Origin of the sequence: Pseudoalteromonas sp. Ps84H-4 (assembly GCF_024124645.1) — a bacterium.
Lineage (GTDB): Bacteria > Pseudomonadota > Gammaproteobacteria > Enterobacterales > Alteromonadaceae > Pseudoalteromonas > Pseudoalteromonas lipolytica_C.
Map to the genome: position 1 here is coordinate 1 of NZ_JAMXSK010000029.1, position 46,786 is coordinate 46,786.

A 46,786-nucleotide genomic window follows, 5' to 3' on the forward strand; every position below is an offset into this window, starting at 1 on the left:
CCTCTAAAAAGCAAATTCCCATAGCATAAATAGCACCAACTCTGACACACCGAGCAGGTAGCGCCTCAGTCCAACAAGCGATTATGCAACACAAACTGCGTGTCGCATAAATACTAAAATGTTATGTGCTTTCAGTAGTTGGCAAGAATCGAGTAAAGGAATACAAGTGAACTTTTTAGAATTAGATGTAAAACTTCAAGCAGCCATCGTTTCAGCTATTACTTCTCTTTTTATATTTGGACTAGGTTGGTTGTTTAAAGTCTTCCATGAAAATTATTCATTAAATTACAAACTTCAAAAAGAATATAAATTCGAACAAAAGAAATTACTAAAAGAAGAGATTGTGAAAACAAAAGTACCTTTGTTAAATGCCGCAGAGGAGTTTAACTACAGGATGTTTAATTTTAATAAAAATATTTCTAAGGGTTACCATAACATTAGTGAGAAAGAGTGGTTCCAGACAAACCAATACTACCTCAACAGCTTCATATATAGGTTTCTTGTTTTAATTCACTTCTGCATAAAAACAGAAGAAGACTTATTATCTATGGACTCAACGGTTGCAGATGAAGAAGATATTACTTTTTTACTTTATGTAAAAACATTTAAAAATATTTTTTGTGAATCCAACTTATTAACTGAATTGGGGTATAAGCAAGATGATGATTCGAACCACTTTTACCGTAATGAACTTAAAGGATTTAGCGGATGGGTAGTAAGTAACAACAAAGTTATTGAATTTGATGATTTTGTTCCTAAGTTAAAACACAGTTACGATCCGCTTAGACGAGTCATCGAGTATTTTTCTAAAATTGACAATGATGATAAAGATAAAACCTTAAATATACTTCGGTGTACACACCTTCTATCTATATGCTTTTTAAACGAATTTGGACATTCCTATCAACAGACTGATAAAGGTAAAATAAAAAAATTGAATCAAAGCTATAAAGATAAAATCAAAATAAAGGCGAGCTTTCTTAACTTTTTAGATGATAGCAAGTTAAAGAAGAAAGTTTTATCAAACTTTAAAGCAGGCTTAGCCAATTAGCACATAACAAGCGCATTAAGCACGGGACTGCTAAAGTTTGGCTCGGTTCCGCTCCGCTTCACATTTTAGCCAAACATTAATCAGCCCCTTATGCGGGCGTTAGGTGTTACGTATGGATACGTCAGTAAGTTTTAAGTCCAATATGTTCAAACCCTTTTTACCAGATGACTCTCAGGTTAACCCTGAGGTTTATGGGGCAGAACTGGCTTTTTGGATTAGTAAAAAATTAGCTCAAAAAGGTATCGTTACTTCTTACCCTGAGAATGAAGATTGGGGCTGGTATGTGGAACACTTTTTGGGTGACAACGAATATAGATTATGTTGTGGCAACGTAGAAGGTTCGCAGACAGAGTGGCAATGCTTTCTTGAGCCATATGCCAAAGGTTTTTTCGGTAGAAATAAGGCACCTCTCGAATTAGCTAAGCCTTTAATAGATGCAGTTCGACAAATTCTAGAAGAAACCGATGACATCACTGATATTAAGTGGTCTAGCGTAGGTAACACCTAACAAGCCAATGCAGGCAGGGACTTTTAACCGTTGGCTCGGTTCCGCTTCGCTTCACATTTTAGCCAACATTTAAAAGCCCCTGATTGGGGCGTTAGGTTACCCAGGAAGTCATGCGCAGATTCTTAAATGTGAGCAAACAACGACAAAAGGAATTGGAAGCCCAATTTCCAAACCTTATTGACTTAGTTCAAGTTAATGAAACTACAGAATATACGTATCTAGCTGTTTCCATTTTTGATCATTGGCTTACACGCGAAGAGTCAATGGATTTGTTAGCTGATCTTGATAGAAACGAAATTGAGCGCAGAACTTCAATATTTGATGAGTTTAACCAGTTATTATTGGAAAAAACTGAGGTTTTGACATTTCGCTTTCGTGGGATGAATGGCGATAAACCCAAGTTTAAATCTTTTGTATCAAAACAAGCGCAAAGTTCCTACATAAGGCAAACAGATATGGGAATGTATAAAACTCTTCTGCCAGAGCTTAACGCTGTTTACTTTGAAGGTTATGACGACACTAATATTTTCTATCTACAAGATTTAACTGTTAAGTCATTCATTGAGTCTTGTGCAAGTAAAGTAGGTTTACATTGTTTGGAGCATTGGTAACCTAACAAGCGCATTAAGTGAAGGGACTGCTAACAGCTTGCTCGGTTCCGCTCCGCTACACAGTTTAGCAAGCTATTATCAGCCCCTTATGCGGGCGTTAAGTGCTATGGAGAGTATCGTTGTCAAAACTGATTTATCATTATTCTGATGCAAATGCTTTAAAGTCCATAATCGAAAACAAAGAAATATGGCTCACAGGTCACTCATTTTTAAATGATGAAATGGAATTTCATGAAGGTTTTGATCTTCTAAACAAGAATATTGGCAAAGTAGTCGAACAGAACAACTTTACAGAAAGATCTAAACAAATACTCAGTGAAATTACGGATCATGTTTCAAGTAGCTTAGTGTTTTCTTGCTCATTCTCTTCCGAACCTGATTTACTGTCACAGTGGAGAAGCTATTGCCCGCAAGATGGAGGCTTTTCTATTGGCTTTGATAAAGAGTTATTGCAAAAAAGTATCTGCGGTCATAATCCGACAGGCAATATAAGACGTTTTGATGATTGTATTTATGACGAATCTGAAAAGCTAAGGCAAGCTGAAGTAATAGCTGATGGTTGTTGTAAGGGCATAGACCTACACTTTGAAAAAATGGGTAGGGATGTTTTCTATAATACGTTCCTGGAGTTTCTTTTCTATAGTTTCCGTTGTAAAAATAGTCACTTTATTGAAGAAAAAGAAGTTAGAGTTTTCACTTATGCTCACAATAAATTTGAAAGGATAAGTATCAATGACGGTTCTGGCTTCCCTGCAATAGAATTCTTTTCAAAAGAAAATGTTCAGTTTAGAACAAACAAAAACATATTTATTCCATACTTGAAGCAAAGCTTTCCGATTGAAGCTATAAAAGAAATCTATGTGGGTCCATGTAAAAACCGAGATGTTGTCGTTCAAGGTCTTCAATTGTTTCTTCAAAATTTAGGGCTAATAAATCAAGTTAATATAATTCTTTCAAATATTCCATATAGGCGCTTTTAGCACTTAACAAACGGTTTAAAGTGGACAAAATTCAGTTGGCTGGTTTCGCTCCGCTTACAATTATAGCCAACTAAATTTTGCCCATTAACCGGGCGTTATACCTAAAGGAAAGTCATGTCATTAAAATCAAATTTTGAGCTGATGGCAGATTACAATCAGTGGATGAATAAAAGCATCTATCTAGCCGCATCCAAATTGAACGCCGATGATCTATCTAAAGATCGAGGAGCATTTTTTGGATCAATCATCGGCACGCTTAATCACATTCTCGTTGGAGACATAATCTGGCTCAAGCGATTTGCTGATCACCCATCAAAATTGAAAACTCTTGATTACGTTCGGGATCTTAATACCCCAAAAGCCTTGGGCGCCATTTTGTACCCTGAATTTAAAAATCTTGAGAGTGCGCGAATCAAAATGGATGAGGTTATCCGAGATTTTGCACATGAACTTACAGACGAAGCATTGGAATCGAATCTGTCGTATAGCAATACCAAAGGTGAGCCGTTTAACAAAAAATTTGGTCACCTTATTCAGCATTTTTTCAATCATCAAACTCACCACCGTGGGCAAGCTTCCACTCTTCTTAGCCAAGCAGGTGTTGAGGTTGGTGTTACTGATTTACTGGTCAAAATTCCAAATGCGTAAAAGGTATAACAAGCACATCAAACACGTTCCGGCCGCAAAAAGCGCGGCCTCCACTGGACAGCCTACGCTTCGCTTCGGCTGCCGTTTATGCGGGCGTTACTGATTAAATACTCTAACGTGTTTTTGTCCAAAAATGATTTAAAACCACAGGCTTCAACTCACTATTGGTAAATATTTAAGACTAACAACATGTCTTACACTATTTAGGCAGGTTTTGGCTTTACGTTCTGTATAGCACTTTGATTACATGCCAACCAAAGCGCGTTTTCACTAAATGTGGCTCTAAGATTTCGCCGCTGAAAGCTACTTTGTCAAACTGTGGCACCATTTGACCGCGTCTAAATTCACCCAAATCGCCGCCTTTTTTACCCGACGGACAGGTTGAATATTTTTTAGCTAGCGTCTGAAATTTAGCACCCTTTTTAAGTTGCTTGATAATGTCTTCAGCTTGTTCTTTGTGCTTAACAAGAATGTGCAGTGCGTGCGCTGTATTTGCCATGGGAAATCTCGAAAATTAAAACGCGCGCATTTTATCACGGCAATCAACACTGAGCCACTGCGGCTATTTATGTTTACTCGTTGCCTGCAAAAAACCTTTAATCAAACAAAATTGCGCTAAATAATAACTACACATGATTGCGATATCTGCATGTATTATTTCAAAATAAAAGCGGTTTAGGCCAAGTACAGAGTCTGATACAACAAACACTGCGCCACCTAGCACTAATAAACCGTTCGATTTATCTGTCATCCAAGTTAGGCTTGCCATTATAGTGAGCACCAACATATAGAAAAGCACGGGAATGAGCATGTCATTTAAGTTTGGATAGAATAAGCAAAAAACAATGATGGCCAAAAATAGATAAAGGAGTACAACGTCTAGTCGCCAATTTTTAATTGGCAACATGGTAATAATATAAAAAGCGTGACTTACAAAGAATGCTGCTAAACCGCTAATAAACAACTGCCCACTATCGATGGCAAGTAGCACATCACCTAGTGCGGAAAAAATAAGTGCAAACAATAAAGTAATAAAAGTGCGATTTTGTAACTGACTGCGTGCTTTTAATACCATCACAATCAATATACCGATTGGTAAGGTTTTAAAAAGCGCTAGTAAAGGCTGAGGCCATGCTGGTTGTAAGATCAGTAAAGCAATGTAAACCGTGCTTAAAATTAGAAAGAGAATGTTCATATTGTTATTATTGTTATTTGTTCCCAATAACGAGAATAGCAAGCTTTACTTTAAATGTTTATAAAAAATGCTGCTTTTGTTTTTTGGTCAGTAACTTACATTGTGTTTGTTGACCAAAAAACCGATAACGATTACGGCCAAGCCAATCATACATACGATCGCGAAAGCCTTTTGGCAGTAGCTTGAAAACGTTAGCCAAAGAGAATGGAAAACCTAATTGTGTTGCGATAAATAACACAGCGTCACTTTGTTTGTATAGCTGGTTTTTATCAATGACTAACATTGAGGAAAGTGGATCTTTAACTTTGTGAGCCTTTAATAAACGCTCACCTTTATCGCTTTGCATGGGGCATAACTTAAAGGTTATTTGCTTATCAAAGCGAACAATAAAACGAACACAAAAATGGCACAGATTGCACTGACCATCAAACAGTATGACTGGGCAGTGAGTTTGCAAAATTAACCGCTTACTTGCACAACTTGTTTACCGGTAAAGCCACCAGCAAGTTGTTTATTTAATGCCGCTGAAACAGCCTCGGCGGTAAAGTCTACGGCATGGATTTGCGGCAATTTGATCTCGCCACGAGCTGCATTATCGAGTAATAAGTTACCCATAAAACTCAGCTTTTGTTGCGCACATAAGCTATTTGCAAGCCACGCTCCACCTAACGATACAATGCCAATATTTGGTGCGCGTCTAAACATAAGTTCTTGTTCAAACTTAGGTAACTCATTTAAACAGGCAATACGGCCACAAAAGCGCATTAGCTCAACGTTACGAATGGTAGTATCGCCACCAATACAATCAAGCACCGCATCAAAGCCTTGAGGACCTAATTCACGGCGAATTTTATCTTCAAGTTTTGGGTCTTTGTAATCAAACACCACATCAGCACCTAATTGCTTAAGTAACTTATGATTGTGTTTGCTGGCAGTGGTAAATACGGTTGCGCCACGTTGCTTAGCAAATTGAATAGCAAATTGGCCAACGCCACCTGCCCCTGCGTCGATAAACAGTGAATCCCCTTCGCTCAGCTGCAACTTATCAAGGGCAATTAATGCCGTCATACCTGAACAAGGTAAGGTTGCAGCGTCTGCAGGTGATACGTTATCTGGCACAACCGATACCGCATAATTAGGCACCGTGGTGTATTCAGATAACACACCTTGATCACCAAGGCTAGCATGCCATACAACGCGTGCACCTACACCAGGGAATACACCTTTATTTGCCTGAACAACCACCCCAACAGCATCATGACCTAATACATGCGGGTAATGCCACTTACAAAAACCTTGTTTTGCAAAGTTGGCATCAACATGATTTAAGCCCACATATTCAACTTTTATCAAAAGCTCATTGCCTTCAGGGCTCGGTACTGGCAAAGAAAGCTCAGCTAACGCAATTGCGTCGTTGGGCTCAACCACTGCTAGCGCGCGCATTGTTGACGGAAGATCTGTAGTTTGTTGAATATGCGACATTTAATACTCTGGGTTAAAGGTTGTTTAGTTCAAAGCTCCAACGACCATTAAACGCTTGATAAGCACTTACTTTGGCCTGCAATGAAGCAATTGTTGAATCAACAGCGTTCTCTTGCGCTATTAAAACATCCTGTCTCGCATCTAACAACTCTAAGTAAGGAATTTGTCCTTCTTGATACATTGCTTGAGCTTGACCAAATGCTTTATTCGCATAATTAAAACGCTGATCAGCATAATTTAACTGTTGCTGCTGTTTGACTAGTCTTTGCAAACTAAGTTCACTATCGCTAATCGCTTTTAATACTTTACTTTGATAGTCACTGTAAGCGGCTTCACTTAAAAACTGCTGTGCATCACGCTGAGCTAATAATGCAGGATAGCTGAGCAATGACCATTCAACTTTTGGCGTTACTTGCCATTGTTGCACGGTATCTTCTAAACCATTGCTGGTTAAACTCACCACACCTGCAAACCCTGCCAGACTAATATCTGGCAAAAGTGCTTTTGAGGCTGCAACACTCAATGAATGGGCCTGACTAAACTGATATAAAGCACTGGTGATATCTGGTCTGAGAGCCATTGCTTCGCTGGCTTTACTAAACGACACGTTAAACTCGTGGCTTAATAATTCAGGCTCTTCAATCAATGTTATGTCGCTTGCAAGTCGGCCGGTTAGCACCGCTAGGGTTGCTAAGTCGCGATATTGCAAGTAACTAAGCTCAGGAATAAGCGCTTGTTGCTGCTTTAACTGCGCGAGGGTGCGGTTAAGATCAAGCTCATTTGCAACCCCCTCTTCTACTCGCGCTTTGAGCACATCAATACTTTGCTCGAGTGCTTCGATTTGCATCTCAATGATAGCTTGCTTTTGCACATTACCTTGATAGCTGACATAGCCTTGCACCACAGCAGAAACCACTTCAACCTGTAATGCTCTTAACTGCTCTGCTTGGTTTAGTGCACCTGCATTAGCAGCATCGACTAACGCGGTAATGCGACCAAATAAATCAAGTTGCCAATTAACATTAACCCCCGCGTTTGATTGGCGGGTAATTGCGCCATCTAAGCTACTGCGCTCTGCGCCTATGCTTAGGCTGCCCTGCGGATAATAATCCGTACGGGCTGCACCTAAACGGGCAATGGCTGCATCAAGTTGAAGTTGGCTAGTTTTTAGGTCGTGATTCATTGCTAATGCATCAGTCACTAAATTGTTTAACTGCGGCGAATCCAAACGGCGCCACCAGTTATTTTCGCTCGCACCTTCGTTTTGTGCACCTATTTGTGTATCGCTAACAAATTGTGTCAGGCTCACTTGCTGCTCTTGCATATCGACGCTTTGTGCGCAGCCTGCCAGTGCACCGGCTAACAGCATCGCACTGACTAGTTTGCCTTGTTTAAAGAGTGCATGAAGAGGCTTATGCATCGTGTTGCTCCTTCTGCGATTTTTTAGTAACTAACATATAAAACACCGGAGTAAACAATAAGCCGAACACAGTTACACCAATCATGCCTGAGAACACTGCGTTCCCCATGGCATGACGCATCTCAGCACCAGCACCTGTTGCTAAAACAAGTGGTACAACACCTGCCGTAAAGGCAATTGATGTCATTAAAATTGGGCGAAGTCGTAAGCGACACGCTTTGATGATAGCTTCAAGGTGAGACATCCCCCCTTTATGCTGATCTCTTGCAAACTCAACCATCAAGATGGCGTTTTTACTTGCTAGTGCAACCAGTACGATGAGTGCGATTTGCGTGAAGATGTTGTTGTCATCACCGACAAACCACACACCTAACAAGGCCGAGAAAATCGTCATAGGCACAATCAAAATAATAGCCAGTGGTAATCTTAAGCTCTCGTATTGCGCCGCAAGTACCATGAACACAAGCAATACAACGAGTGGGAAAACATACACCATGGTATTACCCGCTAATATTTGCTGATAAGTTACTTCCGTCCACTCAAACTCAATACCATTTGGTAATGTCTCAGCAAGGATTGCTTCAATCGCATGTTGTGCTTGGTCAGAGCTATAACCTGGTGCTGGGCTACCATTTAATTCAGCTGTAGGATAACCGTTATAGTGCATCACTCGATCTGGCCCTGTTGTTGGTGTGACCGTTAACACAGAGCCTAATGGCACCATCTCACCCATGCGGTTACGAACTTTAAGATTCAAAATTTGCTCAGGATCTTGGCGGTAATCAGCATCAGCTTGTGCATTAACCTGATAGGTACGACCAAACAAGTTAAAGTCATTCACGTACATAGAACCTAAGTACACTTGTAAGGCATTGAATACTTCATCAAGTGGAATACCTTGGATAAGCGCTTGCTCACGGTCAATGTCGATATCCATTTGTGGCACTTGAATTCTAAAGCTTGAGTAGAGGCCCATTAATGCTGGGTCTTGCTGTGCTTTAGCAATGGTTGCTTGTAAGCTATTAAAGAGTGCTTCAAAGCCTTTATTAGCACGGTCTTCAATTTGTAGTTTAAAGCCACCTGTTGTACCTAAACCTTGAATTGGCGGTGGCGGGAATACCGCAACAAACGCTTCATCAATACTGGCAAACTTTTGATTTAACTGAGCCGCAATTGCCATTGCCGACATACTCGGATCTTGACGCTCTTCAAAAGGGGCAAGCGGAGTAAATACAATGCCGCTATTAGGACTATTTGTGAAACCATTCACCGATAGACCAGGAAACGATACTGTGTTTGCAACACCCGGTACTTGTAATGCAATTTTTTCCATTTCTTGCACGACTTCTTGGGTTCTGTCTAAGCTTGCCGCATCAGGCAACTGTGCAACTGCCACTAAATATTGCTTATCTTGCTGTGGAATAAAACCACCCGGTACAGCATCAAACAATTTAACTGTGCCACCGACAAGTGCAACATAAGCAACTAATACAATGACACTCATACGAATTAGTTTTTGTACCAGCTTTTCGTAGCCATTAGCGCCTTTATCAAACAAGCGGTTAAAAGGTTTAAACAGCCAATTACCGAATACACGGTTTAATAACTTAGTTAAACGGTCTGGTTTTGCATCATGACCTTTTAATAGTAACGCCGATAACGCAGGCGATAGTGTTAGCGAGTTAAACGCTGAGATAACCGTTGAAATAGTAATGGTTAATGCAAATTGCTTATAAAATTGACCAGATAAACCCGTAATAAAAGCCGTAGGAATAAATACCGCACACAGTACAAGTGCAATGGCGATAATCGGCCCTGTTACTTCGGTCATCGCAACTCGGGTTGCTTCAAGTGGTGATAAACCTTGCTCGATATTACGCTCAACGTTTTCAACCACAACGATGGCATCATCAACAACAATACCAATGGCAAGTACCAAGCCGAATAACGATAAGGTATTAATCGATACACCTAACCATTGCATAACCGCAAACGTACCAATCAAAGACACCGGTACTGCAATCAGTGGGATTACCGATGCACGCCATGTCTGTAGGAACACCACGACAACGATTACCACAAGCGCGATTGCTTCTAGTAGCGTTTTGATAACAGCATCGATTGAGCCGCGTACGAAAATAGTTGGGTCATAAACAATGTCGTATTCAACACCTGCTGGAAAGTCTTTTGATAATACTTTCATGGTTTCACGCACTTGATCAGAAAGCTCAATAGCATTTGAACCCGGGCGTTGGAACACTGGCATAGCCAAGGCTGGTTGACCATCTAACATTGCTCTTAGTGCATAGGTGTCTTGGCCTAATTCAAGGCGTGCTACATCACTTAGGCGTGTAAGCTGACCTTGCTCACCTACTTTGATGATCACATTTTCAAATTCTTCTTGTGAGCTTAAGCGCCCTTTTACGTTCATCAGAATTTGAAACTGATTACTTTTCGAGGTAGGTTGCGCACCTAAGCTACCCGCTGCAACTTGTTGGTTTTGCGCGCGTAATGCGTTTACTACATCCATTGCCGTTAAATCACGTGCAGAGAGTGCATCTGGGTTTAGCCAAACGCGCATCGAGTACTGACCACCACCAAACATACGAACATCACCCACACCAGGAAGACGTGCAATTTGGTCTTTGATATACAAATCAGCATAGTTCGCTAAGTAAGTTGTATCATGCGTTTTTTCTGGTGAGTATAAATGCACCACCATGGTTAAATCTGGTGATGATTTTTCGGCTACAACACCTAAACGCTGAACTTCTTGCGGTAAGCGTGGTAGCGCACTGTTTACACGGTTTTGCACTTGGACTTGTGCACGGTCTAAATCAGTGCCTAACGCAAACGTTACCGTTAACGTCATGCGACCATCACTGGTTGCTTGCGAAAACATATACAACATGTTTTCAGTACCATTGATTTCTTGCTCAAGTGGCGTCGCCACTGTTTCAGCAATCACCGTTGGGTTTGCACCTGGGTAACTTGCTGTCACAACAACCGTTGGCGGCACTACCTCTGGGTACTCACTCACTGGCAATTGAAATAACGAGATTGCCCCTGCAATGAGAAAGATAAGCGACAGCATCGCTGCAAAGATGGGTCGCTGAATAAAAAAGTGTGAAAATTTCATTTTGCCCTACTTCTTCGCGACTAGATCAGATTGATTATTTGAAAGAGTGAATGCAATTCCGTCGCTATTTATAGTGACTGTGTTTGGTGAAATAGGCATACCAGGACCAACACGCGCTGGGCCATTTACGGCTATCACATCGTTTTCGTTTAAGCCCGATGTAATCGCTCGTAGGCTGCCGTAACGCTCACCAACTGTCACTAATTTATATTCAAGAACATTGCCTTCACCGACAGTGAGTACAAAACGGTTCTTCAAATCTGTCCCAATTGCACGCTCTGGCACGATTACTTTTTCGCTTACTTTATTGGCTGCAAGCTTAATACGAGCAAATGAACCTGCACGCAGTTGTTGCTCATCGTTTTCGAAAACGGCACGAACACGAAGAGTACCGGTAGTTTCATTAATTTGGTTATCAATGAAGTTGATTTTGCCATTAAAGTTAAAGCTGGTTTCACCCACTTTTTGCATCACAACCGCTTGTTCGCTTTGCGCAGTCACATCAGCGAATGACTGATTCCACGTGCGCTCATCAATATCAAAATAAGCATACATTTGCTGGTTTGAAACAATGCTTGTTAACACACTTTGACCAGCAAGCACGTTGTTACCTTTGGTGATATTCGCACGCGATACAATGCCATCGATTGGCGAACGCACTTGGGTAAATGCTAAATCAAGCTCAGCGGCAGTAAGCTCAGCTTGTAGAGCTAGCAATTGCGCTTCGCGTTGTCTTAGCGTTGATTTACGAGACTCTGCTTGCTCAGTAGAAATCGCTTTACGTTCAGTTAAGCGCTCTGCTCGTTTTGCTTCACTTTTTGCTTGCTCAAGTGCCGCCTTTGCGCTCTCGATTTGCGCTTTTAAGCTATCAACCACGGCAGCAAAAGGACGAGCATCAAGGGTGAAAAGCAAATCGCCTTCTTTAACGCTGTCACCTTCTTTAAAGTTAATTTTATCAATCACACCCGAAACACGTGGCATTAGCGCAACTTCTTGTGGCGCTTCTAAACGCGTTGTATAGGTGTGCCAATTTTGTACTGGCTTTACAAGTACTTGTGCTACATCGATAGGTTGTAAATGCTGTTGCTGCGCTGCTTGGTTGGCTTCTGTGCCACACCCTGCAAGCGTTAAGCTCGCAATGGTCACTGCCACTGCAAGAATAGATTTGTTCATCACGACTCTCCTGTTAATAGATTGGAGACAATGTTACGGAACTAATTAGAGGATAAAAACGATAGATTTTTAAATTCATTAATGCCAGAATGGCACCAATAAAGTTTAAGGAACTGCTATGGATACCACCAGCCGCTTATTAATGTTACTTGAAGTGATTGAACGAGGCTCATTTGCTAAAGCCGCAGAGTCTAGAAATATAGACCGTTCAGTCATATCAAAACAAATTAGCCGTCTTGAAGATGAATTAGGGGTGCGTTTACTTAATCGAACTACGCGTTCCTTTTCGTTAACTGCCGCTGGCGCTGAAATGGTAAAAAAAGCAGCTGAACTTAGAGATTTGCTATCAGATACCGTAAGACTTGCAGAGAATTACCACCAAGAACCCCGAGGTACGTTAAAAATTACCTCATCAAGTATTATTGGCAAACGATATATTCAGCCAGTCATTAATGACTTTCAAAAACGCTTTCCGCAAGTTGAAGTGGAGCTTCGCTTAGACGACAGACTAATTGATTTAGTGTCAGAAGGTTATGATTTAGCTTTTCGCGTTGGCGAGCCAAAAGACTCATCATTCATTGCCCGAAAAATTGCCCGCAACCGTATGTTACTTTTAGCCTCACCTGAGTTTATCGAAACTTACGGTATGCCAAAGCATGTTGAAGATTTAAAAGAGTTGCCTGCTGCGAGCTATTCAAGCCCAAGTAAACGCATTAGTGGTATTCGCTATCGTAATGTCGATGGCGATATTATTGAGCAAAACATTAAAAGTGTCTTTCGTGCAAACGATGCTGAAGTACTTTTGATGAAAGCTATTTCAGGCAATGCTTATGTTCTTGCCCCGGCATTTATTCTTGATGATGAAGTAAAACGCGGCGATTTAGTGCCCATTTTAACCGATATGGAATTACTCGATTACAGCGCCGTGTACGCGGTTTACCCACACAGAGACTTACCAGTAAGAACACGTTTATTTTTTGATGCTATGCGCGAGTACATAGGCAAAGATATTCCAATATGGGAAGAGAACATTCCTGATTTTGACACTATGTACAAGGGTTAAGTCTATATAGCGCTAGCTCGCTTTATTACACCGGGTTAATTGTTGGTTTAACTCATAAGCCGTTACGACTCTATTTCGGCCTTGCTGTTTAGCTTGATAAAGTGCATCGTCAGCTCGTTTTATAAAGCTTTTTAGGGTTTGATTTGGTGTATAGCAAGCAACACCTATACTCACAGTAAGGTTGATCGCTTGCTCGTCAATATTGTGAATTGTCGATGCTAACTGCTCCCTTAATTCTTGTGCAAAATCTAATGCACCTTGAGGGTCGCTTTTTGGTAAAAAAATAGCAAACTCTTCACCACCAATACGAAACACATATCCTTTAGTAATCCTTTGTCTGAAAAACCTAGTCACCTCAATTAAAACGCGATCTCCCATTTCGTGGCCATAGTGATCATTAATTTTTTTAAAATAATCAAGGTCTAACATAAGGATAAACAAACCATGTTTATTTGTTTGTTCAATTTCAAAATAGTGTGTCATTGCTAAGCGATTACCAGCCCCCGTTAACGGGTCAAGTAAAGCTAAGTTTTCGAGCCGCTGTCCATACTCTGCACGACTGTTTTCAAAGGTATGAGACACCGCCCAAATACTGATGTAGGTGAAAGAAAAATTAAGTAAGAAATTAATAGTATTAAGGGGTTCTAAACTAGGTTTAGCTAATAGAATCGCGGCTTGAGTGACAGCGGCTATTAATGAAAGGTACAAACCAACTTGTTTACCTAACAGCAAGTAAAACAAAATAGGTAATGAACAGGTCCAAATAAACAACACGCTTTTTATGTTACTTAAATACGTGCCGAGCGTGATTAAAACCGTTAAAAAAATACATAATGTAACGGATTGCCAGCGATGACCATTGTGATTTCGTGTATAAAAGAAAATATAAAAACAGAACAGGGCGAAAATAACTTCAAGTGCCCCTAATAAAATCATGTTTGTAACAAGTAAATTAAAAACGGCAAAGATACTAGCAAGCACACCCAAGCAAAATCCCATCCATTTCAGAACGTTATTTCGTAAAGCCTGAGTACCTCTCAGTGCGCCGATATCCATTAGATTTCCTGCCGTAATTATAGTAAGCAGATTTTAACGTGATTCACCATAATTAGGAACATTTTATTACCAAACAGTGCATAACAATGCACTTTTTTACCTACAATTGTTAAACATTTTAGCTCCAAAGCAATAAGGGAAATACACCCCAAAGTGCTAAAATGAGTGACCATTGCAAAGCAGCTACCATTGCTAAACTATTTAACAAATTCATTTTACTCAACTTTTCATGAGCAAAAATACGCCATAACCCGTAAGTCATAGCAAACGGTAATATTGTCGTGGCTAATGCTAACAATGCACTGGCAAGTGTAAACTCACCAATATTTAAAAATGATTGAGTTAAAAATAAAGGCAGCGGTACAAAAAGAAATAACGTCGCCGTAAAAGGCAATAATAGAGGTGACGACAAGCGTAATTGCCCCTTAACCAAGCAAATAGCGCCATATACTAATATCCATAGTATGGCGATTACGCCGATGGCGAGGCTGAGCCACATCGGCAGTAACTTCCAAAGACTGGTTTGTTCATATGTTCGAAAACCATCACTGATCATATGTTGACCATTTTCAGAAATATACAGAGTGTGTGAAGGAAATCGCTTTGTTTCTTCACGAAACAAATTACCGCCTGTAGCTAGCAAGGTTTTTTGCTGAGACTGAAATGGTGACAGTGTTAGCGTTTCGCCATTTGAGCTCACTGTTGCAAAATGAAGTAGGCGATCAAAATAGGCAAATCTTTTCATTCTGTTTGGGGAAAGCGTGTAAAACCCTTGCCAATCATCAAGCGCTACTTGCGCTTTTGATGGAGCTATTGCATCGGCCTTATTTACACCAAGGTTGCTAATCAGCATGCTATCAAATTGTTTGTAATTTGCAGTTTCTACATCGGCATTAAAAGAGATAAAAAATGCTTTTTTTTGCTCAGGAAAAAAGCAAAAGTTAGTGCGGTAACCTAAAGTAGAGCCACTGTGGCATTTGCCAACCACATTATGTCGGTCACGTGTAGTGACCCCTAGCGCATAGCCGATATCAGTTAAATTATTTAAGGCAGCTTCTGTTTTAAAAGGCTTTCCCATGCTTGTTAATAGTGTCGGTTCAATAAATATGCGGTCATTAATCTTGCCATCGCCCATTAAAAACTGCGCAAACAAAGCCATATCATAAGCTGTCGTTGTGAACTGCCCTGCCGGTCTTAAAAACATTGGTAACGTGGCTTGGCTAACGCCATTTTCAAAATGGCCCATAGCAAGCGCAGGATCGCTAAACTGCCCGACTTGAGAAACAAAATTAAATGTACTCATGTGCATACCCAGCGGTTCAAGCAAGTGTTTATCTAAGTAAGATTCATAGCGCTCTTTAACAACGGCTTCAATCACCATAGCTAAAATTGCATAACCAAGATTAGAATAGGATAAGCGGCTTCCGGGGCGATTTCTAATACGCAACTGACTTTCAGTAAAGGTTTCTTTTAGAGCCGTATCAGGCTTTGCTTGTGTCGTTAATAATTGCCAAAGCCGAATGTCTTCAAGCCCTGACGTATGATCAAGTAAATGTCTAACCCGAACTGGTGTGTTCAAGGCCCAAGGATTTTGCAAGCCAATATCTGGTAATATTTCAGTAACCGGGATATCCAAGGAGAGTTTTTTATCTGTTACAAGATGCAACACCCCAGTAGCAATAAGTGTTTTAACGATAGAGCCTGTTTGCACCTTATTAGCTGTCGTCATAGGTTTTAAATTCGTAAAGTCTGCATAGCCTTTTGCACCTTGCGCAATTTTATTTGCACTCACTGTTGACCAAACAACGCCTATTAGAGATTCGTTATGCAAAGAGTGTTCAATTTGATTACTTAACTCTATTTCTGACCCAAACTTTTCGTTAGCCAAGGTTTCATGAGATACAAAAAATAATGCCGTTACAGCAATAACTAAAAATTTTACAAGGTGTTTCATGTTTTATTAAACCATTCCTTAGGCAACAAGAAGTTGACCTGCGGCGTATTTACTAACCGCAAGCTAGAAAGTTATTTATTAAAATTACGACTATGAGCGAGGCGTGATTATTTAGTCATTCATTAAATCTGTAACATCATCGATTAGATCATCAAGCTCTTCACGAACATTTCGACGCTGTTTGTCTGTAAGAGTTGGTTTTAAGGCAAGCAGTAAGGTTACGTAGTCATCTAGATTTTTATCGTCAGCTTTGATTAATTCATCACTCATAAAAGCCAAACGATTATTAATGATCACCGCTAACTGTTGATCAAAATCCGCAGGCTTAGTTTTTTGCATAAACAAAGATTTTAAAGCATCTAAGCGCTTTTGTTTGTACTGCATCCAAAGTAAAAATGTACTAATGCGAGTGTTAGATGCTGATTCGATCAGTGCTTTTTGTTCAGCTGATAACTTTGTGCCAAACCACTCATTATAGTTTTCAAGATTTTCATCTAGACGTTCTTGTTTGTGCTGCTCAGCAGATTTTTCTTGATGCTCTAAATATTCTTCATTAATTTTATCTTGTAGTGCCGCTACAAATTCAACTCGTTGTTCATAACTCAATGCGTTTGCTAAATCGATCAATTCTGGTTCTAGCTTATCAACTAGAGTTTGCCAATGTTGCTTTGCTTGGCTGAAATGCTGTTTTAATTGAGCGTGATTAACGTCAGTTTCTAACATTACTTTTAAACTTTCTAAGTCATGTTTATAAAGAGGTAGTTGAGTCTCTCGATGCCAATCACGGCTGGTTTTAACTATATGTTCAAACTTTTCAGCTTGCTCATTGTTTAAGTCAACATAATCATCAATCCAGAATCCTGACAGCCAACCTAAATTGTTATAAGTGAAGCTAGGAGAACAACCAGCAACTGCCAAAAGTAAACTCAATGTGACTAAACACTTTGCTATTTTTTTCATCATACTCAATTTATTAATCTAATTTTAATTAGTACCTTATTAAGTTAACACTGAGAATAAATAATCAGCAAGACCCTCTAAATGAAATTAATTATCATTTAAGTGTTGACGCCCACGTTAATCTAAGTAATAATCGTTATCAACAAGTTCAGGCAGGCTATTAATCTCACAACAATATCAATGCCTATAAGGCTTTGATGGTGTTTTTCTGGATTTGTTCAAGATTTAACACTTGATTGTTTGCGGCTTCCTCGACCCAAGCAGCGACATAAAACGTTACACTTTACTTGCTACATTGCTCATATCGGTGACGGTAGATATGACACTAAAAAGCCCATCATGGGCTTTTTTTATTTCTTTAATTTTTCTGTAAAATCTGTATCTTGTGTCTACTTTTTTAATTATGTACTTGCTATTGCCTTCAAATTGGGCATTTAATACTGTTGGGTCTAAACTAAAAATAATGTTTTGCCCTTTTGCGAGTTTGGCAATGCATTTATCAATATCTAAGTTTGTAGCTGTTGATAACTAACACACATTTGGAGGCAGACAATGATCAAGCCTAACTTGAAATCACTATTGCTTACTAGCGCATTAATCCTCTCACCTTTTGTACATGCTAGCCTAGAAGATGCTCAATTGGCGGCTAATGAAGGTCGCTTTGAAGAAGCATTAAAAGAATACAACTATTTAGCAGATCGGGGCTTTGCACCGGCAATGTATGAACTTGCTAAAATGTACGAAGGTGGTTTTGGTGTACAGCGTAACTACCAAAAAGCAGCTGAGCTTTATCAACAAGCCGTAAAAAAAGTTCACGCTGATTCGATGTTTGCACTTGGAGTTCTTTACCAAGAAGGCAAAGGTGTAAAACTCGACAAAGAAAAAGCTATTTCGCTGTTTGAGATGGCAGCTAAGAAGAATCACCCCGCAGCTCAATATAACCTAGGTGTTATGTATGCAAATGGTGAAGGTGTATTACAAGATTACCGCACTGCACTTAGCTGGTATCAAAAGGCGGCAGCGAATAATTTTACACTTGCCCAGTTTAATATGGCTCTGATGTACTATGAAGGCCTTGGCGTTCCAAAAAACCTAGAGAAATCTTATATTTGGAATACCATTGCTGAATACAACGGCAACATGGATGCAAGCCATAGCCGCAAGCTTGATGAACGCAGTATGTTACCTGCAGAAATTGAAGCCGCAAAAGAAAAAGCTGATGCAATTTACGCAAAAATTCAGGCAGGTTTATATGCCCCTGATGGCCGCTTATAAGCGTAACTACTTGCTTAATTCAGTGATAACCAGTTAGCTAAAAATGAGCTTTAAATGTTTTGTACTTGCGCCTAAGGGCGCAAGTACATCCATTTTAATATCTTAATAAGCCACTTATTCTGCTTTAATAACAAGTGTGTGCGTGGGTTGAATTTACCCGAAACCAAAGTATTGCGCGCATGACTGAAAGTTTTAAACCCTTCAATACCGTGGTAATTACCCATTCCAGACTCACCTATTCCGCCAAACGGTAATTGATCAGCTGTCACCTGCATAAGTAAATCATTAATTGCTAAAGTTCCACTGCGAATAGATTGACTGACTCTTTTGATTTGTTCTTTATTATGGCCAAAAATATACAGGGCTAAAGGTTGAGAGCGGTGATTGATGTAATCTATGACTTGCTGCTCTGTTTCGTAGGTCATAATTGGTAACAGAGGGCCAAAAATTTCATCCTTCATAACTTGCATATCGTCATTCACTTGTGTGATTAAATGCAAACCCATACGATGTTTTAAGTCATCATGTTGATCATCATCAAGTGGGCTAAACAGTTGCGCCCCCTTTTGCTCTGCATCGTGTAGGTATGACTTTAAACGTTGATACTGAGCATCTGATATTATTGAAGTTAAGTTTTTGCCCTCAACACCTTGCTTATAAACTTTTTTATACAGTTCACATAGCTGCAATACCAACTGGTGCTCAAGCTTTTTAGGTACAAATACATAGTCTGGGGCAACACATATTTGGCCTGCATTGTTGAGCTTTCCAAATAACAGTGTTTTTGCCGCCATCTTAATACTTACGTCATCGAGAATAACAACGGGTGATTTTCCGCCAAGCTCTAAAGTAACAGGTGTCAAATGCTTACTTGCTGCTTGCATGACTTTACGACCAACAGAAGTTGAACCTGTAAATAACAAATGAGCAAATGGGATATCACAAAAATTTGCGGCTACTTGGGCATCTCCCTCAACAACAACGCAGTGTTGTGCTAACTCATCAGTCATTATTGATTTGATTACCTGGTTAGTGTGGGGTGTAAACTCACTAACCTTTAACATTACCCGATTACCTGCTGCTAAGGCACTTATCACAGGTACTAAAGATAATTGAATAGGATAATTCCACGGTGCTATAACACCTACGACACCTTTTGGCTGGTACTGAATATGTGCATTTGAAGGCCATAAACTAATACCAACTGCACGCTTTTCGTTACGTGACCATTTAGGTAAACGTTTAATTATGTCGCTAATTGTTTTAACCGTCGGTAATAAATCACCAAGTACGGTATCAAAGGAAGTACGATAACCAAAATCTTTACTCGTTGCAGCGACCAATGCTTGTTCATTTTCAATAAGCCGAGTTTTAATTTGTTTTAACAGCTTAATACGACTGGCGATAGGTAAATAAGGCTGAGCTAAAAATGCCTCATCAAGTTGTTTAAATTGTATTTGCAAAGGTACATCTGTGTCAGTCAAAACGTCATCTCTTTCAAAGCGATTTTATCAACTATAACCAGCAATGCATGTATGGGCAACATTAGTCGTATCAAAAAAAACAGCGCTCACTAGGAGCGCTGTCGGTGGTTGGAAAATGGTTGAGAAGATAATTTAGTTATTAAAAACCAAATACTGCTCCTGCAATTGTCATTGTGACAAGAGTGATCATAACAATCGCAATAATATTCAGCGCAAAACCAGAACGGATCATATCGCGCATTTGAATTTGCCCAGAGCCAAAAACAATCGCATTAGGCGGTGTCGCAACTGGCATCATAAACGCACAACTACACGCAATCGCTGCCGGAATAACCCACACAAGCGGCGTACCAAATACAGATTCAGCTACCGGGCCTAATAGTGGTAAGAAACCTGCTGCTGTTGCTGTGTTACTAGTGATCTCAGTTAAGAAGGTAATTAAGGTAGCCACTGCTAGTACACTTAAAACCAATGGAATTGCACTTGCCCCTTCAATCATATGGGCAATGTATTCCGCAAGGCCTGATGATTTGATTTGTGCAGCCAGTGTTAAACCACCACCGAATAGAAGTAACACACCCCATGGCACTCTAGCTGCGCTTTCCCAGTCAAGAATACGCTCACCATCACCTTTGTTCGCTGGTAACACAAATAATAATAAGGCTGCTGCGATTGCTATACCGGTGTCAGAAATTTTTAAGCCAGAAAGATCAGCCAGTAACGGTCTGAAGATCCAACAAACAGCTGCCAAAACAAATACTATTGCTACACCTTTTTCTGCACGCTGCATAGCACCGAGCTCTTGTAACTGTGATAAAAATAGCGATTTAGTATCTTTACTCGCTGCTTTTGCACATTGTGTATCTACTTTATAAGCAAATTTAGTTAACCAAACCCAGCATAAAATAAGCATAACAGTCGCAAGTGGTACACCTACTTTCATCCATTCGGCAAAGCCAATATCAATCTTATAGCTATCTGATAAATACGCAGCCATAAGTGCATTTGGTGGCGTACCAATTAGCGTTGCAATACCACCGATACTTGCGCCATAAGCGATTGATAATAACAATGCTTTACCAAATTGGTCATTGTCAGGGTTAGACTGTTTAACCAACATAGTAATCGACATAGCAATAGGTAGCATCATTACTGCTGTTGCAGTATTTGACATCCACATTGATAAGAATGCTGTTACTAACATCATGGCTAAAATTTGCAGGCTAGGTTTAGTTCCGGCACGAAGCATAGTGTTAAGTGCAATACGCTTGTGTAAACCCCAACGCTCCATCGCGATTGAGATCAAAAAGCCGCCTAAGAATAAAAAGATCAAAGGGTGTGCATACGGTGACGCGACCCCTTTGATTGCTGCAATATCAGCAAGAGGTGATATTACAAGTGGCAATAATGATGTCGCAGGAATTGGCACAACTTCACTGACCCACCAAGAAGCCATCCAAAATGCAAGGCCTGCGGTACGAAGTGCAGCTACACTCATACCTGCTGGAGGCTCAATAATACAGGTTAATAACATCACTAATGGGCCCAGAAGTAACATTACTGTGCTCATTAATGGGCGTGGCTGTGAGCCATCTTTTGTTTGATTTACTAATGACATACCGACTCCTTAGAACTTGTATTTAAGGCCAATTGCAACGCTGTTGTCTGATTCAAGTTCTAAATCTAAATCAGTATAGAATAAGTATGCTGTGGTTTGTTTATCAAAATTATAGTCAACACCCGCTGTCCATTGTTTACCTTCTTCAGCATGGCGAATTTTTGAGTCATCTTTAACGTATTGCAGTTTAGGTACCCATTTATCAATTGCATAGCTGGCACTGAGTGCATAGCCATTGCCTTCTTTCGTGCCATCTGTTGACTCGCTGCGCTGGAACAAACCCGCAAGCTGGAGGTTTTCAAGTTTCCATGCTGCAACCACACGGCTTGCCGTCAATTTGTTAAGTGCATCGACATGGCTAATAGCAACATAGTAGTCTTTTGATTTTAATGCACGGTCACCATAAATAACCGTTGCCGCAAAACCATCTTCATCGTTGCTACTGTCATCTTTTGGTGCATAAGTCAGCGCAAGTGATGCGCCACCGTATGTTTTTGAGCTATAGGTAATGGTATCGCCGATACGGTCTTGACCTGGGATCAGCTGAGCGATATCTGCTTGTGTTTCGTTAAAGCCGTCTAGTTTACCTTCAGAGTATTTAAAACGAGTGTCGTTACGACCCACAACGACCTCACCAAAATCTCCAGCAAGCCCTAAATAAGTATTACGCGCTGAAAATGGCTCGTTTGTGTCATCGTGCTCAAAGCCTTTTACTTGTACTTCATATTTAAATACCGCTTTAAGCGATTCTGTTAGTTTGTGGCTGCCTTTAATACCAATTCGCGAAAAAGGTGCCTCAATTTGTGTACCTTCGTCAGCATAGCGCATAACGCCGGTATCTGTGTTTGCTATTTGAACTTCTGCTTTACCGTATACAGCGTACTCTGCTGCCATTGCTGAGCCTGTTGTGCTCGCTAAAATTACAGCCGCTGCTACGCGTGTTTTTGTATGAGTGAATATTGTTGTCATTATGCGCCCCTTATTAGGTTCAAATTGTTGTTCCTAACAAGTAAGGCAAGTTAGTTGCCAACTTAGTTGTTTTTATAAAAACTAGTAAATAACAATAAGTTAGATTTATTTATCTATCTAAGACTGGCTTTTATGGGTGGATATCCACACATTTTTAAAAACATGCTGTCACCAGTTCCACCCATTGTGAAGAGTGTAATCTGAGAGGGTTGTTTAGTCTTTGAACATTTCGCGATTAATACCGTATTTGGTCATCTTGTCGTAGAGAGTTTTACGCGCAATTTGTAAGGTGACCATGGTGTCTTTGATGCTACCGTTGTTACGCTCAAGGGCTTCTTCGATGAGTGATTGTTCATAAAAGCTAATTTTTTCGGCTAAGCTTAAGTCCTGAGCAAGTTCGTTCTCATTGTTTGATTCGCTGTATGAGGCAAAGGCTAGATCAGAGCCCAGCAATACAGCACGCTCGGCTTGATTTCTAAGCTCTCGCACATTGCCAGGCCAATCATAAGCAAGTAGTCGTTGTTTTGCCTCACTACTCAACGGTGCCGGTGGTTTATGAAAACGTGTAGCCGCTATTGAGCTAAAATGTTTAAAAAGTAATGGAATATCGGCTTTTCTGTCGCGCAATGCCGGAATACTCACTTTTACTAAATTTAGGCGGTAATAGAGATCGGCTCTAAACTCCCCTGCTTCGACCAGTGTCATTAAGTCTACTTTTGTGGCCGCAACTATGCGCACGTCTAAATCAATGGCGTGGTTATCACCTACAGGCGTTACTTTTCGCTCTTCAAGCACCCTCAATAACTTGACTTGTAAGCTTGCAGGTGTTGACTCTATTTCATCTAAAAACACAGTGCCGCCTTTAGCAAATTCAAACTTACCTTGGCGAGATTGCGTTGCACCAGTGTACGCGCCACTGGCTGCACCAAAAAGTTCACTCTCAATGAGTTGCTCAGGGATAGCGCTGCAGTTTATGGCAACAAAATTAGCCCCAGAACGATTACTTTGATCATGCAGGTAACGGGCAACTAACTCTTTACCTGTGCCTGTTTCACCTTCTATTAAAACATCGGCGGGAGTGTCGATTACCGCATTGAGTAAATGCATCATTTGTTGCATTTGCTCTGTTTCACCTAAAATACGCACACCGGGCGCAGAGGTTTTCTCTACTGCTATTTTTAACGCGCGGTTTTCCATCACTAGAGCACGCTTTTCTGAAGCGCGAGCGATACAATCTAACAACTGCTCTGTTAGTGGCTTTTCAAATAAATCATAAGCGCCAAGCTGCATAGCTTTCACGGCAACAGATACATCAGCAAAGCCGGTAAGAAAAATAACCGGTAACTCGCTATCGAAGGCTTTAACTTGTTCTAAAAATGCCAAGCCATCCATTTTTGGCATGTTTATGTCGCTTAATACAATTCCCTCAAAACGACGACTCAATTTTGAAAGCGCCGCGGTTGGTTCACTAAAACACTGAACTTGATAACCTTCAATCTCAAGGAGTTGCTTTAATGAATCGCGGATCACCGCTTCGTCATCAATAACGATTACCTGATTACAGGTCGCTGCAACTACACTCATGATGGTTCCTTATTTGTTTGTAAGGTTATTATAAATTGTGCGCCGCCTTCAGGGCGGTTGTGCGCAGATAATCGACCGTTAAATGAGTCGATAATTTGCCGTGAAATCGATAAGCCCAAACCCAAGCCATTGCTGGTTTTAGTACTGTAAAATGGCTCAAAGATGTTACCTAACGCGTGTTGATCAATACCCGGGCCCGTATCAAGAATAGAGAGTTTTACGCGGTCATCGAAAAGTTCGAGCTCAAAACTCAATTCGCGATTTTCAGATTCACTCATTGCTTGGCTGGCATTAGTGATCACATTTACCAATACTTGTTCAAACTTAACGCTGTCAACCCACACGGTTATGTGTGCGTCAATATCAGCAGCTTTCACTTCGATATCGTCTTGTTTTAATTGTGCACTGGCAATCATTAAGGCATTTTTTAACATACTTGCGAGGCTTTGCTGCCTAAGTTGAGTTTGCGCCGGTTTACTAAAATGTTTAAGTTGCGCGACAATCTTATGGACACGCTCTATGAGTGACTGCACTAGCACTAAATTTTCACTGGCTTGCTCAATATTGCCTTTGATAAGTAACCGTTTTGCACTCACTAAATAAGTATTCATAGCACTTAAAGGCTGATTGATTTCATGATTAATGCCTGCACTTAATTGACCTATCGTTGCAAGTTTGGCTGTTTGGATCAGCGCTTTTTGGGCTTTTTCGAGCGCTTGAGTTCGCTCGATCACTTCTTGCTCAAGGCTGTGCCTTGAAAACAGAAGCTTTTTATAGCCAGCAAAACGCACCATAGCCATATGAATTAATACCACTGCAATGGCATAAAACACACAAAACCAGAGGAGCCTTGGGATTTGCGCAAGCTCAACATTCGTCACATCCACCAGCACATTAGCTTTAGCATTTATAATATCTATTGTTTCTGTCGCACTGATAAAGCGCGCTTCTTTGCCATCAAGTTGAATACTTTGCTGAGCGGTTTTTTCACTTAATGGCTTGTTGGTGTACATGAGCAAACTTGGTTTATGTGATAAGTATCGGCGTGACTTAACTAAAGCGGCCATTTGTTCATCACTTAGTGTATTAAGTGACTTTAAACGCCAATCGGCGACATCCGACATCACAATCACGCTATCTTCTAGCGCGATATAAAAATGGGTGCTGTCAGATGCATTAAGAAGCTGGCGGTCTTGTTCAAACTTTTTAGCATTCACTTTTAACGTGACAACGGCAATCACTTTGCCCTTCTCTATAACGGGCTCTGAAAAGTAAATGCCCCGCTCACTTGAGCGCATACCTAAAGCAAAATAAGCAACTTTTTCACCTTGCTTGGCTAAATAAAAATATGGCCGAAATGCAAAATTACTGCCCAAAAAGGTGTAATCAACTTGCCAGTTACTACTTGCCACGACCGAGCCTGTTAAATCCATTAAATAAACATCAGATGCACCACTGGCTCGTTGAATATCTTCGAGGTAATAGTTAACAGCCTGTTCGCCAGTACCTTTATTAACCAAAAATGATTTAACCAAATCATTGGCGCTAACTAAGGTAGGAATAGTTTTAAATCGGGCTAACTCGCTTGAAAAATAATGACTTAACTGAGTAGCTTGAACACGACTTTGTTGCTCTGCTTGTTGATAATCGTGAGCGCGTCCAAGGTAAAAAACTAACACAAGCAACAATAAAAGCATTGCACCTGCAATAACTAACTTTTTACTTAATAACGACATTCAAACCTTTGAGATAAGCGCAACTAGAAATTGAACTGGTAGTGTAACGATAAATCTTCAGTTGTACCAGCAACTGCGCCATTGTCCATGCGTGGATCAAACACATTATATTGTTTGCCTAACAGGTTTTCTGCCTTAAGCATTAGCTGGCTTTTGGCATTTAGCTGCCACTTTAAGCTACCGCCTAGCAAGGTATAAGCTGACTGTTTAAAATAGGCACCACTCACCGAGCTCACCTCAACTTTGTCTCGCCACAATACATTTAAACTTAGTTGCCAACTGTCAGATAAGTTATAACTAGTTACTAAACTTGCAAACCGCTTGAAACTTGCATTAATTGGGTCTTCAAAGTATTGAGTATAGGTGCCTGTTACAGAGAACTCTTTATTTGATTGCCAAGTACCATCAAGTTCAATACCGCTGTTTTGGCTATTAAAGGAGTTTGCAAAGGTAAATAAGGCATCATTAGATTGTGTAGGTTCAATGTTTATAAAGTCGTTTAATTCATTATAAAAAAGCACTGCATTAGCTTGTAACTCAGATGTTTGAAAATGCCAAACCAGCTCAGTGGTTTTTACTGACTCAGAGCGAAGTGCCGGGTTGCCTACTGTGACATCATCATTTGAAAAAAGCTCGTTAGTAACAGGTGTTCTGAATGACTCGCCATATTGTAACTTAACGGTATGCTCTGGGTTTATGACATATACACCAGCAAGACGAGGCGAAAGTTTGCTGTCGATGTTGTTCACATCGTCATAACGTGCTCCAACATATAAAGTAAATGCTTTTGTGTAAGGGATTTTTAGTTGCCCATACGCACTATATGTTTCAAAGGTGTATTTGAGGGCCGCAAACTCAGGAAAATCCATAACAGTAACAATACCTTGCTGATAATAGCTAGGATCTATAATTATCAGACCTGATTGGTCGTCGTAATAACTGGTGAGAACTCCAGCTTCAACTTGTTTAGCCTCTGAGTACTCTACTCCTGCAGCAAGCTGCCATTGATTATTAAATTGATAACTCAACTCAGTTTCAAACTTACTATCTGTAGTTTGCCAAGCTGGGCCAACTAAAAAGTCAGGCATATCATCAAATGCAACGATTAAACCTGCGCTAGAAATATTATGCTCAGTGTATAAATAACTTGAGTCAAGCTTTAGCTTATCGTTATTAACCCAGTTATATTTAATGCCAACAAAGGTGTTATCACTAGTATGTTGGTTTTGCTTTGAGTAGCCTGCAAGGTTTAAAAACTCATCGAGTTCTGTTTTGTTGTAACGAGCACTTAGTTTGAGCTTTTTGTAATCGACACCCGCTTCGAGATAAATTGCTTCAAGTGGATCTTTAACCCCTTGCGGGTAGCTTTCACCGTCTTTTTGATCATAAGAAAATGTCGCATACACAGCGGTACTGTCATTAACAGTGCGGTTAAACTGCCCTGTTGCCCCATAGCGACCATTATTGCCAACCACGAGTTGCATAGCATTTCGCTCTTTAGAGGTAACAATATTCATCACCCCTAAAAACGCATTACTACCATAAATCGCTGAGCCTGGACCGCGGATGAACTCTATTTTTTCGATGACTTCAATAGGAATATAAGGCATGTAAACAGAGGCTTTGCCAAATGATGACTCATTAACTCGCTCACCATTGATCATCACTAATACATTACCGCTATCAAGATAAACGCCTCGTGCATGGTCTTTAGGCACGGCGCCAACCCAGTCTCCACGCGTTGATTGCATACCTGGTACGAAGTTCATTATCTCATACGCATTATCGATACCAAGTGCTTGAATTTGCTTGCGGTTAAACACCGTCATAGTAGAAGGAACTGACGACAAGGTCTCAGTAGTTTTAGTTGCCAGATCAACATGTACCTCAAGCAAGTCCTCAAAACTTAAAGAAAATAAGTCTTGTTCTTCAGCTGAATGAGCAACCGAAGAGATGGTTGAAGCAACTACAATTGAAAAAAGTGCTGAACATCTTAATAGCTTCACGCTGCGAGATACCTGTACTAATAGCCCATGCTGCAAAAGCAACACACTGTTTACACTATTAATACAAAAGATTGGCAAGCTTGCAATGTTTTTATAATTTTAGTTGAAGAGTTCTCGGAAGTAGATACAAAAAACCCATTTTAAACTAAAAATGGGTTTTAATATGAAGCTTAATTAAGCTGTTTCAATATTACCTGTACGCTTTGCTTTGATGTACTTATATAAACCAATAAGTGACGCTGCTATCCAGAAAATTTCGATAACAAAACTAGCAAGGTTAAAGTTATAACAAAGACTAATCAGCAACAGAATTGCCCCTGTTAAGTTCATCATGTTATACACAAGGCCGGTTGGCGATGCTTTATTCAGTTGTAATAAAAAGAAAGCACCAACCACTAAGAATGTGCCTGTCATGCCAATAATATCAAATAAAAGTGCTATCACGTGCGTGAATCCATTTTGTTCATGTGTTTATACCCATACAACTGGCCCAATCCATGGGGAGGGTTGTTTTCATTCATTGAAACAGCAAACCGGTCAATAGTATCAGAGCATGAGGAATAAACGAGGATAAATGTCCGTATTTTAAAACCTATTTATGCGTCACCTTACCACCGATGATTTTTAGAGCAGGTGCGCCACGGATCATGGTCTCGCGGGCAAATTGACGTTGGCAGTCAGGGCAAATACCTGTTTCATTGGTAAAGTCTTGGCTAATACGCTCAACAAAGCATTTAACCAAGGCCCCTTTTCCACCTTTGCGGTATTTAAATAATTGGCTTTTACATTGTGAGCAAAAAATATCGACTGTTTTAGTTGGGCCTTTTTTATTTGGTTTAGCCATTAACTACCCGATTTTACTTCTAAAACGCTGATCCTACCATGTTAAGACCACAGTCCCAAAACAAGGCCAATAAGCGAAAACTGTAATATAGAGTAACTTGCATTCACCAAAAAAAGCTTTAATGGACGCTGCTCAAAAATATAACCAATCCCCAAGGCACAGCTAACCCAACATAAACCAATAATAAAGCCAGTACCCACTGCCACTCCTACATTGACGTGCGAGCCAATGAATAAGGATAAACTAAAGGCGATTATGCAGCATAAAATAAAACTACCACCAAAGACTTTAATTGGATTGATACTTTGTAAATCAAGCTCTGTTAAACCACAGCTTTCCATCCAAATTCGCTTAAATAGCCAAGGTGAGTACCACAGCGCGCCTAAAAGAAATGAGGCAAGGCCAGCAAAAAAAATAGCAAAAAAATTAAGTTCTGAAAAATGCATATTGCAAACTCATACAACGAACAGTACTAATTTGACTGTAGTTAAGGATCTGCGATGCAGCAAACCAAAAAGGCTTAGATTTATACCTGTCTACATCAAAATAATACTTTAGGATGTCACTTAACACGCGTTCCCACCAAGGAAACAGCTTGTTTATTGTTGAACTGGTTTTTTTTGTAATTTGCGCTGCAAAGTTCGCCTGTGCATATTGAGTTGTCGTGCTGTTTCGGAAATATTGCCATTATTACTATGGAGTACATGTTGAATATGCTCCCATTCTAATCGCTCTGGCGACATAACTTGGCTCGGCTTTGTATCTTCTAATGATGGGTTTGCTTCAGCGTCACCCAATATTGTTTTGAATAATGAATTAAAATCAACAGGTTTTGGTAGGTAGTCGTCAGCACCTAAACGAATTGCTTCAACAGCACTAGCAATACTTGCAAAACCGGTTAATAGCACAATGCGAGCAGTTGGAAACTGTGTTCTTATCGGTTTAATTAAGGTTAAGCCATTGTCGTCACCGAGTTTTAGATCAACCAAATAGTGGCTCGCATCAACATCGTTTAGTTTTTGCATTGCTTGCTCTTTATTATGGGCAAGCTCACATGCAAAGCCATGTTTTGTAAAACGCCTTGCCAGTGTGGTGGCAAGGTTTACATCATCTTCGATTATTAACAGTTTCATACGATCTTAAGACTTACGGTGGCAATTGCACCCAGCTGTTGGTGATTACATAGCGTTAATGAACCATCTAAACGCTCTAAAGTTACATTTGATAGCAGTACTGCCATACCCATACCGCTTTTGCTAGGCATTAACTGCCCTCCTAGTGCGGACATTTGTTGCTCACTAAAACCTGGCCCAAAATCTCTTAAAGAAAGCGACAGTTGTTGGTTATCTATTTGCCAGTTAGCTTCTATGGTATTTTGTTGGTTTTTTATATTCGCTAAAACTGCATTTTGTAACAAGTTCAAAATTGCTGGTAATAACATAGCATCACTCAAAATGGAGCACTGTGGCGCATCATTGAGCCACTGTAAGCTTTGCTCAGGAAAATGCAATGTCATGGCATCTTCAATTGTATGCTGTAATGTTTGAGCGCTGATCACCTTTTGTGTTTCACCGGTTCTTAAGGCATTTGATAGTGCCCTAAAATGTTCAAGTTGCTGTTTACACTGTGCCAATGGCTTAGCCATTTCTTGCACAATGGGATCATCAGCTTGTTGTTCTTGCAACTCTTCAAATAAAAGCTGCAAATTTGCAAGAGGTGTTGCTAATTGATGCGTAACTTGCGCGGCAGCACCATCGAGTGTTAATAGCTGCTCATGCCTAAGTTGCTGTTCACGGGCCTTTGCAATAGTAGCTTCTCTGGCCCTTAACGTGCTATTTAATGTGCCAATAACAAATGCGATAACAATGGCGCTGATAACAAAATTAATCCACATGCCAATAAAATGATGAGTCATTTGCATTTGGTGCATGGTGTGTTCAGGCATCTTTATCAATAAAAAGCTATAAGCTGCAATTGCCAGCACAGCGGTATAGGCAAGTCCTTTGGCATTAACAGATACCGCAGCTATCATAATTGGTAACAACAATAACGACACAAACGCGTTAGTTGCTCCACCACTCAATGACAAAAGTATCGTCAAAAACAATAAATCAGCAGTTAACTGCATTAATACAGCAGAAGGTTTCGCTTTTGTTACTTTTCGATAAGCAAATATGCTCAACAGCTGAAAAATAGCTTCAATTAGAATAACGGATAGTAAAGGCAGTAAGGCAATTTGATGTTCAAATAAGAAGTACACAACCATTACAGCAATAAATTGCACTGCAATTGCGGCACTTCTTAACACCAGTAAGCGGCTAAGAGCCGGATCAGTTTGCATAGCAGAGGTGTTAATGATTATTCATCATCCATAGAAATTGTAAAAACAGCACATGGCGTGCCTTGATGAAACACCATTTGCCATTGTTTACCGTTAAAACGCCACAATGACATACGAATTGAATAGTTAAATTCTGAGCGAGCAGAACGTCTAAAGGCCGCCTGATAGCTCAATTGCGCTATGTTATCGCTTAGCATACGGCCTTTAAAATGTTGATTGTAAAACTGCGGTACCACCTCAGTCGGCAAACGGGTTAATACTTGGAACTTATTAAAAGACGTGCCATCTGCTGCAATTTCGATGAAGTCATCATCTAGCAAAGCATCAAGTGCTTCTGCAGATTGTCTTACCTCAGGCTCTAACAGCTGCCTTTCGGCATCAATCAAATGATTAAATAAAGTTTCTTTAATTTTGCCGCCCATAGTAACCCTTACTGTTTGAGCACTTTACCGCCCTTCATAACAAAGTTAACTTGTCTAAGTTCACTAATGTTATCAAGCACATTCATATTAACGCTGATAATATCTGCTTGTTTACCAACACTCAAGTCACCTAGGTTATCACTTTGGCCTAATAGTTTAGCAGCTTCAACAGTTGCGGACTTAATTGCCTCTTTAGGTGTCATACCGTATTTAACCAGTAATTCAAATTCTTTGGCATTATCACCATGCTTAGACACCCCCGAATCAGTACCAAAAGCAATTTTCACGTTATTTTTAAGCGCTAACTTAAACGATGCTTCCATCTTAGGCGCTACAACTTCGACTTTATCAGCAATTGCTTTTGGCATATTTGGGTTATTCTGCACTTCTTCTTTTACTGTAGCACCAGCAAGTAAAGTTGGGACTAAATAAGCATCTTGCTTTTTAAATAATTTAACGGTTTCTTTATCTAAAAATGAACCATGTTCTATTGAATCAACCCCTGCTCTGAGTGCCGCTTTTATACCTTCTGTGCCATGAGCATGGGCCGTTACCTTGCGACCTAAATGATGAGCGGTGTTAACAATGGCACTGAGCTCTTCATCAGTAAATTGTTGATTCACACCCGCAGCAGTATTACTTAACACACCACCTGTCGCGGTAATTTTAATCACATCGGCACCACTTTTGATAACATCGCGTACCGCACGAGTACAATCATCAGCACCATCACACACACCCAAGCCACCGCCTTGTGTTGCTTTGGTAATATCACGACGATAGCCATGCATGTCACCGTGTCCACCGGTCGGTGTGATCATGTCTCCTGCAGCAAAAATACGCGGGCCAACAATGTCGCCACGTTCAACAGCTCGTCTTAATGGGAAGATAACTTGATAGCTGCTACCAAGGTCGCGCACAGAAGTAAAACCGGCATCGACTGTGTGCTGTAAATATTTTAGAGAACGAAGTGCATAATCTGCTTCGTATTCAGTTGCCCATTGGTGTGGGTTACGCTTTGCATCACGCTCAAAGGTAACATGAACGTGCATATCAATCAGGCCTGGTAAAACCATCTGATTTTTTAAATCAATAACATCTGCATTACTAAGGTTTAACTGCTGTTTTGTTAAATAGCCTGCTTTAATTGCAGTAATTTTGTTATCGTCAATAACCAGTGTTTGCTGCTCTTTGGCATCTTGCTCAGTGCCTACCAGCATTTTTCCAGCGTGAATAATGGTGGTTTGTGCATTAACCGTAAACGAAGATAATAAGGACAGTACCGATAATGTGCTTATTTTTAAGTTTATTTTTTTCATAATCGCCTCTTTTTTATACTAGGTTTAACTTAAATATCGAACAAATGCCATTATTTGCGACGCAGTAAAGCGTTAAGCTAGTGTTGAGAGGTGATTTTTGGTATAACTTTGAAAAATTTTAACAAGTCTGACCACATAAAGAGAACACATTATGTCTTATGCCCAAATTACTGGCTGGGGTAAATGTATACCACCCGCTAGCATTAGCAACGATGAAATAAGTAACATTGTTGATACCAACGATGAATGGATCACTACACGTACAGGCATTAAATCTCGCCGTGTCAGCCATGTTTCTACTGCTGAACTTGCTACTGTTGCTGCAAAACATGCTCTAGCTTGTGCTGGCGTTGACGGCAAAGACATAGACTTAGTGTTATTAGCAACCTGTACACCATCAACTATGGTGGCAAATACTGCTTCATTAGTGCAAAAAAACATTGGCGCTGTTGGCGCTGCAGCAATGGATACTAACGCTGCATGTTCAGGCTTTTTATACGCTTTACAAGCTGCCACAGCACAAATTCGTGCCGGTATGATTAAAAAGGCCGTGGTTATTGCTGCTGAGCGCATGACTTGGTATGTCAACTGGTCACGTCGAGACAGTGCTGTACTGTTTGGTGATGGTGCGGGTGCCGTTGTGTTAGAAGCCTCAGATACGCCATCAGGCTTACTTGCGACTAAAACAGGCTGTGATAGTGAAGACCGCGATATCCTGCATATTGAGAACTTTGGTAGCGATTTAAATAAATATGAGCCAATTGGTCCATCAAATTTATTATTTGAAGGTCGTGAGATATTTAAGCGTGCAGTTAAAGGCATGAGTGAAGCCTGTGATGACGTGCTAAACCAAGCGCAATTGCAACTTGATGATATTGATGTATTAGTTCCTCACCAAGCTAATTTACGTATCATCCAAGCCATTCAGCAACGCTTAAAAGTAGCTGACGACAAAGTCATGGTGAACATTGCCGATTACGGTAATACCTCTGCAGCGACAATTGCAATTGCAATTTGTGAAGCTGTTGAGCAAGGCCTCATCAAGCCTAACTCAAACATTATGTCAGCAGCCTTTGGTGCTGGTTTAACTTGGGCTGCAAGTTATATTAAATGGGGCGAACGCGTTACACCAATTGCGGTATCTGATGCTGCTCTACCTGAGTGTGATAAAACAGGTCTTGAACTTGTTGCGCCAGCTGTTGCAGCATGTAAAGCGGCAGAGTAATACCCTACACTCATTAATAGAAAAGCGCGGCTTAGTCCGCGTTTTTTTATGAGCATAAAAGGATTCGACCATGGAGTTATTAGGCATACATCACGCTGCAATCATCTGTAGCAACTATGAAAAGTCAAAGCACTTCTATAGTGAAGTTTTAAAACTGCCGATTATTCACGAACTATACCGCACTGAACGTGACTCGTATAAATTAGATTTAGCGCTTCCTGATGGCAGCCAATTAGAGTTGTTTTCGTTTCCTGGCGCGCCACAAAGACCAAGCTACCCAGAAGCTCAAGGACTTCGCCATTTAGCGTTTAAAGTTGCCGATATTGCAAAATCAAAACACTATTTAGAAACACAAGGTATTAGCGTAGAAGAAATAAGAGTGGATGAAATCACCGGGAAGCAATTTACATTTTTTGCCGATCCCGATGATTTACCGTTAGAGCTATATCAACTCTAAATTATTGAAAACGATCTTGTAGATAATTAAACACGGCACGAATGCCCAATGCTTCACCGCCTGCTGGACGACCCGGCAATGAACGAACGTTCCAAGCCATCACATCGAAGTGAACCCAAGGCGTGCTTGGTTCAATAAACTCTTTTAAGTAAAGCGCGGCAGTGATTGCACCACCAAATGGCGTTGAAGCACAATTGGCGATATCTGCTACATCACTTTTTAATAATGCTTTGTATTGATCAAATAAAGGAAGTTGCCAAACAGGATCATGACAGCTTTCGCCTGCATCTATTAATTTGTTCGCAACATCACGATTATTGGCGAAAAAGCCCGGTAATTCAGTACCTAATGCTACTCTACAAGCGCCTGTTAGGGTTGCAAAGTCTACGATTAGATCTGGATTATCGTTTTGTGCTTCAGCAAGTGCATCACACAGAACTAAACGGCCTTCGGCATCGGTGTTATCAATTTCAACAGTGATCCCTTTACGTGTTTTGATCACATCACCTGGTCTAAATGCATTTCTAGAAACCGCATTTTCAACCGCAGGTACCAATACACGTAAGCGAATTGGTAAGTTGGCAGCCATAATTAACTGTGCAAGGCCAATAACATGCGCGGCACCGCCCATGTCTTTTTTCATGTTACGCATGCCAGAACTTGGTTTTAAATCTAAACCGCCAGAATCAAAGCAAACACCCTTACCAACTAAGGTAATCTGCGGAGCATCTTTTGCACCCCAACGTAAATCAAGTAAACGCGGTTTGTTTTCCGAAGCACGACCAACCATGTGAATCGTTGGGTAATTTTGCTCTAATAATTCATCACCCACCCATTCGCTGAACTCACCATCAAAGGTGTCAGCTAAATCAGCCATCACTTGTGATAAATGTTGTGGCATCATATCTGCAGCAGGTGTATTGACTAAATCACGCACTAAATTAATTGCGCTGGCATGCTCAGTTAAACGCTTAATTAGGCTCTCATCAGCAATAGCAAGCTGCGCTCGCGGTGAAGCTTTTTCTTTATATTCACTAAACTCGTACCCACCTAACACAAAACCAAGTGCAACTTGCTCAACGAAAGTGTCATCACCCTGGATTTGATAGCAACCTGCAGGAAGCTTCGTAGATAGGTCGCCTGCTAACCAAAAGTCATTAAGATCATTAACTAAGCAATAAACATGCTCCAATGAACCCGACTCACTATCAGCAATAAGGGCAATGCCTTTATTTTTAAAATCACAGTTTGATAACCAGTTTTGAAGTGATTGTGGTTGCTCAGTTAACCAATCGGTAAGATTTGCTTTTGCAATAAAAGAAAGGGGAATACCCGTTGAAGAATGGCGAATTAATGCACTCATTAAACGACTCGTTATAAAGAAAAGATAACTAAGCATACCAATATCTTGGTACAAAAGGTATAGGCAAAATCAGATTGCCAAACCCAAATCAGTGTTTGTTTTGCTTCTCTTTTTCTTCTTTTTCGACTTGTTGGTCTAGCTCTTTAAGTGACTTATTAATATTGAATGAACTTGGTAATACATCAACACCAACCCACTGCCCTAACTTAACAACAAGGGGGATGGTAATGGGTGCAAATGGCAATACAGCAAATACACCCAAACCTAAGCCTTTCAAGATATCTAAGAATTGTTCATTAGCAGTATGTAACTCTTCTTTACTAGCTAGGCCTTGAGTGTACCGCCTATATATATGAAGCATTTCTTTGGTTTCTTGCTTTTCTTGAGCAAGCGCGATTTTAAGTGCTACCATAGCGCGCTTAAAACGTAATGTTTGACGCTTTTTGGTAATTTTGGCTACTCTGAACGGAGCCCTATGAATAACTTTGTATAATCGCATTTAGGTATTTTCACACAGCATACGAAGTTCACAAAGCATAATTTACTTATATTAGTTTTTGACTTATCCTTAGCACTCTATTATTAATTATTTTTCATTAATTCAAATGGACCAAAAACAACTAAAGGACGAGCAAAAACCAACAAAGCCCGCTTCTGATGAATGTTGCGGTGGTGGTAGCTGTTGCCCATGCGTGTGGGATGAATACAAAGAAAAGCTTCAACAGTGGCAACTACTGAACGATAAGCAACAAACAAAATAGACCGTTCCAATTCCTTTTTTGCCTACATTTCACTCAAAACTTTCTGTTTTTAAAATTTTTTTAGATATTTTATATAAATTTTTACAAAAAAATAAATCACAAAGAATAAATTATCCCCTTAAAATTCATACACATAATCCAAATAAAGTGAATACCAGAATAACCAACACAACCAAAACAACATTAAATTAACAATTTGCAAATTATTTTCACAGTCTGTATAAGTTATTTACACCAATTTAGAGTTGGTGACCTAATCATAACTATTCTAACTGGGGAAGTCAGAATGAAATTCAAAAATAGCGCGCTGCAACAAGCAATTAAATTTGCTTTAGCAACAACAACTGCAGGTCTGTTTGTATCTGGATCTGTAATTGCGGCAGAAGAAGCAACTGAAGAAACAAAGGTTAATAAAAATGTAGAGAAGATTGCGGTAGTTGGTACCCGCTCTGCACCTCGCTCAATCGGTGACTCACCGGTACCAATCGATATCATCGGTGGTGAAGAGCTAGACAAAGGTGGTAACACCGATATGCTTGAGCTACTAAAAGGCTCTGTACCATCTTTTAACGTTCACCAAAACCCAATCAGTGATGCTGCATCACTTGTTCGTCCAGCAAACTTACGTGGTCTTCCTTCCGACAGTACACTAGTGCTTGTTAACGGTAAACGCCGTCACCGTGCATCAGTAATCGCTTTCTTAGGTGGTGGTATCAATGATGGTGCTCAGGGTGCCGATATCTCAGTTATTCCAAGCATTGCCTTAAAACAAGTTGAAGTACTTCGTGATGGTGCAGCAGCTCAATACGGTTCTGATGCAATCGCCGGTGTAATGAACTTTGTATTAAAAGATGCCTCTGAAGGTGGCTCTTTCGAAATTCGTCAAGGCGAATACTATGAAGGCGATGGCGATACAACGCAAATTTCAGGTAACGTGGGCTTACCATTTACCGATAGCGGCTTTGCTAACTTAAGCTTCCAATATAAAACAGCTGACGCGACAAGCCGTTCAGTTCAACGCCCAGATGCTGCTGCACTTAACGCAGCGGGTGTACCAGAAGTATCTTCTCTTGCGCAAGTTTGGGGTGCACCTGAGGTAGATGACGATATCTCGATCTTCGGTAACATCGGTTTAGATATAAGCAACACAGCGCAATTCTATATGTTTGGTAACTACTCTGAGCGTGATGTACGTGGTGGTTTCTACTATCGTAACCCACATACTCGTCCGGGTGTTTATTCAAATGATGGCGGTGAAACACTACTTGTTGGTGATTTAACTGGCGATATGAGCGGTAACTGTCCTACCGATATCATGATTGATGATAACGTTTTAGATAACCAAAGATACATCGATCTAGTTGCTAACAACCCAGATTGTTTTGCGTTTAACGAAATGCTTCCGGGCGGTTTTACACCTAACTTCGGTGGTAACATCACAGATACTGCATTAACAATTGGTACTAAAGGTGAAATCACATCTGGTTTCCTTGAGGGTGCATACTATGACTTAAGCGGTACAGTTGGTTACAACGAATCACGCTATTTCATTTATGACACAATCAATGCGTCATTAGGCCCAGACAGCCCGCGTGACTTTAGCCCTGGTAAGTACTCACAATTAGAGAAAAACTTTAACGCTGATTTATCAAAAGGTTTTGACTTTGGTTTAGCGTATGACGTTAACGTTGCTGGTGGTCTTGAATGGCACGAAGAAACGTTTACAGTTGTATCTGGCGACGTAGCTTCATTTACTGCGGGCCCACTAACAGAGCAAGGTTTTGGTATCGGTTCAAATGGTTTCCCTGGTTTCAAACCATCTGATGCAGGCGAATATACACGTCGTAACTATGCAGCGTACGTTGATGTTGAAGCACCATTCACTGACGACTTCCTAATGGGCTTAGCGCTACGTTATGAAGATTACGATACATTCGGTTCAACAACTAACTATAAGTTAACTGCTCAATACCACTTAACTGAAGACCTGAATATTCGTGGTTCAATCAGTACTGGTTTCCGTGCTCCTACAGTTGGTCAAGCTAACGTAAGTAACGTACAAACTAACTTAAGCAGCGGTGTTCTAGTTGACTCAGCACTATTACCACCAACAAACCCAATTGCTGTGCAATTAGGTGGTACAGAACTTCAACCTGAAGAATCGCAAAGCTACACTTTTGGTGCTGTATGGACAATTGGCGACTTATTCTTCACTATTGATTACTACAACATCCAAGTTGATGATCGTATCAGTCAATCAGACAAAATTGAGTTGAGCCAAGCAGACAAAGACACGCTTGAAGCGGCTGGTGTACCAAACGTACAAAACTTAGCGCAAGTAAGCTTCTTCACAAATGACTTTGATACAACAACACAAGGTGTTGACGCTGTTGCAAACTATTCAACTGAATTATTAGGTGGTAGTTCAACATTCAGCTTAGCGTATAACTGGAACGACACTGAAGTAACTAAGTCGAGCCCAATTACAGGTGAATTTAAAGTAAGCCGTTTAGAAAATGACTTACCAAATCACCGTGCAACGCTTAGCTGGGCACAACAGTGGGAGAACTTCTCTGCATTTACACGTGTTAACTACTATGGCGAATACCAAGGCGTTCACGTAGATTACGATGCAACAGCTAAAACAGCTGATGCAGCAGTAACAATTGATGCAGAAGTTACTTACTTCCTAACTGAAGAAATTAGCTTGTCAGTTGGTGCGACAAACTTATTCGACCAAGAAGCAGAAAAGCTTGATTTCTTCGACCGTACTGGCATCCCTAATAACAACTGGGGTGGTAAATACTACGAGACTTCACCATATGGTATTAACGGTGGCTTCTATTACGTGAAAGCAACATATACTTTCTAAATAGAGGTGCTTTCTAGGTTGAGAGATCAACCTAGAGAGTCTATACCCCAGACTTTTCTGGATATTTATAGTTAATCAAGGCGAAAGACATTTCGCCTTTTTCGTTTTATAGTAAATAAAAATAATAAACATCGCCCCATCATTATGCTGTTAGAAAAAGCGAATCAACTACTTGCTGAAAACAAACTAAAAGAAGCAGAGTTTCATTTTAAAACGATTCTTGATGCTGAACCCGAAAATGGCGAAGCATTATTTGGTTTAGGGCGAATCGCTCTGCGCCTAGAACGCTATGATGCGGCAGTATATCTATTACAGCGAGCTTGCGAGCGACTGCCGCACATGCTCGAGCCACTGCATGCCTTAGCGGATGCTTTTAATGGCGTTCACTCACCGCAAGATGCAGTGACTGTACTTGAATACGCAAAATCAATTGCCAGCCATAACCCTGAACCACATTATTACTTAGCCCAACACTATTTGACTTATGGCGAACTCGATAAAGCCTTTAACATCTTAAAACATGCGCTAACTATGGGTAACTACCCTGTAAAAGCTTATATTTTATTTGAGTTGGTACAGTTTGCTCGGTTTAACAACGAACAAAACTACATAAACGAACTCCACCACTTCTTAACGTTAACCGATAACGTCCGCTTAAAAATGGTCTGTTACTACGCCCTCGGCAAGAGTTACGATGTACTTGGTGATACACAACAGGCGTTTGATTATTACAAGCTTGCAAATAAGTTTCAGTCTAAATTGACGCAATTTAAAACCGCTGAGCTAGTTCCATTTTATCAACGTGTTATTGAACAAAGTCACGCCCAATTAATTGCCTCACGCGATAAAACTTTTAAAGGGACAGTTACACCAATATTCATAATTGGTATGCCACGTAGCGGCTCTACACTCATAGAGCAAATGCTAACAAGTCATAGTGACTTTGCGAGCCTCGGAGAAGATGCCAGTATCAGTAATCAGGTTGTTGCTTATATTGAACAAAAAACTCAGCGCCCCTACCCTGATTGCTTAGCTGAATTAGATCAAGGGCTTATCAACACAGCCCGAGATATTTATATTGAACGCTTAAAGCAAGCACCAGTGGTGCGCCCCTTTATGATCAATAAGCTACCTTCAAACTATCAATCACTTGGGCTAATTTATTTATTGTTTCCAAACGCTAAATTCATCAATATGCAACGGGATTACAATGCCATTGCTTGGTCGGTGTTTAGCAACTACTTCGCAGAAAATGAGCCCTACTTTTGTTCTCTACCCGAGTTTAAACAATACTATGATTTATATCAGCAGTTAATGGCACATTGGCACAACGTAGTGCCAGAAGCTATTTTTGATTTAAGCTATGAGGAACTAGTGAGTGAAAGCGAACAAACATTAACAGCATTGTGTAAATTCTTAAACATTGAGTATAACAAGCAATTTTTAACTTTTTATAAATCGAAAAAACCAGTGGCAACGCTCAGTAAAACGGCTGTAAGACAGCCGCTTAACGACAAAGCAATTGATAAATATAAACGCTACGAGAGCGCTATGCATACGCTTATGAATGAGCCTCAAACCAGTTCAGCAGATCAACAAACTGATCAAAACGCGCCTGTGGGTGAGTAAGCATATTTATGTGATCATAATCGACCTTATGACCAAACTTACGGCCATAAATGGTCATGGTTTGCTTGCCTGTGCCCGACTCTTCCATAAACTTTGCAATATCAATTGGCTGACATAGTGCTTTATCTTTGACACCCGCAACGTGCATGATAGGTGGTAGCGCTTTATCGGCTAATGCTTTGGCGTAATCAAAGCCATCATCGGTGTCGACCCAAGGTTTACGTTTAGCCCATTGCATGCTTTGGTAATGCGATTTACGGGTTTCATCATCACTGCCCCATTTCAGTTTTTTAGCCGGCACAAAACCATGCTTACGGGCAACTAATGGCGCCAAGCCATACCAAATTAAATTACCTTGAATATACTTACTCGGATGATGATTATACAAAGACCGTTTAGAACCAAAATAGCCGCAGGCTTTCACATCATCAATCAACTCGGGAAAACGGGCAAACACACTGTTCATCAACACCCCGCCCCATGAGTGAGCAACCCAATAACGGGCAGGCTCGCCTTCAAGCTGTTTAATTTTATCTAGAAATGCAGGAATATCTTCTAAAATAGCCTCAGTCTGACCATACTTTGCATGCTTTGAAATCGCAGGTTTACTCTCACCACGACCGCGCAAATCAGCTACATAGCATACATAACCATGCTCAGCTAAAAATGGCGCCAAGCCTTTATTGCTGTGGGTGTAAAAGATTTTGCCATTTTCAACGGCACCATGCATAAAAAACACCGCAGGGCCTTTCGCATCGGTCTTACTGATACGACGTAAATGTAGAGTTTGGCTTTCGGCGAGTTTAATAAACACCGATTCTTGTTTAATCGTCACGTTTGACCTTTTTATTCTTATAGACTCATCGTACCAGTGTTAAATTACGCCAGTCTCTTCAGCAAAGCAAGTTTTTGGCTTGGCGATTGCCATTCAAAATGAGAATCTCAGGCACGATGAAATTTTTGATTAAAGAATAACACCAATGCAGAGCCATTATTCATTGATATTAGAAGTTCGACTTGCAGAAGCCTTTGGCTAAATGAGCGCTAATAAAAAGGCTATGAAAAAGTGCTGAAGAAGTTTGTTTGGTGATTTCTATGATTTCGGGGCTAATGTCTTTATAGATAAAGATACAAAATTTTATGTAGGAAACACCGAATAAATGCGAGGGCATGCCTAACCAACAAACATTTTTCGTGGGCTTCACTTATAAGTTCTAGTAATCATGATGCACAATAAAGTAGGCATTATAAGATTTATTGCTTGCTTTATTAGACATTATTTAGGTTTATTAATGTCTCTAAGCGATCAAAGTTTGGTATTTCCTTTACTAACCAGTAACGATTATTTCTGACGAAAAACTTTCTCTAGTAGGCTTAAAGACCTTCATCAAGGTTATGGAACAATGAAGCATTGAACCGAAAAGTAAAAAGGGGCAATTCGAGTTGTCTTTTTTAATTTAATAAAACATGAATTAACTTATATAGTAGCGGAACCGAGTCACTGTCACGAAACCCGCTTAACTTAATTTATTATAATACGCGGCCGATATATGGAGAAATATCAATGACCCTCACAGACCTTTTATGTATCTCGTAGTAATCTCTGACTACTTTAATCGCTGAACCGTACTTATCTGATATACCTTTGTATATTGTTGGTTGCTTTGATAACACACTATTTAAGGCTCTTCTCCCGTTCAAGAATTTCAGTGGATAATGAGTATCTACTACATAGAGATTTTTTGCCTTTTCAGTATCATATTCCGCAAGTTCATAGAAATCTTTAAATAACCCATTCTGCCGTATTGACTCAGCCCCACCTTTCCAATCGATAAACTTGAATTCAGCTACTTGAAAGTTTGTTTCGAGATCAAATTTTCGACCGGTATTTCCCGCACCTAAAGAAACACTTTGAACAACTTCCCCTTTTTTTAGAATATCTTTAAGTGAGTGCAATATTCCTGAGGCATGAATATGATCTTCCCCTGCAACTTTCTTTACAGCCAAGGCTGAAGCAACAAAATCATCATCTATTTTTCTCTCAGAGCAATACTCTAATGACTCAGAAGCGCTAGCGCCGATAATGTCATCTTCAAAGCGAGAAAGACTTTTAGTGAGAGAATCTCCTTGAAATTTACTAATTGCTTCAATTGCAGTTTCAATGCTCATTTGTACCTTTTCGCATAATGAAATTAATCCGTATCTATACTCACATTACTGCTATTACGAAAAGTAAGTCAAATGATCCTTTGGTGAAGTTTGTGTTCAATAGGCCGAAACAAAGAATGGGGCAAAACGAGTTATATTTATAACTCGTCAATGGACAAAAGCGCGTTAGAGTATTTATTCAGTAACGCCCTGTTAATGGGCGGTGCCCGAATGGCAGCATTACTACAACTGGCAACGGGCACATGGTTCATTCAAGGGAAAAACACCAATGGATATTGTCTGTGAACGACTAGAACAGACTCCTTTTTGGGAAGAGGTTCACGAGGATTATGTAACTGAGAATGAGCGCATTCTACTATCAAATTATCAACGTGACCTGCAACTGAGAAAAGTGAAATGATGTCTATGAATCACACAAATTAAGATATATTTAAGTCAAATTCGCCATATAATGACTTAGAGAATCCATCAATTCCAGGATAAAGTGTTTCACTTGTAATGTTCATTAGCTTTAATTCTTTACGTATTTCATTATGTAAACTCTTAGGAATCCTAACTTTCAATAATGCACATTCATCTTGGAGCACATCAAGTACATCAACATAACTATCTATTACCCTACTTTTTGGTAACTCTTTTTGAAAACGATTTACTGTTAGTGACAAGTTATATTCAAATGATTGTCTCCCTTCAAAAGGTACGGCAAACAATCCTTGTTGTCTGGATAATCTTTCATGGATATTGAAAGGCTCAACTAGCATTACTAAAGGGCTTAAGGTTTGTTCTTTAAGTGCATCATTGCAATACTCCCTAGTTCCGAATTTATTCTCATCATCCAGCCCTCTCCACTCTTCAGTTTCTAGTCCTTTCTGTTTAACCAAATTTTTATTAAGACAGTAGACGGAAGACTCTTTAAATGATTGGTCTATTGAAAAAAATAGTGAAACATAATAAGAGTATGAAAAATCTAATAACCTAGTAGGGCCACCATGATGTTGAATTAAAGATAACCACTCCAAGATATTTTCTTTTTCTGGAAGTTTATCCAAATAATGGACGGCTCTTCGTTGAAACTTATCTATGATATTTTGCTCTACTTGAGGAATACGTCTAATATCGGTAGTATTGATTTTAGCCCCTCTTTCAAGGGTCGTTTGTAAAGACCAGTCACTATCAGCCTGCCCTCTAAAGACCCACCCTTCAATAATTTTAAATAATTCTAAACAGTCGCTCCAAGAGTCTACGGTGTACTCACAGAATATATTTTCACTATGTTGATTCATCTACTCTTCTTTTTCTTTATTATTTATAAAACTTTACAGTATAGGGGAACACTAATACCTAACGCCTATGGGCGCAAAATGCTTGGCTAAAATTAGCGACGAAGGAGTGCTAGCCAAGCGTTTTGCGTCCTTTTGAGTAACTTGTTATAAGCCATTAATTCAATCTAAAGACTCAGAAACAGCTACTTCTGCCTCTATGATAGCTCGATGTGCCTTTAAGCCAACATTACTAGAATAAAAATCTGCTGCAATCTTTAACTCTTTGGCTGTTAATAACGAGAGAAGCTTTGTTCTAAATACAACTTTAGCTGCATTTACATTGATAGGATCAGTCATTATTTTTGAAGGCATAGACTCGATAAAAATTCTTTTTTGATTTTCAGGTAAATCACTCAACGTTTCTGAAAACAATTTTTCAGGACTGATATTTATTTCACCACCAAATGAACTTAAGATTTCTTCCATTCCAAGCGCGACATAGAGTCGTTCGAATTCTTCGTTTGCATCAAGCTTAGGAGGAGTCGAAGAGCATGCGAATAGCGAAAGAGACATTAGCAGTAAAAGAGTTTTTTTCATCATCATCCTTAATTTAGTGCCAAACTAGGTGGCTTATAACGCCGCAAATAAACGGCAAAAATTAGTTGGCTATAATTTGTGAGGAACGAGCAAAGCCAACTGGTTTTTGTCCGCCCTTTTGATTTGCCTTGTTAGGTATACAAATGCCTTACGAGGGCAAACAAAGCTAATAAAATAAGTACAATAAACAGTAGTTGGTGGACTAAATAAAAGCTCTTTCCCGCTTTTAAACGAACACTTGAAAAATACGCTTGCTTATAAACAAACCCGAAGGCAAGCACAACCAAAAACATGACCAAGATAAGAGCCAAAGCGATCAGCTTGGTAACAAATGGACTTAGAAAATTTAAAAAGCTTGAGCCTGCTAATGCAATAAACATAGTGAGAATTGCTGTCTCAAAAAAGGCTTTAAATTTTACTTTTGATTTTTCCAATCGCACAAATACTCAATGTATACCTAACGCCCCATTCAGGGGCTTTTAATAGTTGGCTAAAATAACGAACGCAGTGAGGAAAGCCAACTGTTAAAAGTCCCGCACTGCAATGGCTTGTTATGTAGCCGACTTCCACATACTAACAATTTCTTCATACTTTTCGTCAACCAACTCTTCATCATCGGGGCACGAAAATAAAACTACTTGAAGAGCATTGTACGAGTTTGGAAACTTTGAAAGTTTGACCATAATCTCCAGTGCCTCGTTGTCAGTTAGCTCCTCTTTATTAATATATGAGAGTGCAGCAGGTTCAACGATTTTTTGTACAGGACTAGAAAAGGACTCTTTCCAGAAATAGTACATTTGTAGGTGCTTAGCTTCTTCGATTTTTTCTGATGCTGGCACTCTACATATTTCGTGCAGCACCATGAAGGGAGCGTCACCACCAATCTCGATAGATTGCTGAATAATTCGTTTCCATTCACTTTCATTGTGATAAGGAAAATTGCAATCAATACTGTAATAAAATTCTTCGTAGGTCATACAAACGCCGATCTATCCTTGGCTACATAACGCCCCAATCAGGGGCTTATAACCGTTGGCTAAAATTGTGAAGCGAAGCGGAACTCAGCCAACTGTTAGAAGTCCCTGTCTGCATTGGCTTGTTATGTTTTCTTATACACATAGAACCTAAATATCATTGCTTGGGACAATGCAGTCAAAGCAAATAATACAGAGTCCTGATTTTGAACGAAGTACAAAATTAAGCTAACTAAGATACTAACTGCCACATAGATCTTGAAGGAAGCATTTGCATATTTAGAAATTACCCAATGAACAGGAAAGCCAACACATAGCCACCCGACCAACGATACAATTAAATAGACACCCAGAAAAAGTAAACTTGATAAAAGTAAGCCAGCTATATCACTAGCAGTAGTAGGGAATGAGCTCATAACCAGAGTTATTACAATTATTCCTAAGGCGACCCATGACAAGCTTTTAATTATTGCGCTATCCCAGCTTCCTAAGTTCACCATTCCTCCTTGAAAACATAACATTTTAGTATTTATGCGACACGCAGTTTGTGTTGCATAATCGCTTGTTGGACTGAGGCGCTACCTGCTCGGTGTGTCAGAGTTGGTGCTATTTATGCTATGGGAATTTGCTTTTTAGAGG

43 protein-coding genes are annotated in these 46,786 nt (G+C 40.0%); 12 read left to right on the top strand and 31 right to left on the bottom strand.

The features are described 5' to 3' along the window. The first annotated feature begins 166 nt into the window (after positions 1-166). The 5 genes from NH454_RS19405 to NH454_RS19425 all read left to right on the top strand — a co-directional run bounded on the left by NH454_RS19405 (position 167) and on the right by NH454_RS19425 (position 3,798). Complete coding sequence (locus NH454_RS19405) at positions 167-1,051, top strand: hypothetical protein (protein ID WP_253039996.1); 885 nt, start codon at positions 167-169, stop codon at positions 1,049-1,051. A gap of 112 nt (positions 1,052-1,163) precedes the next feature. Then, positions 1,164-1,559, top strand: coding sequence for a hypothetical protein (locus tag NH454_RS19410; RefSeq protein WP_253039998.1), 396 nt, complete (start codon positions 1,164-1,166; stop codon positions 1,557-1,559). A 110-nt stretch (positions 1,560-1,669) separates the two neighbouring features. Continuing rightward, a complete protein-coding gene (locus tag NH454_RS19415; RefSeq protein WP_253040000.1) occupies positions 1,670-2,170 on the top strand; it encodes a hypothetical protein in 501 nt (166 codons plus the stop codon). Positions 2,171-2,289: 119 nt separating this feature from the next. After that, complete coding sequence (locus tag NH454_RS19420) at positions 2,290-3,150, top strand: DUF2971 domain-containing protein (protein WP_253040002.1); 861 nt, start codon at positions 2,290-2,292, stop codon at positions 3,148-3,150. 114 nt (positions 3,151-3,264) lie between these two features. Next, positions 3,265-3,798 (top strand): DinB family protein, encoded by a 534-nt coding sequence (locus NH454_RS19425; protein ID WP_253040004.1) that lies wholly within the window; start codon positions 3,265-3,267, stop codon positions 3,796-3,798. Positions 3,799-4,018: 220 nt separating this feature from the next. Here the strand turns inward: NH454_RS19425 and ppiC are convergent, their stop codons facing one another. From ppiC to NH454_RS19460, 7 genes are all read right to left on the bottom strand, one after another. Beyond that, positions 4,019-4,297, bottom strand: a complete 279-nt coding sequence (gene ppiC / locus NH454_RS19430) for a peptidylprolyl isomerase PpiC (protein WP_054552145.1) — start codon at positions 4,295-4,297, stop codon at positions 4,019-4,021. A 63-nt stretch (positions 4,298-4,360) separates the two neighbouring features. Continuing rightward, positions 4,361-4,993: a lysoplasmalogenase gene (locus tag NH454_RS19435; RefSeq protein WP_253040005.1), complete on the bottom strand. Its 633-nt coding sequence runs from the start codon at positions 4,991-4,993 to the stop codon at positions 4,361-4,363. A 58-nt stretch (positions 4,994-5,051) separates the two neighbouring features. Then, on the bottom strand, positions 5,052-5,450 hold the full coding sequence (locus NH454_RS19440) for a DCC1-like thiol-disulfide oxidoreductase family protein (protein WP_253040006.1): 399 nt from the start codon (positions 5,448-5,450) through the stop codon (positions 5,052-5,054). A 2-nt stretch (positions 5,451-5,452) separates the two neighbouring features. After that, positions 5,453-6,475, bottom strand: coding sequence for a zinc-binding dehydrogenase (locus NH454_RS19445; protein ID WP_135926535.1), 1,023 nt, complete (start codon positions 6,473-6,475; stop codon positions 5,453-5,455). 13 nt (positions 6,476-6,488) lie between these two features. Beyond that, positions 6,489-7,895, bottom strand: a complete 1,407-nt coding sequence (locus NH454_RS19450) for a TolC family protein (RefSeq protein WP_253040007.1) — start codon at positions 7,893-7,895, stop codon at positions 6,489-6,491. Beyond that, on the bottom strand, positions 7,888-11,034 hold the full coding sequence (locus NH454_RS19455) for a multidrug efflux RND transporter permease subunit (RefSeq protein ID WP_135926533.1): 3,147 nt from the start codon (positions 11,032-11,034) through the stop codon (positions 7,888-7,890). The genes NH454_RS19450 and NH454_RS19455 overlap by 8 nt, the downstream gene beginning before the upstream one ends. Positions 11,035-11,040: 6 nt before the next feature. Then, positions 11,041-12,207 (bottom strand): efflux RND transporter periplasmic adaptor subunit, encoded by a 1,167-nt coding sequence (locus NH454_RS19460; protein WP_135926532.1) that lies wholly within the window; start codon positions 12,205-12,207, stop codon positions 11,041-11,043. A 118-nt stretch (positions 12,208-12,325) separates the two neighbouring features. Between NH454_RS19460 and NH454_RS19465 the strand changes: the two genes are divergently transcribed. Continuing rightward, entirely contained in the window at positions 12,326-13,270 is a 945-nt protein-coding gene (locus NH454_RS19465) for a LysR family transcriptional regulator (RefSeq protein WP_253040008.1), read from the top strand. A gap of 12 nt (positions 13,271-13,282) precedes the next feature. Here NH454_RS19465 and NH454_RS19470 read toward each other — a convergent pair whose 3' ends face one another. The 3 genes from NH454_RS19470 to NH454_RS19480 all read right to left on the bottom strand — a co-directional run bounded on the left by NH454_RS19470 (position 13,283) and on the right by NH454_RS19480 (position 17,240). Beyond that, entirely contained in the window at positions 13,283-14,326 is a 1,044-nt protein-coding gene (locus tag NH454_RS19470; RefSeq protein ID WP_253040009.1) for a GGDEF domain-containing protein, read from the bottom strand. Positions 14,327-14,444: 118 nt separating this feature from the next. Continuing rightward, positions 14,445-16,280: a serine hydrolase domain-containing protein gene (locus NH454_RS19475; RefSeq protein WP_253040010.1), complete on the bottom strand. Its 1,836-nt coding sequence runs from the start codon at positions 16,278-16,280 to the stop codon at positions 14,445-14,447. Positions 16,281-16,391: 111 nt separating this feature from the next. Then, positions 16,392-17,240: a DUF6279 family lipoprotein gene (locus NH454_RS19480; protein ID WP_253040011.1), complete on the bottom strand. Its 849-nt coding sequence runs from the start codon at positions 17,238-17,240 to the stop codon at positions 16,392-16,394. A 552-nt stretch (positions 17,241-17,792) separates the two neighbouring features. Here NH454_RS19480 and NH454_RS19485 point away from each other — a divergent pair. Then, entirely contained in the window at positions 17,793-18,515 is a 723-nt protein-coding gene (locus NH454_RS19485; protein WP_135926527.1) for a tetratricopeptide repeat protein, read from the top strand. Between the two features lie 71 nt (positions 18,516-18,586). Here NH454_RS19485 and NH454_RS19490 read toward each other — a convergent pair whose 3' ends face one another. From NH454_RS19490 to NH454_RS19550, 13 genes are all read right to left on the bottom strand, one after another. Further along, positions 18,587-19,999: a coniferyl aldehyde dehydrogenase gene (locus NH454_RS19490; protein ID WP_253040012.1), complete on the bottom strand. Its 1,413-nt coding sequence runs from the start codon at positions 19,997-19,999 to the stop codon at positions 18,587-18,589. A gap of 139 nt (positions 20,000-20,138) precedes the next feature. Beyond that, on the bottom strand, positions 20,139-21,569 hold the full coding sequence (locus NH454_RS19495) for an SLC13 family permease (RefSeq protein ID WP_235403882.1): 1,431 nt from the start codon (positions 21,567-21,569) through the stop codon (positions 20,139-20,141). Positions 21,570-21,626: 57 nt separating this feature from the next. Then, positions 21,627-22,586, bottom strand: coding sequence for a porin (locus NH454_RS19500; RefSeq protein WP_199526926.1), 960 nt, complete (start codon positions 22,584-22,586; stop codon positions 21,627-21,629). 213 nt (positions 22,587-22,799) lie between these two features. Beyond that, entirely contained in the window at positions 22,800-24,170 is a 1,371-nt protein-coding gene (locus tag NH454_RS19505) for a sigma-54 dependent transcriptional regulator (protein ID WP_253040013.1), read from the bottom strand. Continuing rightward, positions 24,167-25,906: an ATP-binding protein gene (locus NH454_RS19510; protein ID WP_253040014.1), complete on the bottom strand. Its 1,740-nt coding sequence runs from the start codon at positions 25,904-25,906 to the stop codon at positions 24,167-24,169. Before NH454_RS19510 ends, NH454_RS19505 begins: the two co-directional genes overlap by 4 nt. A 23-nt stretch (positions 25,907-25,929) precedes the next feature. Continuing rightward, positions 25,930-27,912: a TonB-dependent receptor gene (locus tag NH454_RS19515; RefSeq protein ID WP_253040016.1), complete on the bottom strand. Its 1,983-nt coding sequence runs from the start codon at positions 27,910-27,912 to the stop codon at positions 25,930-25,932. Positions 27,913-28,086: 174 nt separating this feature from the next. Further along, positions 28,087-28,356, bottom strand: coding sequence for a hypothetical protein (locus tag NH454_RS19520; RefSeq protein ID WP_135926521.1), 270 nt, complete (start codon positions 28,354-28,356; stop codon positions 28,087-28,089). 148 nt (positions 28,357-28,504) lie between these two features. Then, complete coding sequence (locus tag NH454_RS19525) at positions 28,505-28,756, bottom strand: hypothetical protein (RefSeq protein ID WP_055021979.1); 252 nt, start codon at positions 28,754-28,756, stop codon at positions 28,505-28,507. 41 nt (positions 28,757-28,797) lie between these two features. After that, positions 28,798-29,202 carry a DUF1761 domain-containing protein gene (locus NH454_RS19530; RefSeq protein ID WP_135926519.1) on the bottom strand — a complete coding sequence of 135 codons (405 nt, stop codon included), beginning with the start codon at positions 29,200-29,202 and terminating at the stop codon, positions 28,798-28,800. 153 nt (positions 29,203-29,355) lie between these two features. After that, positions 29,356-29,889 carry a response regulator gene (locus NH454_RS19535; RefSeq protein ID WP_253040018.1) on the bottom strand — a complete coding sequence of 178 codons (534 nt, stop codon included), beginning with the start codon at positions 29,887-29,889 and terminating at the stop codon, positions 29,356-29,358. Continuing rightward, positions 29,886-31,097 carry an ATP-binding protein gene (locus tag NH454_RS19540; protein WP_235381867.1) on the bottom strand — a complete coding sequence of 404 codons (1,212 nt, stop codon included), beginning with the start codon at positions 31,095-31,097 and terminating at the stop codon, positions 29,886-29,888. Before NH454_RS19540 ends, NH454_RS19535 begins: the two co-directional genes overlap by 4 nt. Positions 31,098-31,114: 17 nt before the next feature. After that, positions 31,115-31,519, bottom strand: coding sequence for a DUF4440 domain-containing protein (locus NH454_RS19545; protein ID WP_135926516.1), 405 nt, complete (start codon positions 31,517-31,519; stop codon positions 31,115-31,117). Between the two features lie 8 nt (positions 31,520-31,527). Next, positions 31,528-32,838, bottom strand: coding sequence for an amidohydrolase family protein (locus NH454_RS19550; protein ID WP_253040020.1), 1,311 nt, complete (start codon positions 32,836-32,838; stop codon positions 31,528-31,530). Positions 32,839-32,989: 151 nt separating this feature from the next. On the opposite strand from NH454_RS19550, the gene NH454_RS19555 reads away from it, so the two are divergent. Both NH454_RS19555 and NH454_RS19560 read left to right on the top strand, forming a co-directional pair. Next, positions 32,990-34,063 (top strand): ketoacyl-ACP synthase III, encoded by a 1,074-nt coding sequence (locus NH454_RS19555; RefSeq protein WP_135926514.1) that lies wholly within the window; start codon positions 32,990-32,992, stop codon positions 34,061-34,063. A 70-nt stretch (positions 34,064-34,133) separates the two neighbouring features. After that, positions 34,134-34,520 (top strand): VOC family protein, encoded by a 387-nt coding sequence (locus NH454_RS19560; RefSeq protein WP_253040022.1) that lies wholly within the window; start codon positions 34,134-34,136, stop codon positions 34,518-34,520. Between the two features lies 1 nt (position 34,521). Here the strand turns inward: NH454_RS19560 and NH454_RS19565 are convergent, their stop codons facing one another. Next, positions 34,522-35,883, bottom strand: a complete 1,362-nt coding sequence (locus NH454_RS19565; RefSeq protein ID WP_253040024.1) for a leucyl aminopeptidase family protein — start codon at positions 35,881-35,883, stop codon at positions 34,522-34,524. 88 nt (positions 35,884-35,971) lie between these two features. Then, positions 35,972-36,382 (bottom strand): hypothetical protein, encoded by a 411-nt coding sequence (locus tag NH454_RS19570; RefSeq protein ID WP_135926511.1) that lies wholly within the window; start codon positions 36,380-36,382, stop codon positions 35,972-35,974. A gap of 106 nt (positions 36,383-36,488) precedes the next feature. On the opposite strand from NH454_RS19570, the gene NH454_RS19575 reads away from it, so the two are divergent. The 3 genes from NH454_RS19575 (at position 36,489) to NH454_RS19585 (ending at position 41,145) form a co-directional block, all read left to right on the top strand. Next, positions 36,489-36,644, top strand: coding sequence for an oxidoreductase-like domain-containing protein (locus tag NH454_RS19575; RefSeq protein ID WP_135926510.1), 156 nt, complete (start codon positions 36,489-36,491; stop codon positions 36,642-36,644). Between the two features lie 286 nt (positions 36,645-36,930). Continuing rightward, a complete protein-coding gene (locus tag NH454_RS19580; protein WP_135926509.1) occupies positions 36,931-39,516 on the top strand; it encodes a TonB-dependent receptor in 2,586 nt (861 codons plus the stop codon). A 144-nt stretch (positions 39,517-39,660) separates the two neighbouring features. Next, positions 39,661-41,145 carry a tetratricopeptide repeat-containing sulfotransferase family protein gene (locus tag NH454_RS19585; protein ID WP_253040026.1) on the top strand — a complete coding sequence of 495 codons (1,485 nt, stop codon included), beginning with the start codon at positions 39,661-39,663 and terminating at the stop codon, positions 41,143-41,145. Here the strand turns inward: NH454_RS19585 and NH454_RS19590 are convergent. The 6 genes from NH454_RS19590 to NH454_RS19615 form a co-directional block, all read right to left on the bottom strand. Beyond that, positions 41,078-41,980, bottom strand: a complete 903-nt coding sequence (locus tag NH454_RS19590; RefSeq protein ID WP_253040028.1) for an alpha/beta fold hydrolase — start codon at positions 41,978-41,980, stop codon at positions 41,078-41,080. The two genes, NH454_RS19585 and NH454_RS19590, sit on opposite strands and share 68 nt — an antisense overlap. 695 nt (positions 41,981-42,675) lie before the next feature. Further along, on the bottom strand, positions 42,676-43,314 hold the full coding sequence (locus NH454_RS19595; protein ID WP_253040029.1) for a hypothetical protein: 639 nt from the start codon (positions 43,312-43,314) through the stop codon (positions 42,676-42,678). Between the two features lie 419 nt (positions 43,315-43,733). Beyond that, on the bottom strand, positions 43,734-44,597 hold the full coding sequence (locus NH454_RS19600) for an FRG domain-containing protein (protein ID WP_253040030.1): 864 nt from the start codon (positions 44,595-44,597) through the stop codon (positions 43,734-43,736). A 159-nt stretch (positions 44,598-44,756) separates the two neighbouring features. Continuing rightward, positions 44,757-45,173, bottom strand: a complete 417-nt coding sequence (locus NH454_RS19605; protein WP_253040031.1) for a hypothetical protein — start codon at positions 45,171-45,173, stop codon at positions 44,757-44,759. A gap of 131 nt (positions 45,174-45,304) precedes the next feature. After that, positions 45,305-45,613, bottom strand: a complete 309-nt coding sequence (locus NH454_RS19610; RefSeq protein WP_253040032.1) for a hypothetical protein — start codon at positions 45,611-45,613, stop codon at positions 45,305-45,307. A gap of 111 nt (positions 45,614-45,724) precedes the next feature. Next, positions 45,725-46,150 (bottom strand): hypothetical protein, encoded by a 426-nt coding sequence (locus tag NH454_RS19615; RefSeq protein WP_235381888.1) that lies wholly within the window; start codon positions 46,148-46,150, stop codon positions 45,725-45,727. Between the last annotated feature and the right edge of the window lie 636 nt (positions 46,151-46,786).

Coding starts and splice junctions, on each gene's coding strand:
- NH454_RS19410 (WP_253039998.1), top strand. CDS start 1,164: ATGGATACGTCAGTAAGTTTTAAGTCCAATATGTTCAAACCCTTTTTA.
- NH454_RS19415 (WP_253040000.1), top strand. CDS start 1,670: ATGCGCAGATTCTTAAATGTGAGCAAACAACGACAAAAGGAATTGGAA.
- NH454_RS19425 (WP_253040004.1), top strand. CDS start 3,265: ATGTCATTAAAATCAAATTTTGAGCTGATGGCAGATTACAATCAGTGG.
- ppiC (WP_054552145.1), bottom strand. CDS start 4,297: ATGGCAAATACAGCGCACGCACTGCACATTCTTGTTAAGCACAAAGAA.
- NH454_RS19435 (WP_253040005.1), bottom strand. CDS start 4,993: ATGAACATTCTCTTTCTAATTTTAAGCACGGTTTACATTGCTTTACTG.
- NH454_RS19445 (WP_135926535.1), bottom strand. CDS start 6,475: ATGTCGCATATTCAACAAACTACAGATCTTCCGTCAACAATGCGCGCG.
- NH454_RS19450 (WP_253040007.1), bottom strand. CDS start 7,895: ATGCATAAGCCTCTTCATGCACTCTTTAAACAAGGCAAACTAGTCAGT.
- NH454_RS19455 (WP_135926533.1), bottom strand. CDS start 11,034: ATGAAATTTTCACACTTTTTTATTCAGCGACCCATCTTTGCAGCGATG.
- NH454_RS19460 (WP_135926532.1), bottom strand. CDS start 12,207: ATGAACAAATCTATTCTTGCAGTGGCAGTGACCATTGCGAGCTTAACG.
- NH454_RS19465 (WP_253040008.1), top strand. CDS start 12,326: ATGGATACCACCAGCCGCTTATTAATGTTACTTGAAGTGATTGAACGA.
- NH454_RS19470 (WP_253040009.1), bottom strand. CDS start 14,326: ATGGATATCGGCGCACTGAGAGGTACTCAGGCTTTACGAAATAACGTT.
- NH454_RS19475 (WP_253040010.1), bottom strand. CDS start 16,280: ATGAAACACCTTGTAAAATTTTTAGTTATTGCTGTAACGGCATTATTT.
- NH454_RS19480 (WP_253040011.1), bottom strand. CDS start 17,240: ATGAAAAAAATAGCAAAGTGTTTAGTCACATTGAGTTTACTTTTGGCA.
- NH454_RS19485 (WP_135926527.1), top strand. CDS start 17,793: ATGATCAAGCCTAACTTGAAATCACTATTGCTTACTAGCGCATTAATC.
- NH454_RS19495 (WP_235403882.1), bottom strand. CDS start 21,569: ATGAGCACAGTAATGTTACTTCTGGGCCCATTAGTGATGTTATTAACC.
- NH454_RS19500 (WP_199526926.1), bottom strand. CDS start 22,586: ATGACAACAATATTCACTCATACAAAAACACGCGTAGCAGCGGCTGTA.
- NH454_RS19505 (WP_253040013.1), bottom strand. CDS start 24,170: ATGAGTGTAGTTGCAGCGACCTGTAATCAGGTAATCGTTATTGATGAC.
- NH454_RS19510 (WP_253040014.1), bottom strand. CDS start 25,906: ATGTCGTTATTAAGTAAAAAGTTAGTTATTGCAGGTGCAATGCTTTTA.
- NH454_RS19525 (WP_055021979.1), bottom strand. CDS start 28,756: ATGGCTAAACCAAATAAAAAAGGCCCAACTAAAACAGTCGATATTTTT.
- NH454_RS19530 (WP_135926519.1), bottom strand. CDS start 29,202: ATGCATTTTTCAGAACTTAATTTTTTTGCTATTTTTTTTGCTGGCCTT.
- NH454_RS19535 (WP_253040018.1), bottom strand. CDS start 29,889: ATGAAACTGTTAATAATCGAAGATGATGTAAACCTTGCCACCACACTG.
- NH454_RS19540 (WP_235381867.1), bottom strand. CDS start 31,097: ATGCAAACTGATCCGGCTCTTAGCCGCTTACTGGTGTTAAGAAGTGCC.
- NH454_RS19545 (WP_135926516.1), bottom strand. CDS start 31,519: ATGGGCGGCAAAATTAAAGAAACTTTATTTAATCATTTGATTGATGCC.
- NH454_RS19550 (WP_253040020.1), bottom strand. CDS start 32,838: ATGAAAAAAATAAACTTAAAAATAAGCACATTATCGGTACTGTCCTTA.
- NH454_RS19555 (WP_135926514.1), top strand. CDS start 32,990: ATGTCTTATGCCCAAATTACTGGCTGGGGTAAATGTATACCACCCGCT.
- NH454_RS19560 (WP_253040022.1), top strand. CDS start 34,134: ATGGAGTTATTAGGCATACATCACGCTGCAATCATCTGTAGCAACTAT.
- NH454_RS19565 (WP_253040024.1), bottom strand. CDS start 35,883: ATGAGTGCATTAATTCGCCATTCTTCAACGGGTATTCCCCTTTCTTTT.
- NH454_RS19570 (WP_135926511.1), bottom strand. CDS start 36,382: ATGCGATTATACAAAGTTATTCATAGGGCTCCGTTCAGAGTAGCCAAA.
- NH454_RS19575 (WP_135926510.1), top strand. CDS start 36,489: ATGGACCAAAAACAACTAAAGGACGAGCAAAAACCAACAAAGCCCGCT.
- NH454_RS19580 (WP_135926509.1), top strand. CDS start 36,931: ATGAAATTCAAAAATAGCGCGCTGCAACAAGCAATTAAATTTGCTTTA.
- NH454_RS19585 (WP_253040026.1), top strand. CDS start 39,661: ATGCTGTTAGAAAAAGCGAATCAACTACTTGCTGAAAACAAACTAAAA.
- NH454_RS19595 (WP_253040029.1), bottom strand. CDS start 43,314: ATGAGCATTGAAACTGCAATTGAAGCAATTAGTAAATTTCAAGGAGAT.
- NH454_RS19600 (WP_253040030.1), bottom strand. CDS start 44,597: ATGAATCAACATAGTGAAAATATATTCTGTGAGTACACCGTAGACTCT.
- NH454_RS19605 (WP_253040031.1), bottom strand. CDS start 45,173: ATGAAAAAAACTCTTTTACTGCTAATGTCTCTTTCGCTATTCGCATGC.
- NH454_RS19615 (WP_235381888.1), bottom strand. CDS start 46,150: ATGACCTACGAAGAATTTTATTACAGTATTGATTGCAATTTTCCTTAT.